This is a genomic window from Clavibacter davisi (assembly GCF_052751415.1).
The window spans coordinates 3,029,629-3,083,198 of record NZ_CP199882.1 but is presented as its reverse complement, the minus strand read 5'-3'; the positions used below and the strand labels follow the sequence as shown (position 1 = coordinate 3,083,198).

Sequence of the window (53,570 nt, the reverse complement as noted above, 5' to 3'; positions counted from 1 at the left end):
GCGGCGCGAGGGCGGCGAGCGGATCGTGTGGTCGGCGTCATGGAGCCGACGCTACGGAGGGCACGCCCGGAGCCGAGTCGGGCGGCGGTGCCTGGTGCGTGGGCCGCGGGTGCCGCGACGCGGTCGTGTTCCCGCACGTGAGGGATACCGCGGGACCACGCTCGGGCCGGTGCGCGGATCCAGCGGGGTCGGGCACCGCGGGCGCGGCTCCGTCGGGTCAGTCGTCGGCTGTCTGGTCCGAGGCGGGCCGCGCCGTCAGCCGGACCAGCGCCCGGATGTAGAGGAGCACCGACGCGGCGAGGGCGGCCGCGCCGATCCACGGCGGATCGAACGTGCCCGTGATGAGCAGGGCGCCGACGATCAGCGTGACCACGAACCACAGGGTCCCGGTCGGCGGCGGCGCGAGGGCCCGGTCGCGGCCGCGGACGCGCACGTACATGAAGACGGAGAGCGCGAAAGCGGCCGCGGAGATCCACGGTGAGACGCCCGCGCCCGTGACGAGCAGGGCCCCCGAGACGAGCCCGATCACCATCCAGAGCGTGCCGGCGGAGCGGGCGTCGGGGGTGTCGTCGGCCATGCATCCACCCTACGGACGCGGATCCGTCAGGCGCGAGGGGCCGATCGTGCGACGACCGTCCTCGAGACCCTGTCGTACGGTGTGCGGCCCGAGCCGAGCAGGAGCGTCACGAGCCACACGGTCGGGAGCAGGTAGGCGATGACCAGGGGAGCTTGCGCGCTCGACGGGACGGTTCCTGTCGTGCCGTCGCTGGCGCGGACGAGCGCGTACACGGCCGCGTGCCCGATGATCCAGGGCAGCGCCACCTTCAGGGCGTTGCGGAGGAGCGCGCGGCGGAAGGGGATCGCGTCGCCGGTGCGGGCGTCCTGAACGACCAGCCGCCGCGCGCGCTTGCCGGGCGTCGCCTGGCGCGGTCCGGACTCCAGCACGGCCAGCGTGATCGTGATCGGGGCCACCAGCACCAGCGTCGACACCGCGTTGCCCACGAGGGGCGGGAGCGACGACGTGGCGCCGACGACGAGCAGCGGCACGGCCACGGCCCCGACCAGCCCGATCCACGCGCACATGAAGAGCCAATCGATGAGGACGGCGAGGAGGCGGTCGCCGGGGTGACGGGTCATGGTCGCGATCCTATGGATCGCGCGGACCCCGCCCGCGAAGCCCTCCCGGAGACGAGCGCGTCAGCGCCCCGCCACCTCCAGCGCCCGCACGGTCGCCGGCATGAACGGCAGGAACGCGCTCGCCCAGACGCGGTAGCCGCGGTCGTTCGGGTGGAAGAGGTCGGCCGCGGCCTGCGTGATGGCGAGCAGCGGGGTCTGGCGGCGGGTGATGCGGTGCAGCGGCGCGATGCGCAGGCCGCGGTCGGCGGCGAGGCGGCGGACGATCTCGTTCGCGACCCGCACCTTCCGCTCGCTCGCGGGGAAGTGGAAGCACGGCAGGTCGGCGACGACGGTGGTGGGCGGGACGGCGTCGAGGATCCGGCCGAGGTCGCGCTCGAACGCGACCGGCTCGAAGGAGGCGATGTCGTTGGCGCCGATGGCGAGGGTCACGACGTCGGGCCGCAGCTTCTCGAGTCGGGGGAGCTGGTACTCGACGAGGTCGGAGACGCGGGCGCCCGAGACGCTGAGGTTCAGGGTGCGGACCGTGCGGCCGCTGAGGGCGCGGATCCGGTCGGCGAGGATCCCGACGTAGCCGTTTACGGGCCGGCTCGCCCCGATGCCCTGCGCGGTCGAGTCGCCGAGCGCGACGTAGAGGAGGTCGCCCTCGAGCTGCGCGTGCTCGCGCCACCAGGCCGAGTTCACGGGCAGCGTCTCGTTCACGCTCACGGCGCGGCGGCGTCGTCGGGCCTCGAAGCGGCGCGGGACGACCAGGGCGGCGGCGGTGAGTCCGCCGAGCGCGGCGGCGATGATCGCGGCGGGGCGGGCGGAGAGGGTCGTTCTCGGAGGCACTCCGGGAGCCTACGCGCGTGGATCCGGGCGCCGGCTGGCTGGGCGCGACATGGACTAGTGGAGTGGACCACAGGGGACGTCAGGCGGGAATGGGCGCGGCCCACTGGTGCTCAGTCGGTGGCCGCTGACCGCATGGCTCGGAGGGTCGTCGGCGTCAGGCGCATGCGCCCGCCGGGCAGCTCCTCGGCGGCGAACCGGCCGACATCGTCCAGGCGGGTCCGCCGCAGCCGTCAGGGGGCGAAGGCCGTGACGCGCACGGCTGAGGATTGCTGGGACACGTCGGCTCCGAGCGCCAGCGCCCGGACGCCCGTGAGCGCCCCGCCAATGAACGCGCCGAGGAAGGTCCCGCCGCCCGGCACATCAATGGCGTCCATCGGCGCGCCGGCTCCGGGAGATCCCGCTTCGTCGGCGATGGGCGAGCTGATCGATCGGCCGCGCTCGGCGAGGTCGACTTCGCGCGATCCGCGGGGGATGAGCATGAGCCGCTGGCCAGCGGAGGCGACGGCCCGCGAGGGATCGATCCCCCAGTCGAGCCGATGCCAGAGGGGGAGGAGCGGGCGGGGCATGAACCCGATCCCGTAGATGCCGAAGAAGCTGACGATGGTCCCCGGGATGAGGAAGGCGTAGCCAAGTGAGGAGTCGAAGAAGATCCCGATGTTCGTGATGATCTGTCCCGCCCCGATCCAGCCGATCCCCAGGGGGATCATGAACGGCATCTTGGACCACCATCGCCATAGCCCGGAGTACGCGAGAGCCGAGACGGCCACGGGGATGAGCCAGGTGCCGAAGTTCCACACCAATTCGTGCAGACCGAAGCCCGCCGCCGAGGAGCTCACGAATGCATGCACGACGGCCAGAGGAAGAGACGAGACCCTCGCAGGGACCAGCACGCCGACCGGATCACATATCGCGCGGAGCCGGGATGTGCCTGCTTGGCCGTCTCGCGTCCGCCGGCGATGCGCTCGCGCTCGCCGCTCGCCGCCCGCCTCACTCCGGCGCTGGCTCCGCCAGCCGGCGCGAGACGAGCCGGGCAAAATACGGCGGCAGCCTGGGAGTCGTGGAAGGTGCCGATCACGTCGCAAACCATGTCGAGGCTCACCGCCGGTATCAGGGGCAGGCGACCAGCCGGGAGCTCCTCGAAGTCGAACCAGCCCACATCGCCCGTCCGGATCCTCGGCGTCACGAGCTTGGCCGACGGGGAGTTAACCTCGCAGCGCGACCACTCTCCCGATGCCCTGGCGCGGCTCGTCACCCAGTTCGCGTCGTCGGGCACGGGCGGCTCCGGCGTATTCGTCGGCGATCTTCCGAGAAGATTCGCATGCGTTCTTCACAGCACAGCCGGGATGACCGTCAATGCGCTCAGCAGTCATGCGTCATCTGGTGCGGAGGCCTCGCGGAGCCTGGCCACGGCGCCGGGCAAGCCCCGGGGCTGACTATGCGCGAGTCTGTCAGCGGATTTCGCACGCGACTCGTGGAAGGTGCCGATGACGTCGCACATCACGTCGTAGCTCAACGCTGGTATCAGGCGCACGCGCCCGTTCGGGAGCTCTTCGACGTCGAACCATCCCACATCGCCCGTCCGGATCCTCTCCGTCACGAGCCTGGCCGACGGGGAGATGATCTTGCAGCGCGCCCACGCTCCTGCAGCCCACGCGCGGCGGGTCACCCAGCTGGCGTCCTCCGGGACGGGCGGTTCGCTCCCCGGGGCGGCGGCGATGCGCTCCTCGATGAGCTCCGCGTCGTGCACTCCGTCACCGATGTCGTGCCCGTAGGTCCAGGCGGGGGCGATCCGCAACCAGGAGAGCAGGAGCCCCAGGCCGGCCGAACGGGACGTGTCGTGGACCGAGATCGAGGTGGTGCCGTCGTCGTTCAAGACCTCAGCCGCGACGAGGGCGTTCGAGCCGGAGTACCAGCTGCTGAAGGTCATGCGCCGGCCTGCCGAGTCCGTGAGCGCCCCGAAGGACAGCCGCGAGCTGGCCCGCGCGCGGGTCAGGGCGATCCCGGCGGGTGATGCGCCGCCCGCGAGGGTGATCAGGCCCAGCTCGCGCAGCTCCTTCGTCGTGGCGGGGTTCCCGCCCCGCCCCGCGAACGCTCCGCGGCGGCGCCTCGTCCAGAGCAGCTCCCAGGCCTCCGGGGTGAGGAGGATGTCGCTGGTCGGGAACGGCTGCAGTCCGGGGATGCGGGAGAGGAGCTCGAGCGGAGTGCCGTCCTTGTCCTGGGCGCTCGCCTCGACGTCCAACGCGATGTCGCTCATGCCAGCTCCTTCACCCGGGTGCTGCCCGCGATCCCCGAGAAGAGGTCCTCGAGCCGCAGGACATCGACGACGTCGCAGCTCGCCGTGATCTCCACCACATGCGTGCCCGTGACGAACCCGGAACGGGTGACGGCGACGCACATGTCGGATGCCTCGTAGAGGAAGTGGACGACGCGCCCGGTCGTGTCCGGTCGATACCACTGGGCGTCGGAGCACACGTGCGACCAGCCGGGATAGGCGAGCGCCTCGGCGATGCTCCGTGCCCCCAACCGCTCGATGGTCTCCGAGGACTCCAGCAGGACGATCACGACGTTGGCCCGGAACACCGTGTCCTCGAAGACGGGCTGCGCGATGGCCACGACCTCGTCGCGATCGGAGGGCAGGAGCTCCCAGCTCGTGGGCATCTCGATCTCCAGCCGTGGGTGCTCCACGCTGCGCCAGCCTTCAGTCATCATTTCCTATCGTGTCGTGCGGGATGGGGGCGCTCATGCGCTCATTGGCCGGTCTGCGGGAACATGTGCTCGGTCGTCTGATCGGCGAGGCTATCCACCTTGTCCGAGAGCGCCCATCCCCCGACCGCGCCGCCGATCACACCGCCGAGGAACGTTCCGATTCCGGGGCAGATGAGAGTGCCGATGGCTGCTCCCGTGCCAGCCTCGAGAGCGCCAGCCGCGAAATCGAAGCCGGCATGGACCCCTCCGCTTTGCGCTGCGTGCAGTTCGCGTTGCTCGTCGTTCCATTCCGGATGCTCAGCCATGTCCTTGTTGTACGTCTCGGATGCCGAAGCTGCTCCGGTGGCGACCGCCGAGACCACCCCCAGGATGGGGCCACCGACCTTCGCGCCGATCTTCAACGCTCGGGAGCCCTCCGCGAGGTGTGCGGCGGCCTTGGCTCCGTCTAGAGGGTTGTCGAACACCGCATTGGGGTTAACCGCGGCTCTGAGCGCGAGCCCTATGGACCGCTCCTTGACGGGTGCTGGGCCCGCTGCGTGCCGCCCGCCGGTCCCTGTCATGCCCAGAGCATCTGTGAGGCCGAGGAAGTAGTCCCGCGGCCCGACCGTGTTTTCGATTGCTTGCTTGCCTGTAGCGAGAATCAATCCGACCGCAGGCTGGGAGATGACGTCGTTGATCGCTTCTGTCACGCGGACAGCTACATCTCCCGGGTACCGGAGCAGGTGCTGCAAGGCCTTAGCGCAATCAGCGTCGGCGGAGACGACATCAGCGTTGAATTTCGTGATACTGGATTCCAGCCACCTGTGAGGATCTGCGTCAGAGGTGCCGGGAGCATGTGGATCGAGTGGCTGGAGCTCGCCGACCGTGAGGACCTGCGCAGCGATGCGCTCTGCGAGGACTGCGCGGCGCCTGGTGAGGTCGTCGAGCTCCCTCGCGTACGACATCAATGCCGCTTTTGCCGCTGTCGCATCCTGGCCGACGGTTCGGGCAACCGCCACCGACGCTGCCAGGGCATCGGCGAGCTGTTCGGAGTCAGGTGTCTCGAACACTCCTGGCGACGACAAGCCGGACCAGGACGACGTGACGGTGCTCATGGCATCGTCGACAGCGGTGCCTACGCCGTCGAAGGTCCGCGCGGCCTCTTCGACTGATCGCGCTTCGGGGACGTCGGAGAGGTCGGGGAGAGTGGTGGTGTCCGCGGTCATCGCTCTGCCCCGGTCTGGTACGCCTTGGCCATCTCCTCGTCACCGTCGACATAGGCCGAGAGGGCGGTGTTCGTCTGGTCGACGACCGTCCCGACCTTGGTCTTGACGACGTCGATCTGCGTGAGGAGGGGGTTGCGGAGCAGCACCGCCAGGGCGGCGGCCGTCTGAGGCCCCGTTGCCGCGGAAGCACCCTCCACGGCTGACTGGGCCGTCTTCTCGGCGCTCTCCAGACCCGAGAGCCCGTGCTTCACGTTCGTGAGCACGGCCTGCACCGCTGCCGGGTCGATCCGCCAACCGGACGTGTCTGCCATGGTGTTCCCCAGCCACTAGCCGGGCCTATGCCGAGGGCACGTTACATGGACGGCGGCTCTTGTCCGGCGATCTCTCCGAGGGCACAGTCCGATGGCCGGGAGGTGATAGCATCACGCTCGCCGTGCCGTCGCAGTGCTCGGCGTTGGGGTGCAGGTGCCCGGCCGGCGCATACGAAGGCGTACTCTCAGGGGTGGAATGCGCGGGTGCGCGTAGCAGCGGATTCGGCCCTCGCCAGTGACCCTTTCGACGACGTCTCTCCAGCGGTGATGGCCCCGCCGATGAAGGCGCTGAGGAAGGTCCCGCCGCCGGGAGCATCACAGGTCTCTATCGGTGCGTCGCCTCGTGGGGAGCCCGCTTTCGCGGTGGCGGCGGGCGTCGCGATCGATCGGCCTCGCACGTCGAGATCGACTTCGTGCGAGCCCCGCGGGACGAGCCCGAGTCGGCGGCCGGAGGACCGCACGACACGGGCAGGCTCTAGCCCCCAGTCGAGCCGGTACCACCGGGGGAGGAACCGGCGGGGCATGAACCCCATCCCGTAGATGCCGAAGAAGCTCACGATGGTCCCGCCGATGAGAAACGCGTAGAAGAGGGGGCCGTGGACGAGACGGGCAGTGTTCACGATGATCTGTCCCGCGGCGAGCCACCCAGCGCCCAGCGGGACCATGAATGGCATCTTCGACCACCATCGCCACAGACCGGTGTACGCGAGGGCAGAGACGCCCACGGTGATGAGGCAGACGCCGTAGGTCCAGAGGACTCCGTCCGTGCCCACGCCCGTTGTCTCCGAGGAGATCGCGGACGCGTGCACGATGGCAGCGGGTAGGGACGAGATCATCGTGGGGACCAGCACGCCGACATGATCACACAGAGCACCCGGTAGCGGACCGCCCCCATGCTCGCGGCAGGATCCGCCGATGGTTCGCTCATGCTCCGAAGCCGCCTCATTCCGGCGCCCGCCCCGCCCCCGCCGGGACGAACCGGTACCCCATCCCGGGATCCGTGAGCAGGTGCCGTGGGTGCGAGGGATCCGGCTCGAGCTTCTTGCGGAGCTGGGCCACGTAGAGGCGGAGGTAGCCGCTGTCGTTCACGTGGGTCGGGCCCCAGATCTCGGTGAGGAGGGTCTGGCGGGAGACGAGCCGGTCGGGGTTCCGCACGAGCAGCTCGAGCACCTGCCACTCCGTGGGGGTGAGGCGCACGCGCGCGTCGCCGCGGGTGACGACGCGGGCGGCGAGGTCCACCGTCACGTCGGCGAACGACACGGCGGCCGAGCGGTCCTCGTCAGCGGCGGCGCGACGGCCGAGGGCGCGGATCCGGGCGAGCAGCTCGTCGATGGAGAACGGCTTGGTCACGTAGTCGTCGGCGCCCGCGTCGAGGGCCTCCACCTTGTCGGCGGCGCCGGAGCGGCCGGAGACCACGAGGATCGGCGCGGTCGACCAGAGGCGGAGCGCCTGGATCACCTCCACGCCGTCGAGCCGCGGCATGCCGAGGTCGATCATGTAGAGGTCGGGCTTCTCGGCGACGGCCGCGCGGATGGCGGCGGCGCCGTCGTCGGCGGTGACGATGTCGTAGCCGAGGCTCGTGAGGGTGATCCGCAGGGCCCGGAGGATCTGCTGGTCGTCGTCGGCGATGAGGATCTTCACGCGGTCACCTCCGAGGACGTGGCGGCGGGAGCGGCGGCCGAGGACGCGGCCGGAGCGCCCGCATCCGCATCCGGCTCCGCGCTCTCGCGGCACGCCGGCAGCGCCACCACCATCGTGAGCCCGCCGCCCGGGGTGTCCTCCGCGGTGAGCGTGCCGCCCATGCCCTCGGTGAAGCCCTTCGAGAGGGCGAGGCCGAGGCCGAGGCCGGACGCGTTGTCGGTGTCGCCGAGGCGTTGGAACGGCACGAACATGTCGTCGCGGCGCTCCGGGGCGACACCGGGGCCGTGGTCCACGACGCGGACCTCGACCGAGTCCGCGAACGCGCTCGTGCTGAGCCGCACGGGCACGCCCTCGGGCGCGTGGCGGACGGCGTTGCTCAGCAGGTTGACCACCACGCGCTGGAGGAGGCCCGGATCCGCGACCGCGCCGGGCAGGTCGGGCGCGAGGTCGAGCACGGCGTCGGCGGGGCCGAGGTCGAGCTCGTCGAGGGCGGCGAGCACGACGTCGTCGAGGTCGACGTCCATGAGCCGCACGCCGAGCACGCCGGCCTGCACGCGGCTGACGTCGAGCAGGTCGGTGACGAGGTCGGCGAGCGTGCCGAGGCTCTCCTCCGCGGTGGCGAGGAGCTCCTCGCGGTCGCCGTCGGCCCAGGTCATGCCGGGGGAGCGGAGCGCGGAGACGGCGGCGGTCGCGGCGCTGAGCGGGCGGCGCAGGTCGTGGCTGACCGCGGAGAGGAGCGCCGTGCGCACCCGGTCCGTCTGGGCGAGCGGGCCGACCTCGCGGGCGGTGTCGGAGAGGTCGCGGTGCTCGAGCGCGGCGTCGAGCTGCGCCGCGATGACCCGCAGGAGGCGGCGGCCGGACGCCTCGAGATCGTCGCCGTAGAGGGTGAGCACGCCGCGGGATCCCACGGCCACGTCGGTCGCGGCGGCGCCCGTGACGACGCCGTCCCACGCGATGGTCTCGTCGCGGTCGACGAGCTTCACGCCCTGCAGGCCGAACGCCTCGCGGGTGCGGCTGACGAGCGCATGCACGGCGCCCTCGCCGCGGAGGACGGATCCCGACACGGTCGCCAGCAGCTCGGCCTCGGCGGCCGCGCGGCGGGCGACGCGGGCGCGGCGGGCGGCCTGGTCGACGATCCAGCTCACGAGCAGCGCGATCACCACGTAGAGCACGAGCGCGAGCATGTGCATCGGCTCGTCGACCGTGATCGTGTAGAGCGGGTCGATGAAGAAGTAGTCGAGCGTGATGCCCGAGAGCACGGCCGCGAACAGCGCCGGCCAGATCCCGCCGACGAGCGCCACGAGCACCACGAGCAGCTGGTACGAGAGCACGTCGCTCGTGATGGAGTCGTCCGAGCGCGTGGCCGAGAGGAACCAGGTGAGGAGCGGCCCACCGACGAGGGCGAGCAGCGCGCCCATGATCCGGCGCCGCATGCTGAGCGCGCCGCCGCGGATCCGCGGGAGGCGGAAGCGCCCGCCGGCCGCCGCGTGCGTGACGATGTGCACGTCGATGTCGCCCGACTCGCGGATCACGGTGGCGCCGATGCCGGGCCCGGTGGTCGCCGCGGCGAGGCGGCTGCGGCGGCTCACGCCGAGCACGAGCTGCGTCGCGTTGGAGGCCCGCGCGAACTCCACGAGCGCGCGCGGGATGTCGTCGCCGACGACCTGGTGGTAGCTGCCGCCGAGCGAGTCGACGAGCGCGCGTTGGCTGGCGAGCGCCTCCGGGCTGCCGGAGCGGAGGCCGTCCTGGCTGGAGACGTGGACGGCCATCAGCTCGCCGCCGGCCGACCGGGCGGCGATGCGGGCGCCGCGGCGGAGGAGGGTCTCGCCCTCGACGCCGCCGGTGAGCGCCACGACCACGCGCTCGCGGGCCTCCCAGCGGGCGTCGATCCCCTTCTCGTCGCGGTACGCGGCGAGCGCGGTGTCGACCTCGTCGGCGAGCCAGAGGAGCGCGAGCTCGCGGAGGGCGGTGAGGTTGCCGAGCCGGAAGTAGTGGGAGAGGGCCGCGTCGATGCGCTCGGCCGGGTAGACGCGCCCGCCGGCGAGCCGGTCGCGCAGGGCCTCGGGCGCCAGGTCGATGACCTCGATCTGGTGCGCCTCGCGGAGCACGCGGTCGGGGATCGTCTCGCGCTGCGGCACCCCGGTGATCTTCTCGACCACGTCGTTGAGGGAGGCGATGTGCTGGATGTTGACGGTGGAGATCACGTCGATGCCGGCGTCGCGGATGAGGTCGACGTCCTGCCAGCGCTTCTCGCTCCGGCCGCCCGGGGCGTTCGTGTGGGCGAGCTCGTCGACCAGCGCGATGGTGGGCCGCCGGGCGATGACCGCGTCCACGTCGAGATCCGTGATCTCCACCCCGCGGTGCGACACCTCGCGCCGGGGCAGGATCTCCAGCCCCTCGAGCATCGCCGCCGTGGCGGCGCGGCCGTGGGTCTCCACGACCGCGACCACCACGTCGGCGCCCTCGTCGCGCAGCCGCTTGCCCTCCTCGAGCATCGCGTAGGTCTTGCCCACGCCGGGCGCAGCTCCCAGCAGCACCCGCAGTCGACCGCGCTTCATGTCTTCTCTCTCTTGCCCGTGGGGTGCGGGCGTCAGCCGCCGAGGCCGGCGAGCGCGATGTTCAGCTCGAGCACGTTCACGGTCGGCTCCCCGAGGTAGCCGAGGTCGCGTCCCTGCACGTGCTGGTCGACGAGGCGCGCGACCTCCTGCTCGGGGATGCCCCTCGCCTCGGCCACGCGGGCCACCTGCTCCCGAGCGTATTCCGGGCTGATGTGAGGATCGAGCCCGGAGGCCGATGCGGTGAGCGCGTCGGCCGGGATCGACGCCGGATCCACGCCGTCGGATGCGGCGATGGCGGCCTTCCGGTCCGCGATGGAGGAGACGAGGGTGTCGTTCTCCGGGCCGAGGTTGCTGCCGCTGGAGGCGGTCCCGTCGTAGCCGTCGCCCGCGGCCGAGGGCCGGGACTGGAACCACTCCGGGAGGGCCGCGCCGTCGGAGTCCTGGAAGGACTGGCCGATCAGCGAGGATCCGACGACCTGGCCGTCGGCGGAGACGAGCGAGCCGTCCGCCTGCGCGGGGAGCGCGAGCTGGCCGATGCCCGTGACGACGGCCGTGTAGCCGACGCCGAGGACGACGGTGAGGACGGCCATCGCGCGGACGGCGACGCCGGCGGTGCGGAGGGACTGGCGGGGGGAGGACATGCGCTTCCTTCTATCGGTGACGTGAGGTGATCGGGGAGGGGATCAGAAGCCGGGGATCAGGCTGACGACGAGGTCGACGAGCTTGATGCCGATGAACGGCGCGATCACGCCGCCGACCCCGTAGACGAGCAGGTTCCGGCTGAGCACCTTGGAGGCGCTGAGCGGCCGGTAGGCCACACCCTTCAGGGCCAGCGGGATGAGCGCCACGATGATCAGCGCGTTGAAGACGATCGCCGAGAGGATCGCGGATGCCGGCGAGTGCAGCTGCATCACGTTGAGCACCGCGAGCTGCGGGAAGACGCCCGTGAACATCGCGGGGATGATCGCGAAGTACTTCGCCACGTCGTTCGCGATGGAGAACGTGGTGAGCGCGCCGCGGGTGATGAGCAGCTGCTTGCCGATCCGGACGATGTCGATGAGCTTCGTCGGGTCCGAGTCGAGGTCGACCATGTTGCCGGCCTCCTTCGCGGCCGACGTGCCCGTGTTCATCGCGACGCCGACGTCGGCCTGCGCGAGCGCGGGCGCGTCGTTGGTGCCGTCGCCGGTCATGGCGACCAGGCGGCCGCCCTCCTGCTCCTTGCGGATGAGCGCGAGCTTGTCCTCGGGCGTCGCCTCGGCGAGGTGGTCGTCCACCCCGGCCTCGGCGGCGATGGCGCGGGCGGTGAGCGGGTTGTCGCCCGTGATCATCACCGTGCGGATGCCCATGGCGCGTAGCTCCGCGAACCGCTCCTTGAGGCCGTCCTTCACGACGTCCTTGAGGTGCACGACGCCCAGCACGCGGCCGGATCCGTCGGCGTCCTTGGTCGCGACGACGAGCGGGGTGCCGCCGCCGTTCGAGACGGCCTCGACGGTCGCCGTGAGCTCGTCGCGGACGAGCTTCGGCAGCGCGCGGCCGCCCTCCTCGATCCAGGCGAACACGGCCGACGAGGCGCCCTTGCGGACGATGCGGCCGTCGGGCAGGTCGACGCCCGACATGCGGGTCTGGGCGGTGAAGGGCACGTCGACGCCGCGGGGCAGCGTCGCGGTGTCCACGCCCTGGGCGACGGCGAGGTCGACGACGCTGGATCCCTCCGGCGTCGGGTCCGCGAGCGACGACATGGCCGCGGCGCGGGCGAGCTCGTCGCCCGTCACGCCGCCCACCGGGATCAGCTCGCTGGCGCGGCGGTTGCCGTAGGTGATGGTGCCGGTCTTGTCGAGCAGCAGCGTGGTGACGTCGCCGGCGGCCTCGACCGCGCGGCCCGACATGGCGAGCACGTTGCGCTGCACGAGGCGGTCCATGCCGGCGATGCCGATGGCGGACAGCAGCGCGCCGATGGTGGTCGGGATGAGGCAGACGAGCAGCGCGATCAGCACGGGCACGCTCACGGTCGCCGCGGCGTACGAGGCGATCGGGTTGAGCGTGAGCGCCACGATCACGAACACGATGGTGAGGCTCGCGAGCAGGATGTTCAGCGCGATCTCGTTCGGCGTGCGCTGGCGCGACGCTCCCTCGACGAGGCCGATCATGCGGTCGACGAAGGTCTCGCCGGGCTTCGAGGTGATGCGCACGACGATCCGGTCGCTCAGCACCCGCGTGCCGCCCGTGACGGCGCTGCGGTCGCCGCCCGACTCGCGGACGACAGGGGCGGACTCGCCCGTGATGGCCGACTCGTCGATGGAGGCGATGCCCCACACGACGTCGCCGTCGCCCGGGATCGACTCCCCGGCGACCACGACGACCATGTCGCCGAGGGTGAGGTCGGCGCTCGAGACCTCGCGGAGCTCGGCGCGCTGGGCGCCGGGGTCCCCGGAGGCGTCGTAGGACGCGACGACGTGCGCCATGGTGCTGGTGCGGGTCTTCCGCAGGCTGTCGGCCTGCGCCTTGCCGCGGCCCTCGGCCACCGACTCCGCGAGGTTCGCGAAGACGACGGTGAGCCAGAGCCACAGGGCGATCCCCGCGGTGAACGTGGTCGGCACGGAGCTGCCGCCGGAGGATCCGGCGCCGCCCGTGAACGGCTCGGCGATCGCGAGGATCGTGGTGAACGCGGCGCCGACCTCGACGATCAGCATCACCGGGTTCTTCCACATCAGGCGCGGGTCGAGCTTCCGGAACGCGCCGGGGAGCGCCTCGGCGAGCTGCCGGGCGTCGATGGCCCGGGCGCGCGACGCCCGCTGCTCGGAGCCGGCCGCGGGCGCGGTGCCGGTCTCGGGGGTGATGGTGGTCATGATGCGAGCCCTTCCGCCAGGGGACCCAGCGCGAGAACGGGGAAGTAGGTGAGAGCGGTCACGATGACCGTCACCCCGATGAGGAGGCCGACGAACTGCGGCCGGTGGGTGGGCAGGGTCCCCGAGGTGGTGGGGATGCGGTCCTGCGCCGCGAGGGATCCGGCGAGCGCCAGCACGAACACGATCGGGAGGAACCGCCCGAGCAGCATCGCGACGCCGAGCGCCGTGTTGAACCACGGGGTGTTCGCGGTGAGGCCGGCGAACGCGGATCCGTTGTTGTTCGACGCCGAGGTGAACGCGTACACGACCTCGGAGAGGCCGTGCAGGCCGCTGTTGAGGATCGAGGTGCCCTCGACGTCCTCGCGGACGGCCGGGATCGCGAAGCTCAGCGCGGTGCCGAGGAGCACGAGCGTCGGCGTGATGAGGATGTAGAGGCTCGCGAGCTTGATCTCGCGCGGCCCGATCTTCTTGCCGAGGTACTCGGGCGTGCGGCCGACGAGCAGGCCCGCGACGAACACGGAGATCACGGCGAGGATGAGCATGCCGTAGAGGCCCGAGCCGGTGCCACCGGGGGCGACCTCGCCGAGCATCATGTTGAGCATCGGCATCATGCCGCCGAGCGCCGTGTACGAGTCGTGCATCGAGTTGACCGCGCCCGTGGAGGTGAGCGTGGAGGCGGTGCCGTACAGCGTCGATCCGATGATGCCGAAGCGCTGCTCCTTGCCTTCCATCGCGCCGCCGGCGGCCATCGGGGCCGTGCCCGCGCCGTTCAGCTCGAAGATCGTGAGGGCCGTGAGGGAGGCCACGAAGATCGTCGCCATGACGGCCACGATCGCGGTGCCCTGGCGGGTGTCGCCGACCATCTTGCCGAAGGTGCGGGGGAGGGAGAACGGGATGGCGAGCATCAGGATCACCTGGAACGCGCTCGTCCAGGCCGTCGGGTTCTCGAACGGGTGGGCGGAGTTCGCGTTGAAGAACCCGCCGCCGTTCGTGCCGAGCATCTTGATCGCCTCCTGCGAGGCCACCGGCCCGCCCGGGATCGTCTGCGTGCCGCCCGTGATGGTCGCCACGTCCTGGAAGCCCGCGAAGTTCTGGATCACGCCGCCGGCGATGAGGACCACGGCCGTGACGAGCGAGAGGGGGAGCAGCAGGCGGAGGGATCCGCGGATCAGGTCGACCCAGAGGTTGCCGATCGTGCCGCTGCGCGTGCGGGCGAAGCCGCGGACGAGCGCGATCGCCACCGCGATGCCGACCGCCGCCGAGACGAAGTTCTGCACGGCGAGCCCGGCGAGCTGGACCGTGTAGCCCATCACCGCCTCGGGCGAGTACGACTGCCAGTTCGTGTTGGTGACGAACGAGACCGCGGTGTTGAAGGAGAGGCCCTCGGGCACGGCGGGGAGGCCGAGCGAGTAGGGGAGGAACGCCTGGAGGCGCTGCAGCCCGTAGACGACGAGGACGCCGACGAGCGAGAACGCGAGCACCGCGCGGAGGTAGGCGGGCCAGGTCTGCTCGGAGCGGGGGTCCACGCCGATGAGGCGGTAGATGCCGCGCTCCACGCGGGTGTCGTGGCGCGACTCGTACATGCGCGCCATGAGGTCGCCCAGCGGGCGGTGGATGAGGACGAGGACCAGGACGACGGAGGCGACCTGGAGGATCCCGGCGAGCGTGTCCATCAGAACCTCTCGGGCCGGACGAGGGCGTACACGAGGTACACGACGGAGGCGATGCCGAGCACGGCGGCGGCGAGGCCGGCGGCGTCGGCGAACGAGGTGATCACAGCTTCTCCACTCCTCGGCCGACGAGGGCGACGAGGGCGAACAGGACGATGGCGCCTGCGATGTACACGAGGTCGAGCACTGGGGGATCCTCCGTTGAGGGATGCCGCGGCCGGTCGGACGCGGGTGCCCGTCGGGGGCACGGAGGACCACTAGACACCTCGCGATCGGGCGTCCTCACGCATCCATACGGTTCCCTCACGGCCCGGCGGGGAACCTCACGACACTCCTACGCGGGGGTCGGCGGGGCGGATCCCGCACGTCCGCGCGGCTAGCTCTTCTCCTTCGTCTCGGCGCTCGGAGACGCGTGGACTTCGCGGATCAGCGACGGCGTGTTCACACGGTGAGCGAGTGCGCTCCATCACACGAAGCAGGAGGCGTCATGGCGGACAAGCACAGCGCAGCGGGCTACCAGAGTCTGGGCAACGGGGTGTACAGGGTCGGCGCCGTCCGTCGCAGCGCTGTCACGGGACGCTACGTCAAAGAGCTCCGAGATCCGTCCTTCGCAGACAAGCGCCGAAGAAGCGCGAGGCAGGTCCGAGGAACGCCGGAAGTAGCCGGGCCTCAGCGCAGGGTTCGAGTGCTCCTCAGCGCCGCCTCCGCACCGGTCCATCTCCTCGTCACACCCCTCGCTCTCGCGGGCAGTCAGGGGTTTGCGTGTGATCGGGCTGCGTGTTCCATGCGCGGTGCACCTCGCGTGCTGCATGGGCGAGTGGGCTGTCGTCGCCCTCTCCGCTGATCGCAGCCACGAGCGGGTAGGGACAGGTCTGGCGTCAGAGCAGGTCGTCGAACACGCCCCAGCAGATGCTCGACCGGGCTCGCTGGTCGGCGAGCACGGCGTCGCGGAGGTGCGCCGGGATCCGCTCGCGCTGCCACGCCCGCTCGGCGGCGAGGGCGGCGTCGCGTCCGGCGGGCGGGGCGGCGGCGCTCGCCGCGCGGATGGCGTACGCCGCGGCCCCGAGGTCGTGCGCCGCGACATGCGCGACCGCCACGGCCTGCCCGGCCGCGAGCGCCGCGAAGCGCGCGGGATCCGGCAGGCCCTTCCCCGCCGCGTTCGCTCGGAACGCCTGCTGGTGCGCCTCCTTCATCGGCACCTCGCCGCGGATCCAGCCGCGCGCCACCTCGAGCGTCGCGCGCAGGATCGGGTCGTCCGGGCGTTCCGCCTCGAACAGCGGCCGCACGTGATCCGCGCACTCCACGGCCCACAGCGCGAGCAGCCGGTGGTCGTCGTCGGTGAGCGTGCCGCCGCGGCGGACGGTGATGAGGCCGGGGTCGCGCTCCGCGGGGAGGATGGGCATGGGAGGAGCCTGGCAGCGGCCGGACCGTGACACCAGGGTCGGCGCGGAGGTGATCGATCGATCACCTCCGCGGATGTGATCGATCGATCACCCCGCCCACTCCGCCACCACGTCCGACCCGACCTTCACGATCAGCACCGCGACCACCACGATGAACGCGATGCGGATGAAGCGGCTGCCGCGCGCGACGGCCATCCGGGATCCCGCGTAGCCGCCGAGCATGTTGGCGACGCCCATGCCGAGCGCGAGCGCCCAGAGCACGTGGCCCTGCGGGATGAAGAAGGCGAGGGCGCCGAGGTTCGTCGCGACGTTCACGATCTTCGCCTTGGCGCTCGCGAGCACGAAGTCGTAGCCGAGCGCGGTGATGAGCGCGATGATCAGGAACGTGCCCGTGCCGGGTCCGATGAGGCCGTCGTAGAAGCCGATGACCACGCCGAGCAGCGCCGCGATCCCGTGGTGCTTCCGGCCGGTGTGACGGAGCGCGGCGACGTCGCCGAGCCGCGGGCGGGCGATCGTGACGACGGCGACGATGATCAGCGCCACCACCACGAGCGGCTTGAAAACCGACGAAGGCAGCAGCGCCGCGAGGCTCGCGCCCCCGTAGGAGCCGGCCAGCGCGACGGCCGCCATCGGCAGCGCGGTGCGGAGGTCCGGGTGCGTGCGCCGGTACCAGGTGACCGCGCTCGTCGACGTACCGAACAGCGACGCGAGCTTGTTGGTCGCGAGCGCCTCCACCGGCGTGATCCCCGGCACGAGCAGCAGCGCCGGCAGCTGCAGCAGGCCGCCGCCGCCCACGACCGCGTCGATCCAGCCGGCCGCCAGCGCCGCCAGCAGCATGAGCAGCGCGACGGTGAGGGTGATCTCGCCGAGGGATCCGCCGATGTCCACCGGGCGCCGGCTACTCGGCTGGGCCGGCGGCGGACCCGGCGCGCGAGGCGTCCGCCGACTCGAGCGCGACCAGGCGGCGGATCTCGTCCGCGTCCACGTTCACGCCGAAGAGGGAGCGGCCGGGCTCGAGCACGCGGCCGGCCGCGAGCGGACCGATGTCCACGGGGTCGAAGCCGAACGCGTCCACGAGGGCCGCGACCGTCGCGCGCGCCGCGTCGTCGTCGCCCGCGACCGCGATGCCCTTGCGGCCGGGCTCGCCGGACGGCCGCGGCCCCTCGTCGAGGTCGTGGTAGCCCATGTGGTTGAAGGCCTTCACGATCGTCGAGTCCGGGAGGAAGTCCTGCACCAGCTCGCTCGTGGAGGAGGCGGGGTGCGCCAGGTCGTCGCGGTGCCCGTCCACCTCCCACCAGTAGTTCATGGCGTCGACCACGAGCTTCCCGCGGAGCTCGGCGGCGGGCACGGAGGGCAGCTTGCCGAGGGGGAGGGCGAGGATCACGACGTCGGCGCGCGCGGCCGCGTCCGCCGAGGTGGTGGCGACGGCGCCGGGCGCGAGCACCTCGACGATGAGGGCGATGCGCGACGGGTCGCCGGATCCGGAGATGAGGACGGGGTGCCCCGCGGCGACGGCGCGGCGGGCGAGCACCGTGCCGACCTTGCCGGCGCCGAGGATCCCGACGGTCGCCCGGGGCGCCGCTCCCTCGGCGTCGTCGCGGCGGGCGGGGGCGTCGGCGTGCTGCGTCATGCCCCCATCCTCCCCTCCGGCGACGGGCGCGGGCGGCATCATGGCCCGCGCGGCACCGGGCCATGGGCCGCGGGCCGTCCCGAAGGTAGGGTGGCGAGGCGGTCGGGTCCCGTCGTCCCGCCCGCGCATCCGACGGGCCGAGGAGGCGACATGCGCACGATCCCCCATCGCGAGGATCCGCATGGCTGACCGTGCGCTCTACGCCGACGCGGCCTCCGCGCTCGAGCGGGCCACCGCGTCCGGCGACGACCTCTGCGGGCCGCTCGTCGCGGCCATCGGGATGAACGGCGCCGCGGTCTCCACCCTCGGGGATCCGCTCGGCAACGAGACCCTCTGCGCGTCCGACGACCACGCCGCGCGGCTCGACGAGATCCAGCTCGACCTCGGCGAGGGCCCGTGCTGGGTGGCCTTCGCCACCCGCCGGCCGGTGCTCGAGCCCGACGTCCGCGGATCCGACGACCCCACCTGGCCCCTCGCCCGCCAGGCCATGCACGAGAGCGGGCTCGGCGCGGTGTTCGCGTTCCCGCTCGTGGTCGCGGGCCTCAGCCTCGGCGCGGTCGACCTCTACTCCCGCACCGCCCGCGACATCTCCGACCAGCAGGTGACCGACGCGACCGGCCTCACGCGCATCGTCGCGCGCCAGGTCCTCCGCCGCGCGCTCCTCGCCGCCGACGCCCCGCAGGAGGACACTGGATCGTGGGAGGGCCGGTTCTCGCGCCGCGAGGTCCACCAGGCCACCGGGATGGTCGTCGCGCAGATGGGCATCCCGCCGGCCGACGCGCTCCTCGTCCTCCGGGGCCACGCCTTCGCGACGGGGCGCAGCGTGCGCGACGTCGCCGAGGACGTGGTGGGACGGGTCCTCGACTTCACCCCGGACCGCTGATGCGCACCACGGACCACTCACCGCCCGAACGACCCGGAGGGACCACGCCGATGCCGGACACCCGCGAAGGACTGCTCGTCCGCACCTTCGTCAGCCTCGCCGACTCGCTCGTGAGCGACTTCGACGTGCTGGAGCTGCTGCAGACCCTCGTCGATCAGGCCACGCTGCTGTTCGACGCGAGCGCGGCGGGCATCATCATCGGGCCGGACGCCGCGCACCTCGAGGTCGTCGCGTCCACGAGCGAGAGGAGCCGGCTCGTCGGGCTGATGCAGGTCGAGGTCGGCGAGGGCCCGTGCGTCGAGGCCGTGACCACCGGACGGGTCGTGTCCGTCGCGGACGTGCGCGCGATCGCCGACCGCTGGCCGGCCTTCGCGGCGCAGGCATCGGGCGCCGGGTACGTGTCGGTGCACGCGATCCCGCTGCGGCTGCGCGGCGACATCATCGGATCCCTCAACCTCTTCCGCGATCACGAGGGCGTGCTGAACGACGCCGACGCGGTCGCCGCGCAGGCGCTCGCCGACGTCGCGACGATCAGCGTGCTGCAGGAGCGCACCATCCGCGACAGCACCGTCGTGCGCGACCAGCTGCGGCACGCGCTCGACAGCCGCGTGCTCATCGAGCAGGCCAAGGGCGTCATCGCGCACACGCACGGGGTCGACATGGACGAGGCGTTCCGCATGATCCGCCGGCAGGCCCGCAGCACGAGCCAGGCGATGCCCCAGGTCGCCGAGGGGATCGTGGCCGGGCGGATCACCCTGGAGCGGGCGCGGGGCTAGCGTGCGCGGGGGCGCGGGGCAGGTCTCAGGCGAGCGTGCCGTCGAGGATCCGGTCGAGGGTGCCCAGCCCCTCCCACACGTGCGCGTGGATCCCGGCGCGGCGGGCGGCCTCCACGTTCTCGGGCTTGTCGTCGACGAAGACGATCCGCTCGGCCGGGGCGTCGAGGCGCGCGCACGCGAGCGGCCACACGTCCGCGTCGGGCTTCGCCATGCCGATCCGCGCGCTCGTGAGCACGTGCTCGAAGCGCGATCCCCAGCCGTCGCGGTCCTCGAGCACGTCGGCCAGCTCGTGCGGGGCGTTCGAGAGCACGGCGAGCCGGTAGCCGGCGGCGAGGGCGCGGTCGAGGGCGGCGGTCGTCTCCTCGTCGGGCGATCCCCAGCGGCGCTGCTCGATGGCGATCAGCTCCGCGAGGCCGTCGTCCGTGGGGACGTCGGCGCCGACGTCCCGGGCCACCGCCTCCCAGAAGGCCCGGGCGCTCCCGCCCCGGTCGTACTCCTGGCGATGCGCGTCGAAGGCGTCACGCACGCTAGCCTCGGCGTCCTCGCCCGCGACGCCGGCGGGATCCAGCGCCCGGGTCAGCGCGCCGATGTCGTCGGGCCGCGTGATGAGCACGCCGCCGATGTCGAAGAGCAGCCAGGGGATGGCGGGGTCGCGGTTCTCGGGCATGGGGCTCCAGGTGCGGATCGGGGCGGGCGGGTCCTTCGAGCATGCCCGGTCGGGCGGCGCGGCGCGCGCGTCGTCCCGGCCGCCGTGCGGATCCCGTGAGGGTCGCCGCCCCGCGCGCACGGCTTCCGTGAGGGCGGGCGCGGACCGGGCCCCGCGGGGGTAGACCGGAGGCCATGACCCTCACCGCGATCCTCCCGTCGCTCCGCCGCAGCATCCCGGATCCGCTCGCCGCCACGCGCTGGCCCGTCGGCACCACCGCCACCACCACCGACCTGCGGGTCGGCGACGTGTCCCTCGTCGCGCTCGCCGCGGAGCGGGGGACCGCCTGCACCGTGACCGCCGCCGCGGTCGAGCCGGGCAGCAGCGGGCGCGCCTCCGCGACGGCACGCACCTCGGCGGTCGTGCTGCGGATCCTCGCGGTCGCGCCCGCCACCGCCGACGCCCCGCGCGCGATGCTCGTCGACGCGGACATCGCCGGCCTCGCCTGTGCGTGGGAGGAGGCGCGGCTGATCGGCCGGGCGTCGACCGCCGCGGCCCGGCCCGCGGAGATCGGCGGCGCGGCCGTGCGCCTGCCCGCCGACGTGGTCGCGGGCGACCTGGTCGTCGTCCCCGTGCCCGGCGCGGTCGAGGTGCGCGGGATCCGTGTGGTCGACGCGTCTGCGCCCGTGGTCGTGCCGCGTGCGGCGGGCCGGCTCGCGGCGGCTCCGGTGCGCGTCGAGGTGCCGGTGGTGGTGCGGGCGCTGTCGGCTGCGCGCTGATCCGGGTCGGGCCGCGGCCGGCGGGCCGCCTCGCCGCTCGTCGCTCGTCGCTCGCCGCTCGTCGGCCGCCGCCGCTGCGCCGCCCGCCGCCCGTGCGGCTCCCGCCCGGCCCTGTACTACACTCGATCCCGGTGGCGTGTCCGAGCGGCCTAAGGAGCACGCCTCGAAAGCGTGTGTGGGGGAGACTCCACCGTGGGTTCAAATCCCACCGCCACCGCCAGATGGATCCGGCGCCGCGCCTCGCGCGCAGCCCGATCCGCGCGAAGGGCCCCGGGAGACCGGGGCCCTTCGTCGTTCCCGGGCATCTCACCGCGTGCATCTCACCCGGCGCACCCCGGGCGCGCGTCCGCGCGCCGTCGACCGGCCCCGCGGATCCGCCTCAGCGCAGGATCCCGATCTCCCGCGCCGCCGCGACCGCCGCCGTCCGCGAGCTCACGCCGAGCTTCGAGAACACGTGCACGAGGTGCGACTTCACGGTGGCGTCGGTGATGTGCAGGCGCGCGCCCACCTCGGTGTTGGAGGCACCGTCGGCGACGAGCCGGAGCACCTCGATCTCGCGCGACGACAGGCTCACGCGCGGGGCGCGCATCCGGGCGAGGAGGCGGCTGGCGACCGCGGGCGCGAGGGCGCTCTCGCCGGCCGCGGCCGCCCGCACCGCGGCGAGCAGCTCGGCCGGAGGCGCGTCCTTGAGGAGGTAGCCGCTGGCGCCCGCCTCGACCGCGCCGAGGATGTCGCCGTCGCTGTCGTAGTTGGTGAGCACGAGCACGTACGGGGCCGCCTCCACCTGGCGGATCTGCCGGGTCGCGTCGGCGCCCGTGCGCTCCTGGCCGAAGCGGAGGTCCATCAGCACGAGGTCGGGCACGAGCGACGCGGCGAGCTCCACGGCCTCGTCGGGGGTGGACGCCTCGCCCACCACGTCGATGTCGTCGACGACGTCGAGCACGGCGTGGAGGCCGGCGCGGACGACGGGGTGGTCGTCGGCGATGACGATGCGGATCACGAGGGATCGACCTCCAGGATCGCGGTGATGGTGGTGCCCCGGCCGGGCGCGCTGTCGACGTCGAGGCGGCCGCCGAGCTGCTCCACCCGCTGCGCCATCGCGCGCAGGCCGAACGAGTCGGTCGTGCCCGCATCTTCCCCGACGCGCTCCGGGTCGAAGCCCGTGCCGTCGTCGCGCACGATGAGCGTGGCGTGCGCGTCCGTGACGGCGACGCCGATCTCGACGGACCGCGCGTCGGCGTGCTGGGCGACGTTCGCGACGGCGCCCTGCGCGATCCGCAGCAGGGCGGTCTGCACGGCCATGGGGAGCGGCGGGTCGGACGGCGGCACCGCCACGTCGATCCGCAGCCCCTCCCGGCGCCACTGCGCGCCGAGCCGGCCGAGCGCCGCGCCGAGCCCGGCGTCGAGCGACGGCGGAGCCAGCTCCCGGATGAAGCGGCGCGTGTCGGCGAGGCCGTCGGCCGCGGTCGCGCGCGCGAGGCGGATGTGCTCGAGGCCCGGCCGGTCGCCGTCCGCCGCCTCCGCCGCGTGCAGCAGCATCTGGATGCTCGTGAGCCCCTGCGCGACCGTGTCGTGGATCTCCCGGGCGAGCCGCGCGCGCTCCGTCAGCACGCCCTGCTCCCGCTCCGTGGCGGCGAGGAGGCCGCGCGTCGCGATCAGCTCGGCGACGAGCTCCTCCCGCTCGGCGGACTCCCGCGCGAGCGCCCGGTAGCCGAGGCCGATGAGGAGCGCGACGCCCGCGCCGACGAGCGGCCCGATCACGCCGCCGACCGTGAACCCGCCGTGCAGCCCCAGCGCCACCACCGCCACGAGCGTCGCGACGACCACGGCGACCGGCCCGACCACGCGCGGCAGCAGGTGCAGGTAGAGGAAGAAGAGGGGGAAGACGAGGTACGCCGCATCCGGCACCAGCACGAGGAGCGCGATCCACGCGGCGGTGAGCGCGGTGATCCACACGGCCCCCGCGGCGACGCGGCGCGACGGGCGCGCGGCCGGCACGCGCGCGCCGAGCAGGTAGAGCACGGCGAAGGCGGCGGAGAGCGCGAGCGCGGCCGGCATTCGCGGCCCCTCGACGACGAGCACGCGCACCACGACGAGGGTGAGCAGCGCCGCGGAGAGCACGTGCAGCCCCGTGCGGAGTCCGACGAAGACGGGGGTGAGGGTGCTGTGCGCGGCCATTTGCCTGAAGGCTACGGGCGCGAGGCGGGGAGCGGATCAATCGGAAGTTCGATCGGAGGACCGAACTCCTCCCCGATGGATGTGGAGGGCCGGGCGGCGAGGCTCGTCACGGCGGCAGGGAGGGTCCCGGCGCCGGAAGGATCCACCGTGTTCGTCGCCCGTCGAGACCTCCGATTCGCCATGGGCCGGTTCGCGCTCATCGGCGCGGTCGTCGCGCTCATCACCCTGCTCGTGGGGTTCCTCGCCGGGCTCACCGGCGGCCTCGCGGAGCAGGACGTCTCCGCCGTGCTCGGCCTCCCCGGCGACCGGCTCGTGCTCGCGCAGCCGGACGCCGGGCAGCCGTCGTTCGCGCAGTCGTCGCTCGACGACGCCACGGTCGCCGCCTGGCGGGGCACCGCGGGCGTCACGGCGGTCACGCCCGTCGGCATCGTCCAGGGCCGGGCCACCCCGACGGGCGACGCCGCATCCGCCGTCGCGGTCGCGCTGTTCGGGGTGCCGCACGGCGCCCCGGCGTCAACGGTCACCGACCTCGCGCCCACCGCGGACGATGCGGTCGGCCTGTCCTCGGCGGCGGCGCGCTCGCTGCACGCGGCCGTCGGCGACCGGATCACCGTGGCCGGCACCGACTACCGCGTCGCCTCGATCGGCGGCGACGCCTCCTACAGCCACACGCCCGTCGTCGCGCTGACCCCCGCAGCGTGGGCCGCGGCCGACCAGCGGCTCGGCGGCGACGGCGACGCGACCGTGCTCGCCGTCTCCGGATCCCCCGACTGGGACGTCGCCCAGGCCGCCACGCACACGACGGCCTCCCCGGCGCTCACCAGCCTCGGCGCGCTCGAGACCTTCAAGTCGGAGGTCGGCTCGCTCGGCCTGATGATCGCGATGCTGTTCGGCGTCTCCGCGCTCGTCGTCGGCGCCTTCTTCACCGTCTGGACCATGCAGCGCGCCGGCGACATCGCCGTGCTCAAGGCGCTCGGCGCATCCGACGCGTCGCTCATCCGGGACGCGCTCGGGCAGGCGCTCGTGGTGCTGGTGCTCGGGATCGGCGTCGGCATCGCCGTGGTCGCCGGCCTCGGATACCTCGCGAGCGGCACCATCCCGTTCCTGCTGAGCCCGCTCACCACCGTCCTCCCGGCGGCCGTCATGGCCGTCCTGGGGCTCGCCGGCGCCGCCGTCGCGCTCCGCACCGTCACCCACGCCGACCCCCTCACCGCACTCGGGAGCAACCGATGATCTTCCTCGACGACGTCACCCTCACCTTCCCCGACGGGGACTCCCGCCTCACCGCGGTCGACCACGTCTCGCTCACGGCGCCCGCGGGGGTCGTCACCGGCATCACCGGGCCGTCCGGCTCCGGCAAGTCCTCGATCCTCGCGGTCGCGGCGACGCTGATCCGCCCCGACTCCGGCCGCGTGGTCATCGGCGACGTCGACGCCGCGACCCTCAGCCGGACGGAGGCGACCGCGCTCCGCCGGGACGGCATCGGGATCGTGTTCCAGCAGTCGAACCTGATCCCGTCGCTCACCGCGCGCGAGCAGCTCCTCGTGATGGCGGAGCTCGGCGGCGGCGGATCCGCGCGGCGTCGCGCCGTCCGTGTCCGCGCCGACGAGCTCCTCGACGCGGTGGGCCTCGCCGCCCACGCGGGCAAGCGGCCCGCGCAGCTGTCCGGCGGGCAGCGCCAGCGCGTCGCCATCGCCCGCGCCCTCGTGCACGGCCCGTCCGTGCTCCTCGTCGACGAGCCCACGAGCGCGCTCGACCAGGAGCGCGGCGCCGAGATCATGGACCTCATCGCCCAGCTCAGCCACGAGCAGGGCACGGCGACCCTGCTCGTGACCCACGACCTCGTGCACCGCGCCGCGCTCGACCGGCTCGTCACGGTGGTGGACGGGCGGATCGTGGCGGACGATGCGAGCGATCGCGCTCAGTCCGTCCCGCGCACCGCGTACAGCACCACGTCGTCCAGGTAGCGCCACAGCGTGCCCGTCTCCGGGAAGCCCGCGCTGCGGAGCGCCTCCAGGTGGAAGCCGAGCGTGACCTTCGGGGGCGCGACGTGGAGCTCCTCGCCCCAGACCTCGTCGCGGCGGGCGAGGGCGGCGGCGTAGCGCGGGGTGTCGGCGACGGCCTGCCACCACGCGTCCCAGGTGTCGACGTCGCCGGATGCGAACGCCGCGTCCTGCACCTCCTGGTCGTCCGCGAGGGAGATGCGCCGGAGCGTGCCCTCCTGGTGCGCGTCGTAGGAGAGGTGGTCGCCGTTCAGCACGATGCCGCCCGGGCGGACGAGCGCGGGCAGCGCGCGGTACACGTCGACGAGCGCGGCCGGCTGCAGCCAGTGCAGGGCGGTGGAGGAGACGACGGCGTCGAAGCCGCCTCGGGCGATGAGCGGGTGGTCCGCCCAGCCGGCGTGCGCGAGATCCACCTCGGCGATCTCCAGGCGCGGTTCGCCGAGCGCGAGGTCGGCGGCGATGGCGAGCAGCGCCGGGTCCTTGTCGGCGACGACGGCGGTGGCGCCCGGGATCGCGGCCAGGATCTCCAGCGCGAGCGAGCCGGTGCCGCCGGCCAGGTCGAGGATCCGCGGCGCGGCGGAGCCCGCGGCCACATGCCGCACGACCCGCGCGATGGTCGCGAAGCGCTCGGCCCGGTGGCGGATGTAGCCGGTCTGCTGCGCGTCCCAGCGGGCGGCGAGGGAGCGGGCGTCCGCGATCACGGCGGCGTCGGCCGCGGTCGGGGCGGTGGTGGTGTCGGTCATGGTCGGGTCCTCTCGAGGGGGATGGATGCGCCGAGCGGGTCGCCCGGCGCGGGGAGGGTGAAGCGGAGGTGGGGGTGCCCGCCGGCATCGGGGATCACGGTGGTGCGCACGCCGTAGACCGCGTCGAGGAGCTCCGGGCGGAGCACGTCGCGCGGGGATCCGGCGCCGGCCACGCGCCCGCGGTCGAGCACGACCACGTGGTCGCAGGCCGCGGCGGCCGCCTCGAGGTCGTGCAGCACGACGACCACGGTCGGGGCGATGCGCCGCATCAGCCCCACGACCTCGAGCCGGTGCCGGATGTCCAGGTGGTTGGTGGGCTCGTCGAGCAGCACGTGGCCGGCGCCCTGGGCGAGCGCGCGGGCGAGGGCGACCCGCTGGAGCTCGCCGCCCGAGAGGGTCGCGAGCCGGTCGGCGGCCAGGTGCGCGAGGCCGACGGCGTCGAGGGCGGCGGCGATCCGGGCGTCGCGCGAGGATCCGCCCGACCGCAGCACGCCGTGCTCCGCGAGGCCGCCGAGCGCGACCTCGTCGGCCACGGTGAGCGACTCGTCGGGCTCCTGGCGCTGGCCGACCTCCGCGATCCGGCGGGCGATCCAGCGGCGCGAGCGCGAGCGCACGTCCTCGCCGTCGATCGTGACGCGACCGCCCGCGAGCGGCACGGCGCGCACGAGCGCGCGCAGCAGCGTGGTCTTGCCGCCGCCGTTCGGGCCGACGATGCCGGTCACGGATCCGGTCGGCGCCTTGAACGAGACGTCGTCGAGCAGGACGCGCCCGCCCGCGACCACGCGCACGCCCTCGGCGCGGATCACGGCAGGGCGGCCAGGAGCCCCGCGAGCTCGGCCGGGCCCTTCGCGGAGAGCATGCTCGGCGGATCCGTGAACGGGAACCGCAGCGCCACCACGCGCCCGTCCCGCACGGCCGAGAGCCCGGAGACGCCGGGCGCCCCGCGGAACGCCGCGATCGCGTCGTCGGGCGAGCCGCTGGAGTAGAGGAGCACGACGGTGCGCGGATCCCGGGCCACGATGTCCTCCACGTTCGCGTCGAACACGCGCTGGTCGGAGTCCGCGTAGACGTTCCGGAGGCCGGCCGCCTGGAAGACCGGCGTCACCATGCTCGGGCCGCCGTAGGGGGAGAGCACGCTGCCGCCGGAGGAGACGTAGAGCGCGGCGGCCGTGCCGGCGTCGGGCGCGGGATCCGCGAGGCCGGCCTGGGCCGTGGTGATCGCCTGCTCCGCGCGGTCGCCCGCGCCGAGCACCGCGCCGAGCGAGCGCAGCTCGTCCCACACGCGGTCGAAGGTGGCGGTCGTGCGGAGCTCGGGCGCCGGATCCGCGCAGTACGCGCTCGGCGTGTAGAGCGGGATGCCGCTGGCCGCGAGGGCCGCGCGGTCGACGGCCTTCTCGGGCGCGATGACGAGGTCGGGCCGCATGCCGATGAGGCTCTCCTGGGACACCACGGATCCGCCGGTCGCGTTGGTCTCGGTCGACAGGACGTCGGCCTTCGCGAGCGTGTCGTACGTGGCGGGGGCGTAGAGGTCGGGCTGCAGGGAGCCGGTCATCGCGACCACGCGGTCCACGGCGCCGAGCGCCTCGAGGTTCGGGATCTCGTCGGCGTTCACGAGCACGATGCGCTGGGGCGGTGCCGCGAGGGTCACGGGCGAACCGCAGTTCGTGATGGTGAGGGGGAAGGACGTGCCGGCGGACGGATCCTGGGCGCCCGGCGCGCTGGTCGGCGCGGGCGCGCAGCCGGCGAGCCCGGCGAGGAGGGTCGCGGCGGCGACGAGGGCGAGCGGGCGCCGGGCGGTGAGCGGGCGCCGGGGCGCGGGGGATCGGGTCATGGGGCTTCCTGGGTCGGTCGGTCGATGTGCGGGGGGAGTGCGGGGACGAGGTGGCGGCGGGTCGGCGGCTCAGGCCGCGCGGATCCCTCCGCGGCGGAGGAGGACGAGGAGGAAGGGCGCGCCGAGGATCCCGGTGACCACGCCGACCGGTATCTCCTGCGGCGCGAGGGCCGTGCGCGCGACCGTGTCGGCGCCGACGAGCAGCATCGCGCCGAGCAGCGCGGCCGCAGGGATCACCAGGCGGTGCCGCCCGCCGACGAGCCGCCGGGCGAGGTGCGGCACCACGAGGCCGACGAAGCCCACGCCGCCCACGCCCGCGACGATCACGCCGACCATCGCCGAGACGCCCACCATCAGGCCGATGCGCGCGCGCTCCGGGTCGAGGCCCGCGGAGCGCGCGGAGTCGTCGCCGGACGCGAGCGCGTCCACGAGCGGCGCGACCACGACGAGCGCGGTGAGGCCGACCGCGGCGGCCACGGCCGCTCCCGCGAGGGCGAGCGGCTGCACGCTGGCCAGGGATCCGAGCAGCCAGAACAGCACGGATCGCGCGGCCTCGGGGGAGTCGCTCGAGAACACGAGGAAGCTCGTCGCGGCGTTGAGCGCGTACCCGACGGCGAGCCCGGCGAGCACCAGCCGCAGCGGACCGCGGCGGTCGGCGGCGCCCGCGAGCAGGGTCACGAGGAGCACGGCGCCGATCGCGCCCGCGAGCGCGGCGCCGGAGAAGAGGAGCGCGCTGCCGCCGCCCGCGACGAGCACGACGAACGCGACGCCCGTGGACGCGCCCGAGTTGAGGCCGAGGAGGTACGGATCCGCGAGGGCGTTCCGCACCAGCGCCTGGAGGAGCGCTCCCGCGGCCGCGAGCACGGCGCCGGCGACGACGGCCATCGCGACGCGCGGCGCCCGCGTGCCGATCACGATCTGCGCGGCCGAGTCCGACCAGTCGCCGTGCGGGAGGCCGAGCAGGCGCTCGCCGAGGATCCCGGCGACCGTGGTCGGCGGCAGCGGCACGGGCCCGATCGCGAGCGCCGCGAGCACGACCGCGGCGAGGAGCAGGGCGAGCACGCCGAGCGTCGTGCGGCCGCGGCGGCGGGCCCGGCGGAGGACGGCGGCGACGGAGGGGGCGGAGGCAGCCGGGGCCGCGACGGGTGCCCGCCCGGCAGCGGGCGCGGGGGCATCGGGATGCTCGACGAGCGGATCCATCGGGCGTCCTCCTGTTGTCGAGAAGCATTCTCACATGTCCGATGGGCGACGCCCGACCCCTGGGGGCGGCGCCGCACGGATCCCGCACAGCGACGCGGAGGATCCTCATGCACACGCATCGGGTGCCGTCGCCCGCGCTCCCGTCGGGCCCCGCCATGATGGGCGCCGGCCTCACCTCGAATCGAGGGACGGTCCTCCTCGCGCATCCAGATCGGAGCACCGCCATGTCCCACGACGTCGAGCCCTCGCCGGGCGCGTCCGCGCCGCCCGTCGTCACGACCCCGCACGCCCGCCGCGCCGCCGAGCGCGGCGTCACCCCGGGCGTCCTGCTCGCCGCCGACTGGTCGTGGCGCCTCATCGTCATCGGCATCGCCGTGGCCGGGGCCGTGTGGATCCTCGTCTCGCTCAAGGAGGTGGTCATCCCGTTCCTCATCGGCCTGCTCGTCTGCGCGCTGCTGCAGCCGCTCGTCGCGTCGCTGCGGAAGCGCGGCTGGCCGGCGTGGGTCGCCATCACGTCCACGCTGCTCGCCACGGCCGTCGTCATCGCGGGGCTCGTGCTGCTGCTCGTCACGCAGATCAACACGGGCATCCCCACCCTGCAGCGCCAGGCCATGGCGCGCTTCGAGGACGTGCGCGACCTCCTCGCGCAACCGCCCTTCAACGTGGTGCCGGCCGACTACGACGCGCTGCTCGCCTCCGCGGGCAAGGCCCTCGAGAACAGCCGCGAGGCGCTGCTCACCGGCGCGCTCGACGCGGGGCTCGGCGTCGGCCACCTGGTCACGGGCGCGCTGCTCGCCTTCTTCACCATCGTCATCGTGCTCATCGACGGCCGCGGCATCTGGGGCTTCGTCGTCCGGGTGTTCCCGCGGCGCGCGCGTCCCGCCATCGACGGCGCCGGCCGCGCCGGCTGGGGCACGCTCTCGGCGTTCACGCGCGTGCAGATCTTCGTGGCCGCGGGCAACGCGGTCGGCATCGGCATCGCCGCGTGGCTCCTCGGGCTCCCGCTCGCCATCCCCATCGCGGTCGTCGTGTTCCTCGCCTCCTTCATCCCGGTCGTGGGGGCCATCGTCTCGGGCGCCTTCGCGGTCGTCATCGCGCTCGTGTTCGTGGGGCCGCTGCAGGCGGTCATCATGCTGGCGGCCGTCATCGGCGTGCACCTGCTCGAGTCGCACGTGCTGCAGCCGCTCGTGATGGGCGGGGCCGTGCACGTGCACCCGCTCGCCGTGGTGCTCGCCGTCGCGGCCGGCTCCTACGTCGGCGGCGTCGCGGGCGCCCTGTTCGCGGTGCCCCTCGTGGCGACCCTCAACGTGATGGTCCGGCACATCGCCGGAGGCAGCTGGAAGGCCGGCGCCCCCGCCGTAGGATCGGACTGACGCACCTGCGGAGTCGACGGAGCCGACCGCCAACGTCTCTACCGGGAGGACCCCACCATGACCGAGGAGAACTACTCGAATCCGGATCGCAACCTCGGGATGGAGCTCGTCCGGGCCACCGAGGCCGCGGCCATCCGCTCCGCCCCCTTCATCGGCAAGGGCGACAAGAACGCCGCCGACGGGGCCGCGGTCGACGCCATGCGCAAGTTCCTCGGCACCGTCGCGTTCGACGGCCTCGTCGTCATCGGCGAGGGCGAGAAGGACGAGGCGCCGATGCTCTTCAACGGCGAGCACGTCGGCAACGGCTTCGGCCCCGCGTGCGACATCGCGGTGGACCCCATCGACGGCACGAGCCTCACCGCCGCCGGCCGCATGAACGCCCTCTCCGTCATCGCGGTCAGCGACCGCGGCAGCATGTTCGACCCGTCGGCCGTCTTCTACATGGACAAGCTCGTCACCGGCCCCGAGGGCCGCGGCGTCGTCGACCTCGACCGCCCCATCGGCGACAACATCCGCGCGCTCGCCGAGGCCAAGGGCCTCGCGGTCGAGGACATGCAGGTCGCCGTGCTCGACCGACCGCGTCACGCCGACCTCATCGCGCAGATCCGCGCGGCCGGCGCCTCCACCCGCCTGCTGCTCGACGGCGACGTCGCGGGCGGCATCAACGCGGCCCGCCCCGACTCGCGCATCGACATGTGCGTCGGCATCGGCGGCACGCCCGAGGGCATCATCACGGCGTGCGCCATCAAGGCGCTCGGCGGCGTGCTCCTCTCGCGCCTCGCGCCCAAGGACGACGCCGAGAGGCAGCGGGCGATCGATGCGGGCCACGACCTCGACCGCATCCTCGACCAGGACGACCTCGTCACGGGCGACAACGCGTACTTCGTCGCCACCGGCGTCACCGACGGCGCACTCGTCGCGGGCGTCACCCGCCACCGCGGCATGATCCGCACCTCGAGCATCGTGCTCCGCTCGCACTCCGGCACCATCCGCCGCGTGGAGGCCGACCACCTGGTCTCCAAGTGGTACAGCCCCGCGGCCTGACCCGACCGCACGCCGCACGACCATGACGACCCCGACCACCCCGACGATGCGGCCCCGGCCGTGACGCGCACGCCCCGCAGCCTGATGTCGCGGCTCGTGCCGCCGGTCATCGCGGTGGTCGGCGGGCAGGGCGAGTTCGCGTCGCCCGACCGCACGATGCGCCGGGCCGGCCGCCGCGTGCTGCGGCCGGGCGGGTTCGCCCCGCCGCCGCTCCTGCGCGGGGTGCGCGTCACCGCGCGGGTGGAGCGCGGCTGGCACGTCTACGAGGTGGCGCCGGCGCGGGCCGCGGGTGGCGATGGCCGCCGGGCCCTCTACGCGCACGGCGGCGGCTGGACCCACGAGATCTCGCCCTTCCACTGGTGGCTGGTCGCGGGCCTCGCGCGCCGCACCGGCACGACCTTCACCGTGCCGATCTACCCGCTCGTCCCCTCGGGCACGGCCGCGGAGGTCGTCGAGCGCACGGCCGACCTCGCGGCGGCGCTCGTCGCGGAGGTCGGCGCCGACCGCGTCGCGCTCATGGGCGACTCGGCGGGCGGCCAGATCGCGCTGTCGGCCGCCCTGGCGCTGCGCGACCGGGGCGTGCCCGCGCCGCGCGACGTCGTGCTGCTCTCGCCCGCGCTCGACCTCTCCTTCGCGGATCCGCTCATCGCGCGCATCCAGCCCACCGACCCGTGGCTCGCGGTCGACGGGCTGCGCGCCGCCGTCGAGTCGTGGCGCGGGGACCTGCCGGTGGAGGATCCGCGGGTCAGCCCGCTGCGCGGATCGCTCGCCGGCGTCGGCCGCATCACGGTGTTCACGGGCACGCACGACATCCTCTTCGCCGACGCGCGCGCCCTCGAGCGGAAGGCGGCCGCCGCCGGGCACCCGGTGCGGATCCACGTGGAGCCGAACCTGCTGCACGTGTACGCGCTCATGCCGATCCCCGAGGGCGCCCGCGCGCGTGACGCGATGGTCGAGCTGCTCCGCGCCTGACGCGAGCGCGCGCCCTGGCTCGGCCCGCGCTCGCGCCGTCCCGCCGGCGGCCGCCCGGATCGCGGGAGGAGAAGCGGCGTACGTTCGAGGAGCGGGCGACGAGGCCCGGTGCTCGCGGAGGGATCCCCATGACCAGGACACACAGGACGCTCGCGGTGATCGCGGCGGCCGCCACGGCCACGCTGCTCGCGGGATGCGGATCCGGCGGCACGGGCTCGGCCGACGCCTCCTTCACGGAGGAGGCCACGGGCACCCTGAAGGCGTGGGCCTTCGACGGCGCGGACGACGTGGGGAAGGCCCGCATGCAGCACGCGGCCGACGCGCTCTCCGGCGTCACGATCGACCTCGACTCCACCGCGTTCGACGCGCAGAAGTTCACGACCCGCGTCGCGAGCGGCCAGACGCCCGACGTCGTGCAGATGGACCGCCAGTTCGTGGCGACCTACGCGGCCCAGGACCTGATCCTCCCGCTCGACGAGTGCTACTCCGTGAACGGCGTCGACCCGGAGGAGCGCTTCTACGAGTCCGTCACGAACGACATCCGCTACGACGACGCGATCTGGGCCGTGCCGCAGTTCTTCCAGCCGCCGGCGATCCTCCTCAACGAGCGCGTGCTCGCGGCGGCCGGCGTGAGGGCCGACGAGTTCGACACGTCGAAGCCCGACCAGCTCCTCGAGGCCGTCGGGAAGGTCTACCGGGAGTCCGGCGGCGACCCCGCGGTGCTCGGCCTCGACGCCGTGCCCACCAGCCAGGCCGCCCTCTGGATGCTCGGCTTCGGCGGGCAGCTCGTCGACGACGAGGGGAAGCCCACCCTCGACGACGCCGCCAACCTCCCGGGCCTCGAGTTCCTCCAGCGGCTGTCCGACGCGCAGGGCGGCTACGCGAAGGCGAAGAGCTTCACCGACGCGTTCGACACGTTCGGCGACGGCAACCAGTTCGTGAAGGACCAGGTCGGCGCGCAGGTCGACGCCCAGTGGTACCTCAACGTGGTGGCGCCGTACCGCGACGACATCGACATCTCGGCCGTGCCGTTCCGCGACCGCGACGGCGAGCCCTTCGCGGTGGCCGGCGGATCCGCGTTCGTGATCCCCGCGGGCGCCGCGAACAAGGACGCCGCGTGCGCGTGGATGCTCGACCTCACGAGCCAGGAGGCGTGGGAGGCCGCGGGCGACGTCCGTGCCGCCACGGTCGCCGAGAACGGCGGCATCTACACGGGCCTGTTCACGGGATCCCCGGCCGCGGACCAGGCGGTCCGCGACGCCCACGTCGTGCCGAGCGGCGACGACGGGATCGACCAGGCCATCGCGACGTTCTACGACGTGGTGGCGGAAGGACGCTCGATCGGCGGGTCGCCCGCCGGGCAGCAGATCCAGAGCGAGCTCCAGAACGCGGTCGCCTCGACGCTCCTCGGCGACAAGACGCCCGAGCAGGCGCTCGGCGACGCGCAGACCGCGGCGATGCGGGCCTACGAGCAGGCGGCGCGCTGATCCGCCGATCTGCACACGCCGTGACCAGGGCGCCCGGGTAGCGTCGGAGGCGGGCGCCCACCCGCGCTCCCGGACGAGGGATCAGTACCCGGAACGCGACAAGACTGGCCGCAAGGAGAAGTCATGTCGTGGATCGTCCTCATCGTGTCCGGGGTGCTCGAGGCCGTGTGGGCCACCGCCCTCGGGAGGTCCGCCGGGTTCACGAAGCTCGTGCCGACCGTCGTCTTCGCCGTGACCGTCGTCGCGAGCATGGCCGGGCTCGCGTTCGCGATGCGCGAGATCAGCACGGGCACCGCGTACGCCGTGTGGGTCGGCATCGGCGCGGCGCTCACCGTGACCTACGCGATCATCACGGGCGAGGAGCCCGCGAGCGTCGTGAAGGTGCTGCTGCTGCTCGGTCTCGTCGGCTGCGTGGTGGGCCTCAAGCTCGTCGACTCCGGGCACTGACTGCCGTGGGATCCCGTGTGCGGTGTGGGGATATCCCCACATCGCGCGCATGTGAGTTTTTACTCACATAGCCTGCATGTGGGGATATGCTCACATCACCATGCCAGACAACGAGATTCGCAAGTACTCCGATCTGGGAGAGGCGATCAAGCACGTCCGCCTCGCCCGCGGGATGACCCAGTCCGATCTGGCGGAGAAGCTCGGGTTCGAGCGGTTCTACGTCCGCGAGCTGGAGTCCGGGACGCGACCTCCGTTGTTCGTCACGCGACTCTTCCGCGTCCTGCGACTGCTCCGGATACGGGTCACCGTCAGCTATGAGCTCGACGAGACGGAGCGGGGCGATGCCTGACGCTCTCACGGTGCGCCTCCACGGTGCGGACCTCGGTCGCGTGGAAAGAGGGAGCCGGATCGAGCGGATCCGGTTCTTCGTCAGCCCCGAGGGCTCTCCGACGGATGTGCGCCTGACCGAGGCCTTCGCGACGCTCGCGGGCGCGGAGGTGCGGAGCGATCTGGCCTCGAGTCTCTTCGGCGGCTACACCCCCGAGGGGAACCAGCGTCGGGCGCTGGCGGAGCGGCACTCCTTCGACCCGCGTGACCTCTACGCGACGCTCGAGCAGTTCGGATCGTCCATCGCCGGTGCGGTGACCTTCCACGGGGCAGCCGAACCACGGGCCTCATCTGCGGCGTTCGAGCCCCTGACTCCGTCTGACCTGGCCAGGTTGCTGCGGAAGGCGGTTGCGGACGGAGATCTCGCCGTGCGTGACGACAGCAGGTCCATGATCCAGGGCTTCCAACCCAAGGTCCTGCTCACCCGGTTCACCGAGGATGGGCCGTGGCTGCAGCCGCACGGTGGCGCCCACTCGACGCACATCGTCAAGCCGCAGCTCCCCTCCCGACCCAGCGCCATCCACGATGAGCACCACAGCCACCAGCTCACCCGAGAACTCGGTCTGTCGAGATTCGACAGCTTCATCGGCAAGGCCGGGGCCGTGACGTACCTCGCCATCGAGCGCTTCGACCGGCGCGTCTCGGGAGAGACGATCGAGCTGCTCCATCAGGAGGACATGGCTCAGGCGCTCAGCCTCGACTGGGTCGACGACCAGGCGAAGTTCCAGGATCCGCGTGAACCCGCCCCGGCTCGGCGGCCGTCAGCTCTGCGCATCGCCGAGGCGGCGGCGAGCCTCGACGAGGACGCGGTCGAGCTGTGGATCCGCCAGCTGACATACCGCATCCTCATCGGCGACAACGACGGGCACGCCAAGAACGTCGGCATCATCCATCTCCCCGGCAGGGACACGCTGTCCGACGTCTACGACGCGGTTCCCAACCTGTACCAGCCGGAGCGCATCGACTGGAACCTGGCGCTCGCGGTCGACGGCCTTTTCGACCATCGGCGCATGAGCGTCGAGCGGATCGTGCGCGAGGCGGACTCGTGGCGTGTGACGAGTCGGCGACGGATAGAGGATGTCGTCCAGGACATGATCGAGCGGTTCGCGCGAGCGCTGGACACGATCGACGCGTCGCCGAAGACGACACCGGGCATGCGGGAAGGGCTGGAGTGGAACGTCGCACGTCTTCTCGCAGGCGACGAGATATCGGAGCCTCGGTGAAGCTGGTTCAGCCCTTCCGCCCCTGCGTCGCGATGCCCTCCACGAAGTAGCGCTGGCCGAACGCGAAGAGCACGAGCATCGGCAGGGTCACGAGGAGCGCCGCGACCATCACGAGCTGGTAGTCGCCCTGGCCGCCGTTCGTCGGGCTGAAGGCGGTCATCGCGTAGGAGAGGCCGAGCGGCACCGTGAAGCCCTCGACGCTGCCGGCGTTGAGGTAGATGAGCGACGCCTGCAGGTTGTTCCAGCTGGCCTGGAACTCGAAGATGAAGATGATGACGAACGACGGGATCGACAGCGGCAGCGCGATCCGCCGGAACATCCCGAAGTAGCTGGCGCCGTCGAGCCGCGCGGCCTCGAACAGCTCCCGCGGCAGGCCGAGGAAGAACTGGCGCTGCAGGAAGATGTAGAAGGCCGAGCCGAACAGGTTCATGCCGAACAGCGGGATCCACGTGCCGATGAGCCCGAGGTTCTTCCAGATGAGGAACTGCGGCACCATCGTGACGGCACCCGGCAGCATCATGGTCGCGAGCACGAGGCCGAACAGGATCCTGCGGCCCGGGAACCGGAAGTACGCGAAGCCGAACGCCACGAGCGCGCTCGAGATCGACACGAGCGCCGCCGAGAGCAGCGCGATCGCGAGGCTGTTGCCCATCCAGCCGAGGAGCGGGAGCTGCTCCCACACCTCCACGTAGTTCTGCGGCGTGAACGTGCGCGGCCACAGCGCGTTGTCGAAGACCTCGCCGCGCGGCTTGAGGCTCGCGGCCAGCAGCCACGCGAACGGGTAGAGGAAGAGGAGCGCGAAGCCCACGAGCACCGCGGCGATGAGGCCGCGGCCGATGCGGGAGCGCACGCGGCGGCCGCGGTCGGGGTCGGCGCCCCGGGGCGACGGATCCCGCGACGGCCGCGGCGTGAGGGCGGCCGCGAGGCGAGGGTCGCCGGTCGCGGCGGCGGGCGTCGTGGTCGCGGCGGCATCGGGCGTGCGGTCGGTGACGGCCATCAGCGGTCCCCCTCGTAGTAGACGAACCGACGGCTCAGCTTCACCTGCACGAGCGTGATGACCAGCACGATCACGAACAGCAGCCACGCCATCGCGGCCGCGAACCCGAAGTCGAACGAGCGGAACGCCTGCTGGAACAGGTACACGCCGTAGAAGAGCGACGAGTCGGGGGAGGCGTTCGTCTGGTCGCGCCAGAACAGCAGGTAGGCCTGGTCGAAGACCTGCAGCGCCGCGATGGTGAGCACGACGACGTTGAAGAAGATGGCGCCGGAGATCATCGGCACGGTGATGGCGAAGAACTGCCGCACGGGGCCGGCGCCGTCGAGCGACGAGACCTCGTAGAGCTCGCGCGGCACGTCCTTGAGGGCGGCGAGGAAGATCACCATGGTGCCGCTCACGCCCCACAGCGTCATCAGGACGATGGACGGCTTCACCCACGCGGGGTCGATGAGCCACTGCGGGCCGTCGATGCCGATCGCCTCGAGTCCCTCGTTCACGGCGCCCGTGTTGCCGTTGAGCAGCAGCAGGAAGACGCTCGCGGTGGCGACCGTCGGGGTCATCTTCGGCAGGTAGTAGAGGGTGCGGAAGAGGCCGGCGCCGCGGCCGAGGCGCGCCAGGAGGATCGCGAGCAGGAGCGCGAGGCAGACCTCGAACGGCACCGCGAGGATGGCGTAGAAGAGCGTGTTGCCGAGCGAGAGGGCCACGCGCGGATCCGAGAACAGCCGCTCGTAGTTCTCCGTGCCGACCGGGGTGGCCACGTCGGTGGCGAGGTTGTAGTCGCTGAACGAGACCACGAGGCTGTAGACCATCGCGCCGAGCGTGAAGACGAGGAACCCGACGATCCACGGGCTGATGAAGAGGTAGCCGGCCACGGCCTCGCGGCGGGCCATGCGGGAGCGGCGGGGACGGGGCGCCCGGTCGGCGGAGGCGCGGGCGCTGCGCGGCGGGCGGCTCGTCGTCGTCATGGTGGTCCTCGTCGACTGGTGGATCGGGGCGTCGTCGCTCCTCCTGCCGACCCTAGACCGGCTCCTCCTCGGCGTCCGGGTCGTGCGCATGACGGACGCCCGCCCCCGCGCGAGGCGGGGACGGGCGTCGGGTGATGCGGTGGTGCGGCCGCCGTGCGGCTAGCCGCGGCGGCGGCGGGCGCGGACCGCGATGACCGCGACGATGCCGGCCACGAGCGCCGCGGCGCCGAGCCCCAGCTCGAGGATGAGGCGCGCGCCGTCGCCGCCCGTGCGGGGGAGGTGGCCGCTCGTGGGCGGCACGTCGCCGGGAGGGGTGGACGACGGGACGCCGGAGGTGGGCGTGGGCGACGGGGTGGGCGTGGATCCGCCGGTCGTGCCGCCGGTGCCGCCGCCCCCTCCGCCGCCGGTGCCGCCGCCCGTGCCGCCGCCGGGCGTGGGCGTCGGGGCGGGCGAGGCCGAGGGCGCCGGGGTGGGCGTGACGACGGGCGTGGAGCCCGAGCCGATGGGCGAGGTGGTGCTGCCGCAGGTGGAGGCGACGAACGCGTCGTCGTCGAGGGTGACGGCTCCGTTGCGAGCGAGCGCGCGGCCGTCGACGGTGGCGCCGGTTCCGACGGAGATGGAGGTGAGCGCGAGGATCGACCCGGCGAAGCCCGAGTTCGTGCCGAGGCTGGCCGAGCTCGAGACCTGCCAGAACACGTTGCAGGCCTGGGCGCCGTTGACGAGCGAGACCCGGCTGCTCGAACCGGTGGTGAGCGTGGAGGGGGCCTGGATGACGAAGACCGCGGACGGGTCGCCCTGCGCGTCGAGCGTGACCGTGCCCGTGAGGCCGAGCGGGCCGCCCGCGGTGTAGACGCCGGGCGTGAGCGTGGCGCCGACGAGGTCGGCGGGGATGGCGGCAGTGGTGGGGCGCCCGGCCGCGTCGACGTAGGCGGTGGTGAGGTCGGACTGGGCCTGGCCGGCCGCGGCGTCGGCCGCGTGCGTGGCGCCGCCGACGATGCCGGGCGGGAAGCCCGTGACCGACGCGGACGGGCTGGTGCCGAGGTCGGCCGTGAGCGTGGTGAGGCCGGTGTTCGTGACGCCCTGGCCGGCGAGCACCGAGTAGGAGGCGGCGGTGCCGAGTCCGACCGTGGCGGTGGCGGCGAACGCGCTCGCGGGAGCGAGGAGCGCGGCTCCGAGACCGCCGGCGGCGGTGGCGGCGACGACGGCCGCGGTCAGCGCGACGGATCCGCAGCGCTTCCGGGTCGTGGACGAGGGCGTGCGGGCATGGCGCGACTGGGGCATGGGGCTCTCTCGTCCGAGTTGGGGCCGTCCGAGGTATGGCGGGCGGAACCGCGACAGTATCGAGGGAGCAGCGGGCTGCGGGCGCTCCGTCCACAGGCGGTTACGGTGTGGGGGTGACCCTCCCCGTGGACGAGATCCCGACCCGCGACGAGCTGCTCGAGCTCTACGGATCCGTCGGCTGGACCGTCTACACGCGCGACCCGGAGCGGCTCGAGCGGGCGCTCGCCGGATCCGACCTCGTCGCGACCGCGCGCGACGACGCCGGCACGCTCGTCGGCCTCGTGCGCACCGTGAGCGACGGGGTGTCGATCTGCTACGTGCAGGACCTCCTCGTGCGCCCCGACCGCCAGCGCGGCGGCGTCGGCCGCGCGCTCCTCGAGCACGTGCGCGACCGGTACCGGGACTGCGCGCTCATCGTGCTCACCACCGACGCGGGCGGCACCGACGACGCCGAGCGCTCGCACCCGTTCTACCGCTCGCTCGGCTTCGTGCCGCACGGGGAGCAGGGGCTGGCGGCGTTCGCGCGGCGGCCCTGACGGGGCTCACGCGAGCTCGATCCTCTCGTCGAGGTCGAGGCGGTCGAGCACCGTCCGGTCGTGGCTGACGATGACGAGCGCGCCACGGTGGGCACGGAGCGCCTCGACGAGGCGGTCGATGCCCGCCATGTCGAGGTCGTTCGTCGGCTCGTCGAGCACGAGGAGCTGCGGCGGCGGATCCGCCAGCAGCAGCCCCGCGAGCGCCACCCGGAAGCGCTCCCCGCCGGAGAGCGACGCGGCCGGGCGGTCGACGGCGTCGCCGCGGATGAGGAATCGCGCGAGCCGGTTCCTCAGGTCACGGGGCGGCACGTCGGGCGCGGCCCGGCGCACGTTCTCCAGCACGGTGCGGTCGTCGTCGAGCCCGTCGCGTCCCTGCGGGAGGTACGCGATCCGATCCGTCAGGGCGACGGCGCGGGTGTCGGGCAGCGGGTGCTCACGTGCGTCGGGTGCCCCGACGAGCTGCGCGAGCAGCGTGGACTTGCCCACCCCGTTCGCGCCCGTGATCGCGATGCGCTCCGGCCCCCGCAGCACGCGTGCGCTGCCTCGGACCGTGATCTCGGCGACGCGTCGGGAGGCGGGGAGCCCGGGATCCGGCAGGTCGAGCCGCAGGGGCGCATCCTCCCGGAGGTGCGACTCGGCCTCGGCGACCGCGTCCGCCGCCTGCCGCTCGGCGTCCGCGTGGGCCCGGTGGAGGCGCCCCGCCGTCGCCTCCGCGTGCTTCCGGCGCTCGTTCGCGGCCATCCGCGGCATCGACCCGCTCGCCCGCGCCCCGGCCTTCGCGCGGCGGGCGATCGTCGTCTCGGCCTCGATGCGCTGACGGCGCTCGGCGCGGTGCGCGTGCTCGGCCGCGCGGATCCGCCGCTCGGCCGCCGCCTGCTCACCGGCCACGCGCTCCTCGTGCTCCGGGAACGCGCCGCCGGTCACGGTGATCCGGCCGTCCCGGAGCTCGGCCACCTCGTCCACGTGCTCGAGCAGCTCGCGGTCGTGGCTGACGACGACCAGTGCGCCGCGCCAGCCGTCGACGAGGTCGAGGAGGATCCCGCGCGCCCGGCCGTCGAGGCTGTTGGTCGGCTCGTCGAGGATCGCGACGGGCCGGCCGCGGAGGCGCACCCCGCTGATCGCGACGAGCACGGCCTGCCCGCCGGAGAGGGTCGCGACGGGGCGGTCGAGGTCGTCCTCGGCGAGACCGACGTCGCGGAGCGCCGCGGCCGCGCGGGACTCCACTTCCCACTCGTCGCCGAGCGCGTCGAAGTGCGCCGGGTCGGGATCCCCGTCGAGGATCGCGCGCAGGGCCCGGAGCCGGGCGCGCACCCCGAGGAGGTCGGCGACCGTGTCGTCGGGGCCGGTGCGGAGCCGCTGCGGAAGGTGGTCGACCGGTCCGCTGGTGGCGATGGATCCGGATGCGGGCGCGAGGTCGCCGACGACGAGCCGGACGAGCGTGGACTTGCCGGCGCCGTTGCGGCCGACGAGGCCGGTCGTGCCGCGGCCGAACCGCGCGCTGGCGGAGTCGAGGACGAGCGCGCCGTCCGGCCAGGCGAAGGTGCAGCGGTCGAGCGTGATGGAGGGTGCGAAGGGCATGGGCCGTCCCGGTGGGTCGATGCGGGTGCACGACGACCACCGGTCCGCCGAGGCGGAGGGCGCGGCCCGGGGATGCGGGCGCGCGCGGGGGTCGTCAGTGCGTGATCAGCTGCTGCGCGAGGGGCGCAGTACCGGGGGTGAGGCGCATCGGTCCGACTTCCAGGCGGGGAGCCCCCGTGTCCGCGGCCGGACCGACCGGCCGGTGTGTCGGCCGCACCGGAGGCGTCGGGTCGCGACGGGGTACGCCTGGCAACCTACGCGGTCGGGCGGCGGCGGGGCAAGGGCAGCCCGCGGGCGCGCGTCAGCCGGGGAGCGTGCGGGCGCTCTGCGGGTCCTCGACCAGGCGCGGGGCGTGGTCGAGGTCGAGGCTGCCGGGGAAGTTCAGGTGGGTGAAGCGGCCGTCGGGGTCGTAGGACGCGGCGTGCGTCTGGATCCCCGATCCGCGCACCCAGCCGTCGTCGGCCACGCGTCAGCTCCGGTCGACGGGGCGGCCGGGCTCGGCGGGCTCGTCCCACCCCTCCTGCGGGGTGTCGCACGTGCCGCGGAACACGTACTGCGACGGGCGCTTGCGCTCGCGGCTCGACCAGTCGATCGCGGGGCGGCGGGCCTCCGGCGGCAGGTATCCAAGCCGGTAGACGGCCATGAGCTGGAGCTCCGGCGGCACGCGGAGCAGCTCCTCGACGCGGGTCCACTGCGCGCGGATCTCCATCGGGAACGAGATGAACTGGATCCCCATGCCGAGCTCCACGGTCGTCAGCCAGACGTTCTCCATCGCCGCGCCCAGCGAGAACGTCGAGTAGAAGGATGCGAGGGACTCGGGGCGGTCCTCGGCGCGGTCGAGCATCACGCCGATGAGCAGCGGGCTGCCCGCGACGAGCCGCCGGTTCTCGCGGCCGAGCGTCTGCGGCACCCGGAGCGCGTTCATGAGCCCCTGGCCGCGCGGCGTGAAGGCCTGCTTCGTGAAGGGGCGCAGCGGCGCGGGCAGCCTGTCGAAGAGCATGCCGTCGCGGCGCCGGTCCATCTCCTCCTGCGAGAAGCGGAAGTGGTGCTTGTAGCGCTCGAAGAACGTGCCGTTCGACATCGTCTCGGTCATGCTCTCGCCGCTGATGTCCGCGATGCGCTCGATGGTGTCGCGCTCCTCGATCAGCACGAAGCGCCACGGCTGGCTGTTGAGCTGCGACGGCGCGCGGCCCGCGACCTCCATCAGGAGCCGCTGGTGCTCCTCGCTCACGGGATCGGGCAGGAAGGCGCCGTTGGTGGTCTTCCGGGCGCGCAGGACGTCGAGGAACTCCACGTTCATCTCCAGGCGGTGAGGGTGCCCCAGGCGTACCAGGGCGCGGCGGTCAGGGCGACGGCGGGGTGCCGGCGGGTGCGCGTGCCGGCGGCGGGGAGCGCGGCGAGCGGGATCAGGGCGGGGGCGAGCCGGAGCGCGGCGCGACGGCCGGCGGCGCGGCCGGGGGCGGCTGCCCGGAGCGCGACGGCCAGCGCGACCGCGGTGAGGGTGCTCGTGAGCAGGTACGCGCGGTGGTGGAGGCGGAGCTCGGGGCGCGGCGGCAGGATCCGGGTGGCCGCGGCGATCCCGATGGCGCAGTTCGCGAGGTACGCGGCGCTCGCGGCGGCGAAGGCGATGCGCACGCCGGGCGACGCGGCGCGGGTGCGGCTCCTGGTCATCCCCTGCGACGCTAGTCCGGGCCCGGCACGACGACCGGGCCCGGGCGGCGGAGCACAGCCGCGGGTGAGATCCCGGTTGGATGGACCCATGCAGACCTCCCCGGCCGCCCCCGCGCGCCTGCTCCTCACCCGGCACGCGCCGACGCCCTGGAACCGGGAGTACCGGTACGACTCGCGCACCGACATCGACGTCGACGACGACGCGGCGGAGCAGCTCGCGCCCCTCGCGGCGCGGCTGCGCGGGGAGGGCGTGGAGCGGATCCTCGTGAGCACGCTGTCGCGCGCCCGCAGCACCGCGCGGATCCTGCAGGAGCAGGGCGTCGCGCCGGGCGTGGTGCCCGAGCCGCGGGCCGAGCTGGTGGAGCTCGACTTCGGCGGCTTCGAGGGGATCACGCGCGACGAGCTGCGCGGCCCCGTGCACGGGGCGGCGTTCGCGGCCTGGCTCACGGGCGAGGGCGGCGAGCCCGCCGCGCCCGGCGGCGGCGAGACGTGGGCGGCGGCCGCGATCCGGGCGCGGGCGGTCCTCGACGACGTCGCGGCGGATCCGCGCACCACGCTCGTGGTCGCGCACGGCTACCTGCTGCGCGTGCTCTACCTCTCGGCGCTCGGGCGCTCGCCGGCGCTCACCCGCTCGCTGGTGTGGGCCAACGGGCAGCTCATCGAGCTGGAGCGCGACGGATCCGGGTGGCGCGAGCGCGGCTCCGCATGCGCCGCTCAGCAGGCCGGATCCGCGTCCGTCGCCGGATAGCGCAGCTGGAACACCACGTCGTCGAGCGCGCCCGTCCACACCATGTCGTCGCCGGAGCGCGCGAGCGGGCCGTCGGTGAGGTCGATGGCGTCCGCGAGGCCGAGGCCCGCGATCCACGACTCGACGATCTCGCGCCGCAGCTCGGGGGCGTACGCGTCGGCGTCGCCCGCGAAGTGGATGCCCTCCCACAGGCCGCCGAGCTGCCAGGCGAGCGGCGGCAGGCCGCGCACCTCGCCCTCGGCGTTCCACGCCATCGCGATGGAGGTCTCGATGGCCTGCCGCGTGATGCGGCGCTCGGTCGGGACGTGCTCGGGTGCGGTCGACACGGTCGTCTCCTCGTGCGGCCGGGGGCCGTGCTCGGCGGGTGGGGGATCCCGGAGCGACACTGCCGCGTGCGCCCGGCCGTCGCCAGCCGGATGCGCTCCACGGACACCATCCGGAACCCTTCGTCCCCTCATCGTATTTCCTCGATTGTGGGAGGATGTGCCCGGACGGATGCCGGGGATCAGCGCAGGGCACTGCGCGGACCGGGCACGGACCGTCGTCGCGTCCGGGGGGATGCCGACGCCGGCGCAGCGTCCGAAGCGAGGGGGATCCATGGCGTTCACGACCGCCACCGCACGCCGGGAGGACGACGTCACCGTCGTCGCCGTGACGGGCATGCTCAACATGGCCTCGGCCCCGGAGCTCCGGGAGGCCGTCCACGACGCGCTCGCCGGCGGGGCGTCCCGGATAGTGGTGGACCTCGCCGAGGTCGACTTCATCGACTCGTCCGGGCTGGGGGCGCTCATCGCCGGCCTCAAGTCGGCCCGCGACGCCGGCGGCGACCTGCGGCTGTCGGCCCCGGGACCCCAGGTCGCGATGGTGCTGCAGCTGTCGAACCTCGACCGCGTGCTGATCGCGTCGCCCACGTCCGAAGCCGCGTACCGTGACTGAGACCACGCGGTCGCTGACTCTCCGCTCGCCCGGCCAGGACGTCGACGCCGTGCACGGCTTCATCGCCCGCCTCTGGGACGAGCGTCCCGACATCGGCGCCCTCGACCGCATGGCGTTCGAGACGGCCCTCATCGAGCTGGCCTCCAACGTCATCGAGCACGCCGACCACGGCCAGGGCGTCACGTGCGAGGTGAGCGTCACCGTCGACGCCGGCACGATGAGCGCGCGGCTGCGCGACGGATCCGAGCCCGGCGACTTCCGCCTCACCCCGCGCGAGATGCCCGGCGAGGACGCCGAGTCCGGCCGCGGCCTCGCGATGGTCCAGCTGCTCTGCGACGACCTCTCCTACGAGCGCGTCGGCGCCGAGAACGTCTGGAGCGTCCGGCGCACGCGCGCCGAGCCGGAGGTCGACGGCGCCGCCGGGTCGCCGGCGTGAGCACGCCGTTCAAGCTGCCGCGCGTCTTCTCCTCGCGGCCGGCGCCGGCCTGGGTCGAGCGCATGGCATGGGTGCCGCAGACGGGTCCGCGGGCGATCGGTCCGGCGGGCCCGACCGCGCTCGTCAAGCAGCTGCCGATGGTCGCGATGTTCGGGCTCGCCGTGGTGATGACCCTCGCCGTGCCGACCCTCACCGTCACCTCGCCGCGCGCCCTCCTGATCTCCATCGCGCTGGTCGCGCTCGCGACCCTGCTGGCCGCCGCCGTCGCGCTGCGCCGGGAACGCGCCCGCCTCACGAACCTCGTGCCCGCGCTCGACATGGTCGCCATCGGCGTGCTGCGGATCGCGACGGGCGAGAACGCCTCCATCTACGGGACCCTCGTGATCCTCCCCGTGGTCTGGTTCGGCCTGAACCCCGGCCGGTGGAACGTGCTCGTCGCGTTCGTCGGCGTCTACGTGACCTTCGGCCTCCCGCTCCTCCTCGAGCTCGGCGAGCAGAACGCGAACGAGCTGTGGCGCGGCTTCTACAGCGCCGTGGCCTTCGCGCTCGCCGCCTTCGTCGTCAACGAGCTGTCGCGGCTCACGCGGCTGAGCCTCGAGGCGTCGCGCGCCCGGGAGCGCGCGAGCCAGGAGGAGATGCGGCGCGCCTCCGTGGTGCAGCAGGCCCTCCTGCCCAAGGCGCTCGTGCCGCTGCCCGGCTACCAGGTCGCCGGCGCGTGCCTACCGTCGAAGGCCGTGGGCGGGGACTTCTTCGACTGGTACCCCGTGAAGGAGGGCCTGGCGTTCACGCTCGGCGACGTCATGGGCAAGGGCATGGGCGCCGGGATCATCGCGGCCACCGCGCGCGCGGTCGTGCGCAGCGCGAAGAACGTGCCGGATCCGGTCGTCGCCATCGAGCGCACCGCCGACTGCTTCACCGCGGAGCTCGGCGAGACCTCGACGTTCGCCACGGTCTTCCACGCCCGCGTGCGCGCCGAGGACCACACCGTGCTCTACGCGGATGCGGGCCACGGGCTCACCGCGCTGGTCCGCGCGGACGGGTCGCACGAGCGCCTCGAGTCGGCCGACCTGCCGGTGGGCGTGCCCGGCGCCTCGGGCTGGAGGTCGCACGCGCTGCGACTCGACCCCGGCGACCTCATCGTGACCTTCAGCGACGGCGTGCTCGACCTCTACGACGGCACCCTCGGCGCGGTCGACCGGGTGGCCGAGCTGGCGCGCGAGTCGGCGTCCGCGGAGGAGCTCGTGGAGCGGATCACGGCGCTCGCCGCCGGCCAGGAGAACCCGGACGACGTGACCGTGCTGGTCCTCCGCCGGGAGGCGTGAGGCCCCCGGAGACGGGTCGTCCGGGCTCGGTCCACGCCCAGGACGCGCACGTACACTCGGCCCAGGCGCCCGGATCCGGGGGGATCGTGCGCCGGTCGGGTCTCCCGTCCGGTGCGGCCGGCGCCGGGACACGCAGGGGGACGACGACATGACCATGCAGCAACCCGTCGCGCGCTCGGTCGGCTCGCCTCCGTCCGGCCGGTCCACCGAGATGCCCGCGGCGCTCGGGGCCGAGGACGAGCTGGTGCGCCTGCGGGCCGTGCACGACCTGCGGCTCGTCGGATCCGCGGCCGAGGAGCGCTTCGACCGCGTCACCCGCATCGCGCGCGAGATGTTCGACGTGCCCGTGGCCGAGATCAACCTGGTGGCCGACACCGACCAGTTCACGAAGTCGCCGCAGCCGCACGGGGTCTCGCTGCTCTCCGACCGCACGCAGTCGTTCTGCGACGTGACCATCCGCTCGCCCGACCTCCTCGTCGTGCCGGACGCCACCCGGGACGCGCGCTTCGCCGAGCGCACCACGGTCACCGGGCCGCGGCACATCCGCTTCTACGCCGGGCGGCCGCTCCGCGCGGGCGGCCAGACCGTCGGCACGCTGTGCCTCGTCGACACCGAGCCGCGCGACCTCGACCCCGCGCAGGAGAAGCTGCTCGACGAGATGGGCGCGTGGGTGGAGCGCGAGCTCCGCGACAGCGCGGACGAGGAGGCGGCCGGCGAGATCCAGCGGCGGCTGCTGCCCGTCGACCGGCCGCTCTGGCCCGACTTCGAGCTGGCCGGGATCAGCATCCCGTCGCGCGGCGTCGGCGGCGACTTCTACTCCTGGGGCGAGGACGCCGACGGCCTCCACGTGACCCTCGCCGACGTGATGGGCAAGGGCGCGGGCGCGGCGATCCTCGCCTCGGCCGTCCGCTCCGGCTTCCAGGCGCACCGGGGAGCCGACGTCGAGCGCACCGTGAGCGCCGTGCAGGCGCAGCTCCAGACCGACCTCGACGCGACCGAGACGTTCGCGACCTTCCTGCACTGCCGGGTCGATGGATCCACCGGCGCCTTCGCCTACGCCGACGGCGGCCACGGCCTCACCCTGGTGCTCCGCGCGGACGGGTCGCACGAGACGCTGCCGGCCCTCGGGCTGCCGCTCGGCGTCGTGCCGGACGCGACCTGGACGACGGCCGCGGGCGAGCTCCGCCCAGGCGACCGCCTCCTCGCCTTCACCGACGGCGCCCTCGACCTCTTCGACGGCTCGCTCGACTCGGTCGTGCCGCTCGTGGAGCTCGTGCGGGACGCGGCCGACGCCGCGGAGACGGTGCAGCGCATCCACGACGCGGTGGCCGGCGTGCGCGTCGGCGACGACGTGACGGCGGTGTGCGTGCGGTACGCGGGCGGGGCCTGAGGTGAGCTGGATCCTGCCCGAGCGGTCGCTCCGCGGAGGATCAGGCGTCTTCGTCTCTGTGGAAGGTCCCGATGCGCTGTTTCGCCTCGGGACTGGTCTTGCGCGTCGCCATTCGCGCTAGACGTAGGCGACGGGCAGCACGGTGCGTCCTCCAGGACGTGAGCGAGTCCCGGACCGAGACCTGGCGCCTCCGTGCTTCGATCCCGGCCTGATCCAACACCATCCTGTCCAGGTGACGAGTCGACAACCGGGTGAAGACGAGCAGACAACCCGTGATCCCGACGACGTAGAGGATCAGGCCGGAGATCACGTCGTAGAGATGATCAGCGGGATCTGGTCGCGCGCGTGAGGTGATCAAGATCGCGACGCCCGTCCCGAAGAGGATCGCACTCACGAATCCCATCAGGAGCCACGGTCCGCGGGCTGGCTCCACGGGGAGCGCCTGGACCGCGAACCTCGCGGCGCTGATCCGCACTGTCTGCTCGAGCTTGTGGATCTCTGCCTCGTGTATGCGCTGAGCTTCCCGCTGATCCAGATGGGGGTCCATACCACCCGTGCCGAGGCTGCGCATCAGTTCGAGGTTGCGACCGGCCTCCACGGTCCGGTCCGGCTGACGTCGGCCCTTGAGTATCAGGAGTTGGTAGATGACCGTCCAGATCAAGCTCAACGCGGCGGTCAGCGCGGCCAGGAGCGTCGCGATCACCGGCGGCGTCATGCTTCTCCCCTGAACTCCACGTGCGGGGCATCGCCCATTCGGCTAGAAGGCGACATCATCGTCCTCACTCTCTCGTCGGAGGGCTCACCGGGACCGAGACGGCCGGCGTGCTGGGAGTCGGTCTCCAGCAGAGCCACCGCCCGGACGTTACATGCAGCCTCCGACGGAGACGGGCTGGCACGGAATGGCACCCGATGGGCTTCGAGCTCAGTTCGCGGCCCGCGCGTACTCGGATCCCGAGCGCGTCCGCAGCACGAGGCCCGCGTCCACGAGGTGGCGGCGGAGCAGCGCGTGGTCGTCGGTGAGGCGGACCAGGCGCGCGGTGAGGGCCTTCTCGTCGAGGACCTCTTCCGGATCCAGCACCTGGGCGACCACGTGCCGGAGCAGGGCGTCGAGGTCGGCCGGGGAGGCCGGCCACTGCGCGATGCGGCCGTCGCGGAGGAAGCGCTCGACGCCCTGGGCGGGCGGGGTCGCGGGCTGCTGGGCGAGGATCGCGCGGAAGACGGCGTCGGGCGCGGTCGCGGTGTCGTCCTCCGCGACCGCCACCAGCCCCGATCCGGTGAGCGCGCGTGCGGCCTTCGTGCGTCGCGCCGGGGAGAGGTGCGCGAGGGCGTCGTCGAGGGAGGAGCCGAGCACGACGCGCGCGTACGCGGCCCGCATCTCCGCGTCGGCGAGCACGGCGGCGATGCGGCGCGGGTCGATGTGGTCCATGCCCCCATCCTGCCCGGCGCCTTCCTGCGCGCCGAGCGGGACGGATACGGTCGGGACATGCCCGTCCTCCGCCTCCTCGGCCGCGCCCTGTCGCGGATCCTCTACGTGCTCGGCAAGGGCCGCATGGCCGGTGACGGCCAGAACCCGGCGAACGGCGACCCGATGGGGTTCGAGAAGCCGCAGCAGTACCGACCCTGAGTGCGGCCCACCACGCACGACGGCCCCCGTCCTCACCAGGAGGACGGGGGCCGTCGCGTCGTGCGGGAGCGGATCAGCTCGCGTCGGAGACCGCCTGGTTGATCGCGGTCGGGGCGTCGTACTCCTTGTCGGCGATCTTCCGGAGCGCGTCGAGCGTGCCGGAGTCGGCGCCCGACTCCTCCGCCTTCTTCACGATCGCGTCCTTCGACGCCGGGTAGTCGAGGCCGCTGAGGTGCTTCTGGAGCTCGATGGGATTGATGGCCATGGGGTGTCCTCTCGTCGGTGATCAGGAGCGGTCGGCGCGGAGGTCCACGCCGCCCACGGATCGAGTCGACTCCTCCGGCGGCGCGTCGCCTAGGTGCTCTTCCTGGGGATCCGACGGCTCCGGCGCATCCGGCGCATCCGGCCGCTCCGCCGCATCCGGCCGCTCCGCCGCCTCCGCCGCGAACAGCACGTCGAACGCGTCGACCTCACGCACGGGCAGCGTGGTCGGGGCCTCGAGGTGCACGGCACCGCTCGGGACGATGCCCGCGCCGCCGAAGCGCTCCATCACGCGCCACTGCGCCGCGACGTCCTCGCCGGAGTGCCGCTCGGGCAGCAGCTCCCAGAAGTCGAAGCCGCCCGTCTCCACCAGCGCGCGGCGCCGGTAGAGCACGCAGCCGCCGACCCACGCGATCCGGTACGCGAGCCAGGTGTCGACCTCGAGGTCGAGGTCGGCGGCGATGTGCGCGAGGTTCGCGGCGTTGTGCAGCGGCCAGCGGTCGAAGCCCGGGGTGCCCCGGCGGATGCGCTCCGGCTCGACCCCGTCGCCCCACGGGGTGAAGGCGGCGGCCTCGTGCGCGCGGCGGTCGTCGAGGTAGCTGAGGCCCTGCACGGCGGCGCCGACGAAGCCGATGTCGAGCGCCTCGAGGGCGTCGTGCATCCGCCGCAGCATGCCGGGCTCCAGCCACACGTCGTCGTCGAGGAACAGCACGGCGTCGGCCGTGGCGCGCGCGAGCAGCGACGCCCGGTGCTCGGCGATCCCGCGACGCGGCAGGTGCGCGACCACCTCGACCTCGCGGCCCTGCGCGCGGAGCACGCGGACCATGCCCTGCACGCTCGGCTCGACGGATGCGCGGGATCCGTCCGACTGGTCGCTCACGATCACGCGGAACGGCGGGTCGTCCTGCCCGGCGAGGCCCGAGAGCGTCACCGCGAGCTCGGCGGTGCGGCCCGCGGTGGGCACGAGCACGTCGATCGCGGGCGCGTCGGGCGCGCGGCCGGCGCCCCACTCGCCCGACCAGCGGCGGCTGCGGCCGGCGGTCACCGGGGAGCTCCCGGCGCGGGCTCCGGATCCGTCTCGGGGGCGGCTGCCCCGGCGTCGGGACCGGCGGGCGGGGCGGCGGACGCGGACGTCGCCGTCCCCGCGCGCCGCGTGAACCCGGGGTCGGGAGCGGAGGCGCGGATCCGGTCCACCATCGAGCTCGTCGACTGCGAGGGCACGTAGCCGAGGATCGACACCTCGCCGCCGTACCCGCGCACGACCGCGGTCTCGTCGAGCATCTCGGGCGTGTAGTCGCCGCCCTTCGCGTAGACGTCGGGCCGCACCGCCTCGAGCAGCGGGATGGGGGTGTCGGTGTCGAAGACGGTGATCACGTCGACGCAGGAGAGCTCGGCGAGCACGCCCGCGCGGTCCTCTGCGGTGTTCACCGGTCGGTCGGATCCCTTCAGCCGCCGCACGGAGTCGTCGCTGTTGAGCGCCACCACGAGCACGTCGCCGAGCCGCTTGGCCTGCCGGAGGTAGGTCGTGTGGCCGCGGTGCAGCACGTCGAAGCAGCCGTTCGTGAAGACGATGCGGCGGCCCGCGGCGCGCTCGGCGGCCACGAGCTCGACGAGCTCCGCCTGCGACACGGTGCGCGAGCGCGTCTCGCCGAGGTGGTCGGCGAGGGTCGCGGCGGAGCACACGGACGTGCCGGGCAGGCGCACGACGACGTCCGCCGCGGCCTGCGCGAAGTCGGCGCTGACCTGGAGCGGCAGGCCCACGGCGCGCGCGAGCGTGAGGGCGGCGACGAACGTGTCGCCCGCGCCGGACGCCTGCTTCTCCGGCACCGGGTGCGCGCGCGTGCGGTACGGCTCGCCCGCGCCGAGCACCACGGTGCCGTCGCGGTCGAGCGTGACGACGGCGGTCGCGGATCCGGATGCGGCGAGCACGGCGTCGGCGAGCCCCGCGATGACGGCGGCCCGGTCCTCGTCGCGCGCGAGCGGCCGGTCGATGAGGCGGCTCGCCTCGCCCGCGTTCGGCGTGATGAGGTCGGGGCGGAGCGGCGCCCACATGGCGGGATCGTGCGCATCCACGACGGTGAGGCCGGGGCGGCTCGACCGCGCGGCGAGCGACTCGAGCACCACGCCGTGCAGCGTGCCGGTGCCGTAGTCGGAGACGATCTCGGCGTCCGCGTCGGCGGTGGCCTCCAGCGCGGCGCGGGCGAGGGCGCGCGCGTCGTCGCGGTGCACGGATCCGCGGTGCACGTCGTCGACCCGGACGATCACCTGGTCGTCGCCCACGATGCGCGTCTTGGTGGTGGTTCGGAGGCGCGGCGAGTGCACGAGGCCGGACACGTCGACGCCCGCCGCCAGCAGCAGGTCGCGCACGCGGTCGCCCGCGGCGTCCTGGCCGACGAGGCCGACCATCCGCACGGTGCCGCCGAGGCTCGCGAGGTTCACCGCGGTGTTCGCGGCGCCGCCGAGCGACTGGATCCGCTCGGTCACGTCCACGACGGGCGCCGGCGCCTCGCGGGTCATGCGGTCGCTGTGGCCGCGCCACCACTCGTCGAGGATCACGTCGCCGATGACCGTGACGGTGGGCCGGCGCTCCGCGAGCAGGCCGATGATGCCGCGCAGCTCGCTGGTCATCGCGCGTCGCCCGCGTCGGTGCTGACCGAGCCGGAGGATGCCTCGGCCGGGGTGACGTCGCCCGCGTCGAGCACCGGCAGCCCGAGGTGCACGACCGTCGTGGTGCTCATCTCGTCGAGGAGCTCGGGGCCGTAGCCGAAGCCGGATCCGCTACGCCCGCGGGGCTGCGCGGCGCCGCCGGGTGCGCCGCCGAAGACGCCGTTGACCTTGATCGTGCCGACCGGCAGCTCGGCGGCCGCCCGCTGGGCGTGCTCCATCGACGCGGTGAGCACGCTCGCGGCGAGGCCGTAGCGGTCGTCGGACGCGCGCTCGAGCGCCTCGTCGAAGTCCGCGACCACGCGCACGGCCGCGACCGGGCCGAACGTCTCGGCCGTCATGACGGTCATGTCGGCGGTGCAGTCGACGAGCACGGTGGCGGGGTAGCGGGATCCGGGGCCGTCGGGCACGCGCCCGCCGACGAGCGCGCGGGCGCCCTCGGTGAGCGCCTCCGCGATCTGCTCGTGCACGGCGTCGCGCATGCGCTCGTCTACCAGCGGGCCGAGGTCGCCGGAGGAGTTCCAGCGCTCGGCCTCCGCGACGAGCGCGGCGGTGAAGCGGTCGGCGATGTCGCGGTGCACGTAGATCCGCTCGACCGAGGTGCAGATCTGGCCGGCGTTGGCGAACGACCCGAGGGCGGCCTGCGCGGCGGCCCACGCGGGGTCGATCCCCGCGTCGACGAGGAGCGGGTCGTTGCCGCCGTTCTCGCGGATCACGTGGGTGGGGGTGCCGGCGGCGCGGCGCGCGATGGCCTCGCCCGCGGCGGTGGATCCGACGTGCGCCACCACCTGCGTGTCCTCGTGCGCGACGAGCCGGTCGCCCACGTCGCCGCCGCCGACCACGGAGACGAGCACGCCCTCGGGCAGCGCGTCCGCGAGCACCCGGCCGAGCAGCTCGCCGGTGTGCGGGCAGCGCTCGCTCGGCTTGTGGACCACGGTGTTGCCCATCACGAGCGCCGCGCCGATGATGCCGGCCGCGACCGCGACGGGATCGTTCCACGGCGTGAGCGCGACCGTGACCCCGCGCGGCCGCGGCACCGAGAAGTCGACGTTCGGGAGCGTGCCGAGCAGCGACCTCCCGCGGTGCACGGGCCCGAGCTCGGAGTACTGGAGCAGCGTGTCGACGCCCGCGCCGACGCCGCCGAGCGCGTCGCCGATGGGCTTTCCGGTCTCGCGCGCGTTGAGCTCGGCGAGCTCCTCCGCGTGCTCGGCGAGCGCGTGGGCGGCACGGCGCACGGCCTGTCCGCGCTGGGCG

Annotated in this window: 60 protein-coding genes, 1 tRNA gene and 1 riboswitch (2 of these 62 only partly in view); of the genes, 20 read left to right on the top strand and 41 right to left on the bottom strand. The window is 73.6% G+C overall.

Translation table 11 applies throughout. The annotated features are described in order from the left end of the window. From ACU4ZT_RS14655 to ACU4ZT_RS14560, 20 genes are all read right to left on the bottom strand, one after another. A protein-coding gene (locus ACU4ZT_RS14655) for an ABC transporter permease subunit (protein ID WP_445337445.1) crosses the window boundary here: on the bottom strand, window positions 1-41 show its beginning. 787 nt of this gene lie to the left of the window's left edge; only the first 41 of its 828 coding nucleotides appear in the window; the start codon lies at window positions 39-41; its stop codon lies beyond the left edge, outside the window. Window positions 42-217: 176 nt separating this feature from the next. Further along, complete coding sequence (locus ACU4ZT_RS14650; protein ID WP_270981247.1) at window positions 218-577, bottom strand: hypothetical protein; 360 nt, start codon at window positions 575-577, stop codon at window positions 218-220. A gap of 26 nt (window positions 578-603) precedes the next feature. Then, entirely contained in the window at window positions 604-1,137 is a 534-nt protein-coding gene (locus tag ACU4ZT_RS14645; protein WP_445337444.1) for an RDD family protein, read from the bottom strand. A gap of 60 nt (window positions 1,138-1,197) precedes the next feature. After that, window positions 1,198-1,965, bottom strand: coding sequence for an SGNH/GDSL hydrolase family protein (locus ACU4ZT_RS14640; protein ID WP_445337443.1), 768 nt, complete (start codon window positions 1,963-1,965; stop codon window positions 1,198-1,200). Window positions 1,966-2,195: 230 nt separating this feature from the next. Next, the gene (locus tag ACU4ZT_RS14635; RefSeq protein ID WP_445337442.1) at window positions 2,196-2,801 is read right to left on the bottom strand and encodes a hypothetical protein; all 606 of its coding nucleotides are present in this window, start codon (window positions 2,799-2,801) and stop codon (window positions 2,196-2,198) included. Next, a complete protein-coding gene (locus tag ACU4ZT_RS14630) occupies window positions 2,798-3,238 on the bottom strand; it encodes a hypothetical protein (RefSeq protein ID WP_445337441.1) in 441 nt (146 codons plus the stop codon). The genes ACU4ZT_RS14635 and ACU4ZT_RS14630 overlap by 4 nt, the downstream gene beginning before the upstream one ends. Before the next feature lie 93 nt (window positions 3,239-3,331). Then, window positions 3,332-4,219 carry a hypothetical protein gene (locus ACU4ZT_RS14625; RefSeq protein ID WP_445337440.1) on the bottom strand — a complete coding sequence of 296 codons (888 nt, stop codon included), beginning with the start codon at window positions 4,217-4,219 and terminating at the stop codon, window positions 3,332-3,334. Then, window positions 4,216-4,674, bottom strand: a complete 459-nt coding sequence (locus ACU4ZT_RS14620; protein ID WP_445337439.1) for a hypothetical protein — start codon at window positions 4,672-4,674, stop codon at window positions 4,216-4,218. Before ACU4ZT_RS14620 ends, ACU4ZT_RS14625 begins: the two co-directional genes overlap by 4 nt. Window positions 4,675-4,712: 38 nt before the next feature. Beyond that, the gene (locus ACU4ZT_RS14615) at window positions 4,713-5,876 is read right to left on the bottom strand and encodes a hypothetical protein (protein WP_445337438.1); all 1,164 of its coding nucleotides are present in this window, start codon (window positions 5,874-5,876) and stop codon (window positions 4,713-4,715) included. Then, window positions 5,873-6,187 (bottom strand): DUF6507 family protein, encoded by a 315-nt coding sequence (locus ACU4ZT_RS14610; protein WP_445337437.1) that lies wholly within the window; start codon window positions 6,185-6,187, stop codon window positions 5,873-5,875. Before ACU4ZT_RS14610 ends, ACU4ZT_RS14615 begins: the two co-directional genes overlap by 4 nt. Before the next feature lie 185 nt (window positions 6,188-6,372). Continuing rightward, complete coding sequence (locus tag ACU4ZT_RS14605; protein WP_445337436.1) at window positions 6,373-7,038, bottom strand: hypothetical protein; 666 nt, start codon at window positions 7,036-7,038, stop codon at window positions 6,373-6,375. 91 nt (window positions 7,039-7,129) lie between these two features. Then, window positions 7,130-7,828 carry a response regulator gene (locus ACU4ZT_RS14600; protein WP_445337435.1) on the bottom strand — a complete coding sequence of 233 codons (699 nt, stop codon included), beginning with the start codon at window positions 7,826-7,828 and terminating at the stop codon, window positions 7,130-7,132. Next, the gene (locus ACU4ZT_RS14595) at window positions 7,825-10,386 is read right to left on the bottom strand and encodes a DUF4118 domain-containing protein (RefSeq protein ID WP_445337434.1); all 2,562 of its coding nucleotides are present in this window, start codon (window positions 10,384-10,386) and stop codon (window positions 7,825-7,827) included. Before ACU4ZT_RS14595 ends, ACU4ZT_RS14600 begins: the two co-directional genes overlap by 4 nt. Before the next feature lie 32 nt (window positions 10,387-10,418). Continuing rightward, window positions 10,419-11,027, bottom strand: coding sequence for a potassium-transporting ATPase subunit KdpC (gene kdpC, locus ACU4ZT_RS14590; protein ID WP_063071549.1), 609 nt, complete (start codon window positions 11,025-11,027; stop codon window positions 10,419-10,421). A 42-nt stretch (window positions 11,028-11,069) separates the two neighbouring features. After that, window positions 11,070-13,232 (bottom strand): potassium-transporting ATPase subunit KdpB, encoded by a 2,163-nt coding sequence (gene kdpB / locus ACU4ZT_RS14585; RefSeq protein WP_445337433.1) that lies wholly within the window; start codon window positions 13,230-13,232, stop codon window positions 11,070-11,072. Next, complete coding sequence (gene kdpA / locus ACU4ZT_RS14580) at window positions 13,229-14,905, bottom strand: potassium-transporting ATPase subunit KdpA (protein WP_445337432.1); 1,677 nt, start codon at window positions 14,903-14,905, stop codon at window positions 13,229-13,231. Before kdpA ends, kdpB begins: the two co-directional genes overlap by 4 nt. After that, window positions 14,905-15,009, bottom strand: coding sequence for a K(+)-transporting ATPase subunit F (gene kdpF / locus ACU4ZT_RS14575; protein ID WP_063071552.1), 105 nt, complete (start codon window positions 15,007-15,009; stop codon window positions 14,905-14,907). Before kdpF ends, kdpA begins: the two co-directional genes overlap by 1 nt. A gap of 771 nt (window positions 15,010-15,780) precedes the next feature. Further along, window positions 15,781-16,305: a putative immunity protein gene (locus tag ACU4ZT_RS14570; protein ID WP_445337431.1), complete on the bottom strand. Its 525-nt coding sequence runs from the start codon at window positions 16,303-16,305 to the stop codon at window positions 15,781-15,783. Window positions 16,306-16,392: 87 nt separating this feature from the next. Further along, window positions 16,393-17,193, bottom strand: coding sequence for a sulfite exporter TauE/SafE family protein (locus tag ACU4ZT_RS14565; RefSeq protein WP_445337430.1), 801 nt, complete (start codon window positions 17,191-17,193; stop codon window positions 16,393-16,395). Window positions 17,194-17,203: 10 nt separating this feature from the next. Further along, window positions 17,204-17,935: an NADPH-dependent F420 reductase gene (locus ACU4ZT_RS14560; protein WP_445337429.1), complete on the bottom strand. Its 732-nt coding sequence runs from the start codon at window positions 17,933-17,935 to the stop codon at window positions 17,204-17,206. A gap of 181 nt (window positions 17,936-18,116) precedes the next feature. Here ACU4ZT_RS14560 and ACU4ZT_RS14555 point away from each other — a divergent pair, with 181 nt between their 5' ends. Both ACU4ZT_RS14555 and ACU4ZT_RS14550 read left to right on the top strand, forming a co-directional pair. After that, a complete protein-coding gene (locus tag ACU4ZT_RS14555) occupies window positions 18,117-18,818 on the top strand; it encodes a GAF and ANTAR domain-containing protein (RefSeq protein WP_270981280.1) in 702 nt (233 codons plus the stop codon). 50 nt (window positions 18,819-18,868) lie between these two features. Next, entirely contained in the window at window positions 18,869-19,594 is a 726-nt protein-coding gene (locus ACU4ZT_RS14550) for a GAF and ANTAR domain-containing protein (protein WP_063071558.1), read from the top strand. A 25-nt stretch (window positions 19,595-19,619) separates the two neighbouring features. Here the strand turns inward: ACU4ZT_RS14550 and ACU4ZT_RS14545 are convergent, their stop codons facing one another. Further along, entirely contained in the window at window positions 19,620-20,261 is a 642-nt protein-coding gene (locus ACU4ZT_RS14545) for an HAD family hydrolase (RefSeq protein ID WP_445337428.1), read from the bottom strand. Window positions 20,262-20,434: 173 nt separating this feature from the next. Between ACU4ZT_RS14545 and ACU4ZT_RS14540 the strand changes: the two genes are divergently transcribed. Then, the gene (locus ACU4ZT_RS14540) at window positions 20,435-21,019 is read left to right on the top strand and encodes a hypothetical protein (protein WP_414748776.1); all 585 of its coding nucleotides are present in this window, start codon (window positions 20,435-20,437) and stop codon (window positions 21,017-21,019) included. Between the two features lie 130 nt (window positions 21,020-21,149). Beyond that, window positions 21,150-21,239: transfer RNA gene (locus tag ACU4ZT_RS14535), tRNA-Ser, on the top strand. A 159-nt stretch (window positions 21,240-21,398) separates the two neighbouring features. Here ACU4ZT_RS14535 and ACU4ZT_RS14530 read toward each other — a convergent pair. Further along, the gene (locus tag ACU4ZT_RS14530; RefSeq protein ID WP_063071561.1) at window positions 21,399-22,019 is read right to left on the bottom strand and encodes a response regulator; all 621 of its coding nucleotides are present in this window, start codon (window positions 22,017-22,019) and stop codon (window positions 21,399-21,401) included. After that, entirely contained in the window at window positions 22,016-23,197 is a 1,182-nt protein-coding gene (locus ACU4ZT_RS14525; RefSeq protein WP_445337427.1) for a sensor histidine kinase, read from the bottom strand. Before ACU4ZT_RS14525 ends, ACU4ZT_RS14530 begins: the two co-directional genes overlap by 4 nt. A gap of 147 nt (window positions 23,198-23,344) precedes the next feature. On the opposite strand from ACU4ZT_RS14525, the gene ACU4ZT_RS14520 reads away from it, so the two are divergent. Together ACU4ZT_RS14520 and ACU4ZT_RS14515 are read left to right on the top strand one after the other, a co-directional pair. Beyond that, complete coding sequence (locus ACU4ZT_RS14520) at window positions 23,345-24,430, top strand: ABC transporter permease (RefSeq protein ID WP_063071563.1); 1,086 nt, start codon at window positions 23,345-23,347, stop codon at window positions 24,428-24,430. After that, on the top strand, window positions 24,427-25,164 hold the full coding sequence (locus tag ACU4ZT_RS14515) for an ABC transporter ATP-binding protein (protein ID WP_414748771.1): 738 nt from the start codon (window positions 24,427-24,429) through the stop codon (window positions 25,162-25,164). Before ACU4ZT_RS14520 ends, ACU4ZT_RS14515 begins: the two co-directional genes overlap by 4 nt. Here the strand turns inward: ACU4ZT_RS14515 and ACU4ZT_RS14510 are convergent. From ACU4ZT_RS14510 to ACU4ZT_RS14495, 4 genes are all read right to left on the bottom strand, one after another. Then, entirely contained in the window at window positions 25,119-25,943 is an 825-nt protein-coding gene (locus ACU4ZT_RS14510; RefSeq protein WP_414748770.1) for a class I SAM-dependent methyltransferase, read from the bottom strand. The genes ACU4ZT_RS14515 and ACU4ZT_RS14510 overlap by 46 nt on opposite strands. Then, window positions 25,940-26,749, bottom strand: a complete 810-nt coding sequence (locus ACU4ZT_RS14505) for an ABC transporter ATP-binding protein (RefSeq protein ID WP_414748769.1) — start codon at window positions 26,747-26,749, stop codon at window positions 25,940-25,942. Before ACU4ZT_RS14505 ends, ACU4ZT_RS14510 begins: the two co-directional genes overlap by 4 nt. After that, on the bottom strand, window positions 26,746-27,774 hold the full coding sequence (locus ACU4ZT_RS14500) for an ABC transporter substrate-binding protein (RefSeq protein ID WP_445337426.1): 1,029 nt from the start codon (window positions 27,772-27,774) through the stop codon (window positions 26,746-26,748). The genes ACU4ZT_RS14505 and ACU4ZT_RS14500 overlap by 4 nt, the downstream gene beginning before the upstream one ends. Window positions 27,775-27,843: 69 nt before the next feature. Then, complete coding sequence (locus ACU4ZT_RS14495) at window positions 27,844-28,974, bottom strand: FecCD family ABC transporter permease (RefSeq protein WP_445337425.1); 1,131 nt, start codon at window positions 28,972-28,974, stop codon at window positions 27,844-27,846. Between the two features lie 107 nt (window positions 28,975-29,081). On the opposite strand from ACU4ZT_RS14495, the gene ACU4ZT_RS14490 reads away from it, so the two are divergent. From ACU4ZT_RS14490 to ACU4ZT_RS14460, 7 genes are all read left to right on the top strand, one after another. Beyond that, window positions 29,082-30,347, top strand: a complete 1,266-nt coding sequence (locus ACU4ZT_RS14490; protein ID WP_445337424.1) for an AI-2E family transporter — start codon at window positions 29,082-29,084, stop codon at window positions 30,345-30,347. Between the two features lie 57 nt (window positions 30,348-30,404). Next, window positions 30,405-31,391 (top strand): class II fructose-bisphosphatase, encoded by a 987-nt coding sequence (gene glpX, locus ACU4ZT_RS14485; RefSeq protein ID WP_043668345.1) that lies wholly within the window; start codon window positions 30,405-30,407, stop codon window positions 31,389-31,391. A 60-nt stretch (window positions 31,392-31,451) separates the two neighbouring features. Next, on the top strand, window positions 31,452-32,363 hold the full coding sequence (locus tag ACU4ZT_RS14480; RefSeq protein WP_445337423.1) for an alpha/beta hydrolase: 912 nt from the start codon (window positions 31,452-31,454) through the stop codon (window positions 32,361-32,363). 128 nt (window positions 32,364-32,491) lie between these two features. Beyond that, window positions 32,492-33,850, top strand: a complete 1,359-nt coding sequence (locus ACU4ZT_RS14475; RefSeq protein WP_063071568.1) for an ABC transporter substrate-binding protein — start codon at window positions 32,492-32,494, stop codon at window positions 33,848-33,850. A 48-nt stretch (window positions 33,851-33,898) separates the two neighbouring features. Continuing rightward, a riboswitch (guanidine-III (ykkC-III) riboswitch) is annotated at window positions 33,899-33,963 on the top strand. A gap of 10 nt (window positions 33,964-33,973) precedes the next feature. Further along, the gene (locus ACU4ZT_RS14470) at window positions 33,974-34,297 is read left to right on the top strand and encodes a DMT family transporter (RefSeq protein WP_414748764.1); all 324 of its coding nucleotides are present in this window, start codon (window positions 33,974-33,976) and stop codon (window positions 34,295-34,297) included. Window positions 34,298-34,397: 100 nt separating this feature from the next. Then, window positions 34,398-34,646 (top strand): helix-turn-helix domain-containing protein, encoded by a 249-nt coding sequence (locus ACU4ZT_RS14465; RefSeq protein WP_445337422.1) that lies wholly within the window; start codon window positions 34,398-34,400, stop codon window positions 34,644-34,646. Further along, complete coding sequence (locus ACU4ZT_RS14460) at window positions 34,639-35,907, top strand: type II toxin-antitoxin system HipA family toxin (protein WP_445337421.1); 1,269 nt, start codon at window positions 34,639-34,641, stop codon at window positions 35,905-35,907. Before ACU4ZT_RS14465 ends, ACU4ZT_RS14460 begins: the two co-directional genes overlap by 8 nt. A gap of 7 nt (window positions 35,908-35,914) precedes the next feature. Here the strand turns inward: ACU4ZT_RS14460 and ACU4ZT_RS14455 are convergent, their stop codons facing one another. The 3 genes from ACU4ZT_RS14455 to ACU4ZT_RS14445 all read right to left on the bottom strand — a co-directional run bounded on the left by ACU4ZT_RS14455 (window position 35,915) and on the right by ACU4ZT_RS14445 (window position 39,150). Further along, window positions 35,915-36,904, bottom strand: coding sequence for a carbohydrate ABC transporter permease (locus tag ACU4ZT_RS14455; protein ID WP_063071570.1), 990 nt, complete (start codon window positions 36,902-36,904; stop codon window positions 35,915-35,917). Further along, window positions 36,904-37,869 (bottom strand): carbohydrate ABC transporter permease, encoded by a 966-nt coding sequence (locus ACU4ZT_RS14450; RefSeq protein WP_445337420.1) that lies wholly within the window; start codon window positions 37,867-37,869, stop codon window positions 36,904-36,906. The genes ACU4ZT_RS14455 and ACU4ZT_RS14450 overlap by 1 nt, the downstream gene beginning before the upstream one ends. A gap of 159 nt (window positions 37,870-38,028) precedes the next feature. Beyond that, the gene (locus ACU4ZT_RS14445) at window positions 38,029-39,150 is read right to left on the bottom strand and encodes an ice-binding family protein (protein ID WP_414763943.1); all 1,122 of its coding nucleotides are present in this window, start codon (window positions 39,148-39,150) and stop codon (window positions 38,029-38,031) included. A gap of 113 nt (window positions 39,151-39,263) precedes the next feature. On the opposite strand from ACU4ZT_RS14445, the gene ACU4ZT_RS14440 reads away from it, so the two are divergent. Next, a complete protein-coding gene (locus tag ACU4ZT_RS14440) occupies window positions 39,264-39,686 on the top strand; it encodes a GNAT family N-acetyltransferase (RefSeq protein ID WP_414763944.1) in 423 nt (140 codons plus the stop codon). A 6-nt stretch (window positions 39,687-39,692) separates the two neighbouring features. Here ACU4ZT_RS14440 and ACU4ZT_RS14435 read toward each other — a convergent pair whose 3' ends face one another. From ACU4ZT_RS14435 to ACU4ZT_RS14420, 4 genes are all read right to left on the bottom strand, one after another. Continuing rightward, the gene (locus ACU4ZT_RS14435; RefSeq protein ID WP_414763945.1) at window positions 39,693-41,264 is read right to left on the bottom strand and encodes an ABC-F family ATP-binding cassette domain-containing protein; all 1,572 of its coding nucleotides are present in this window, start codon (window positions 41,262-41,264) and stop codon (window positions 39,693-39,695) included. Between the two features lie 301 nt (window positions 41,265-41,565). Continuing rightward, window positions 41,566-41,730 carry a hypothetical protein gene (locus ACU4ZT_RS14430; RefSeq protein WP_175345488.1) on the bottom strand — a complete coding sequence of 55 codons (165 nt, stop codon included), beginning with the start codon at window positions 41,728-41,730 and terminating at the stop codon, window positions 41,566-41,568. Window positions 41,731-41,733: 3 nt separating this feature from the next. Then, complete coding sequence (locus ACU4ZT_RS14425) at window positions 41,734-42,558, bottom strand: nitroreductase family protein (RefSeq protein WP_063071576.1); 825 nt, start codon at window positions 42,556-42,558, stop codon at window positions 41,734-41,736. A 2-nt stretch (window positions 42,559-42,560) separates the two neighbouring features. Next, the gene (locus ACU4ZT_RS14420) at window positions 42,561-42,935 is read right to left on the bottom strand and encodes a hypothetical protein (RefSeq protein ID WP_063071577.1); all 375 of its coding nucleotides are present in this window, start codon (window positions 42,933-42,935) and stop codon (window positions 42,561-42,563) included. Between the two features lie 88 nt (window positions 42,936-43,023). Between ACU4ZT_RS14420 and ACU4ZT_RS14415 the strand changes: the two genes are divergently transcribed. After that, complete coding sequence (locus ACU4ZT_RS14415; protein WP_414763946.1) at window positions 43,024-43,683, top strand: histidine phosphatase family protein; 660 nt, start codon at window positions 43,024-43,026, stop codon at window positions 43,681-43,683. Here the strand turns inward: ACU4ZT_RS14415 and ACU4ZT_RS14410 are convergent. Continuing rightward, window positions 43,650-44,009: a hypothetical protein gene (locus ACU4ZT_RS14410; RefSeq protein ID WP_063071579.1), complete on the bottom strand. Its 360-nt coding sequence runs from the start codon at window positions 44,007-44,009 to the stop codon at window positions 43,650-43,652. The two genes, ACU4ZT_RS14415 and ACU4ZT_RS14410, sit on opposite strands and share 34 nt — an antisense overlap. Window positions 44,010-44,280: 271 nt before the next feature. Here ACU4ZT_RS14410 and ACU4ZT_RS14405 point away from each other — a divergent pair, with 271 nt between their 5' ends. The 4 genes from ACU4ZT_RS14405 (at window position 44,281) to ACU4ZT_RS14390 (ending at window position 47,767) form a co-directional block, all read left to right on the top strand. Further along, the gene (locus tag ACU4ZT_RS14405; RefSeq protein ID WP_063071580.1) at window positions 44,281-44,619 is read left to right on the top strand and encodes an STAS domain-containing protein; all 339 of its coding nucleotides are present in this window, start codon (window positions 44,281-44,283) and stop codon (window positions 44,617-44,619) included. Continuing rightward, window positions 44,612-45,055, top strand: coding sequence for an ATP-binding protein (locus tag ACU4ZT_RS14400; RefSeq protein ID WP_063071581.1), 444 nt, complete (start codon window positions 44,612-44,614; stop codon window positions 45,053-45,055). The genes ACU4ZT_RS14405 and ACU4ZT_RS14400 overlap by 8 nt, the downstream gene beginning before the upstream one ends. Next, window positions 45,052-46,377 carry a PP2C family protein-serine/threonine phosphatase gene (locus ACU4ZT_RS14395; protein ID WP_063071582.1) on the top strand — a complete coding sequence of 442 codons (1,326 nt, stop codon included), beginning with the start codon at window positions 45,052-45,054 and terminating at the stop codon, window positions 46,375-46,377. The genes ACU4ZT_RS14400 and ACU4ZT_RS14395 overlap by 4 nt, the downstream gene beginning before the upstream one ends. A 148-nt stretch (window positions 46,378-46,525) precedes the next feature. Then, window positions 46,526-47,767, top strand: coding sequence for a PP2C family protein-serine/threonine phosphatase (locus ACU4ZT_RS14390; RefSeq protein WP_063071583.1), 1,242 nt, complete (start codon window positions 46,526-46,528; stop codon window positions 47,765-47,767). Between the two features lie 40 nt (window positions 47,768-47,807). Here ACU4ZT_RS14390 and ACU4ZT_RS14385 read toward each other — a convergent pair whose 3' ends face one another. Next, window positions 47,808-48,482 carry a hypothetical protein gene (locus ACU4ZT_RS14385; protein ID WP_270981317.1) on the bottom strand — a complete coding sequence of 225 codons (675 nt, stop codon included), beginning with the start codon at window positions 48,480-48,482 and terminating at the stop codon, window positions 47,808-47,810. A gap of 207 nt (window positions 48,483-48,689) precedes the next feature. Next, window positions 48,690-49,193 carry a DUF2087 domain-containing protein gene (locus ACU4ZT_RS14380; protein WP_445337419.1) on the bottom strand — a complete coding sequence of 168 codons (504 nt, stop codon included), beginning with the start codon at window positions 49,191-49,193 and terminating at the stop codon, window positions 48,690-48,692. 57 nt (window positions 49,194-49,250) lie between these two features. Between ACU4ZT_RS14380 and ACU4ZT_RS14375 the strand changes: the two genes are divergently transcribed. Further along, the gene (locus ACU4ZT_RS14375; RefSeq protein WP_175345489.1) at window positions 49,251-49,391 is read left to right on the top strand and encodes a hypothetical protein; all 141 of its coding nucleotides are present in this window, start codon (window positions 49,251-49,253) and stop codon (window positions 49,389-49,391) included. 73 nt (window positions 49,392-49,464) lie between these two features. Here ACU4ZT_RS14375 and ACU4ZT_RS14370 read toward each other — a convergent pair whose 3' ends face one another. The 4 genes in view from ACU4ZT_RS14370 to ACU4ZT_RS14355 are tightly spaced (at most 21 nt apart) and all read right to left on the bottom strand, a layout consistent with a single transcriptional unit that may run on beyond the window. Beyond that, complete coding sequence (locus ACU4ZT_RS14370) at window positions 49,465-49,656, bottom strand: DUF2795 domain-containing protein (RefSeq protein WP_063071585.1); 192 nt, start codon at window positions 49,654-49,656, stop codon at window positions 49,465-49,467. A 21-nt stretch (window positions 49,657-49,677) separates the two neighbouring features. Next, entirely contained in the window at window positions 49,678-50,697 is a 1,020-nt protein-coding gene (locus ACU4ZT_RS14365) for a glycosyltransferase family 2 protein (protein ID WP_270981321.1), read from the bottom strand. Continuing rightward, window positions 50,694-52,280: a D-glycero-beta-D-manno-heptose 1-phosphate adenylyltransferase gene (rfaE2, locus tag ACU4ZT_RS14360; protein WP_445337418.1), complete on the bottom strand. Its 1,587-nt coding sequence runs from the start codon at window positions 52,278-52,280 to the stop codon at window positions 50,694-50,696. Before rfaE2 ends, ACU4ZT_RS14365 begins: the two co-directional genes overlap by 4 nt. Next, window positions 52,277-53,570, bottom strand: partial view of an aldehyde dehydrogenase family protein gene (locus ACU4ZT_RS14355; protein WP_445337417.1) — the 3' portion only. The gene runs 197 nt beyond the window's last position; 1,294 of the gene's 1,491 nt are visible here — the last part of the coding sequence; its start codon lies beyond the right edge, outside the window; its stop codon occupies window positions 52,277-52,279. Before ACU4ZT_RS14355 ends, rfaE2 begins: the two co-directional genes overlap by 4 nt.

What these genes read in the sequence shown, in the direction of transcription:
- ACU4ZT_RS14650 (WP_270981247.1), bottom strand. Translation starts at nt 577, where the DNA reads ATGGCCGACGACACCCCCGACGCCCGCTCCGCCGGCACGCTCTGGATG.
- ACU4ZT_RS14645 (WP_445337444.1), bottom strand. Translation starts at nt 1,137, where the DNA reads ATGACCCGTCACCCCGGCGACCGCCTCCTCGCCGTCCTCATCGATTGG.
- ACU4ZT_RS14625 (WP_445337440.1), bottom strand. Translation starts at nt 4,219, where the DNA reads ATGAGCGACATCGCGTTGGACGTCGAGGCGAGCGCCCAGGACAAGGAC.
- ACU4ZT_RS14620 (WP_445337439.1), bottom strand. Translation starts at nt 4,674, where the DNA reads ATGATGACTGAAGGCTGGCGCAGCGTGGAGCACCCACGGCTGGAGATC.
- ACU4ZT_RS14615 (WP_445337438.1), bottom strand. Translation starts at nt 5,876, where the DNA reads ATGACCGCGGACACCACCACTCTCCCCGACCTCTCCGACGTCCCCGAA.
- ACU4ZT_RS14610 (WP_445337437.1), bottom strand. Translation starts at nt 6,187, where the DNA reads ATGGCAGACACGTCCGGTTGGCGGATCGACCCGGCAGCGGTGCAGGCC.
- ACU4ZT_RS14595 (WP_445337434.1), bottom strand. Translation starts at nt 10,386, where the DNA reads ATGAAGCGCGGTCGACTGCGGGTGCTGCTGGGAGCTGCGCCCGGCGTG.
- kdpC (WP_063071549.1), bottom strand. Translation starts at nt 11,027, where the DNA reads ATGTCCTCCCCCCGCCAGTCCCTCCGCACCGCCGGCGTCGCCGTCCGC.
- kdpB (WP_445337433.1), bottom strand. Translation starts at nt 13,232, where the DNA reads ATGACCACCATCACCCCCGAGACCGGCACCGCGCCCGCGGCCGGCTCC.
- kdpA (WP_445337432.1), bottom strand. Translation starts at nt 14,905, where the DNA reads ATGGACACGCTCGCCGGGATCCTCCAGGTCGCCTCCGTCGTCCTGGTC.
- ACU4ZT_RS14570 (WP_445337431.1), bottom strand. Translation starts at nt 16,305, where the DNA reads ATGCCCATCCTCCCCGCGGAGCGCGACCCCGGCCTCATCACCGTCCGC.
- ACU4ZT_RS14560 (WP_445337429.1), bottom strand. Translation starts at nt 17,935, where the DNA reads ATGACGCAGCACGCCGACGCCCCCGCCCGCCGCGACGACGCCGAGGGA.
- ACU4ZT_RS14555 (WP_270981280.1), top strand. Translation starts at nt 18,117, where the DNA reads ATGGCTGACCGTGCGCTCTACGCCGACGCGGCCTCCGCGCTCGAGCGG.
- ACU4ZT_RS14550 (WP_063071558.1), top strand. Translation starts at nt 18,869, where the DNA reads ATGCCGGACACCCGCGAAGGACTGCTCGTCCGCACCTTCGTCAGCCTC.
- ACU4ZT_RS14545 (WP_445337428.1), bottom strand. Translation starts at nt 20,261, where the DNA reads ATGCCCGAGAACCGCGACCCCGCCATCCCCTGGCTGCTCTTCGACATC.
- ACU4ZT_RS14540 (WP_414748776.1), top strand. Translation starts at nt 20,435, where the DNA reads ATGACCCTCACCGCGATCCTCCCGTCGCTCCGCCGCAGCATCCCGGAT.
- ACU4ZT_RS14525 (WP_445337427.1), bottom strand. Translation starts at nt 23,197, where the DNA reads ATGGCCGCGCACAGCACCCTCACCCCCGTCTTCGTCGGACTCCGCACG.
- ACU4ZT_RS14515 (WP_414748771.1), top strand. Translation starts at nt 24,427, where the DNA reads ATGATCTTCCTCGACGACGTCACCCTCACCTTCCCCGACGGGGACTCC.
- ACU4ZT_RS14510 (WP_414748770.1), bottom strand. Translation starts at nt 25,943, where the DNA reads ATGACCGACACCACCACCGCCCCGACCGCGGCCGACGCCGCCGTGATC.
- ACU4ZT_RS14500 (WP_445337426.1), bottom strand. Translation starts at nt 27,774, where the DNA reads ATGACCCGATCCCCCGCGCCCCGGCGCCCGCTCACCGCCCGGCGCCCG.
- ACU4ZT_RS14495 (WP_445337425.1), bottom strand. Translation starts at nt 28,974, where the DNA reads ATGGATCCGCTCGTCGAGCATCCCGATGCCCCCGCGCCCGCTGCCGGG.
- ACU4ZT_RS14490 (WP_445337424.1), top strand. Translation starts at nt 29,082, where the DNA reads ATGCACACGCATCGGGTGCCGTCGCCCGCGCTCCCGTCGGGCCCCGCC.
- glpX (WP_043668345.1), top strand. Translation starts at nt 30,405, where the DNA reads ATGACCGAGGAGAACTACTCGAATCCGGATCGCAACCTCGGGATGGAG.
- ACU4ZT_RS14475 (WP_063071568.1), top strand. Translation starts at nt 32,492, where the DNA reads ATGACCAGGACACACAGGACGCTCGCGGTGATCGCGGCGGCCGCCACG.
- ACU4ZT_RS14470 (WP_414748764.1), top strand. Translation starts at nt 33,974, where the DNA reads ATGTCGTGGATCGTCCTCATCGTGTCCGGGGTGCTCGAGGCCGTGTGG.
- ACU4ZT_RS14465 (WP_445337422.1), top strand. Translation starts at nt 34,398, where the DNA reads ATGCCAGACAACGAGATTCGCAAGTACTCCGATCTGGGAGAGGCGATC.
- ACU4ZT_RS14460 (WP_445337421.1), top strand. Translation starts at nt 34,639, where the DNA reads ATGCCTGACGCTCTCACGGTGCGCCTCCACGGTGCGGACCTCGGTCGC.
- ACU4ZT_RS14455 (WP_063071570.1), bottom strand. Translation starts at nt 36,904, where the DNA reads ATGGCCGTCACCGACCGCACGCCCGATGCCGCCGCGACCACGACGCCC.
- ACU4ZT_RS14450 (WP_445337420.1), bottom strand. Translation starts at nt 37,869, where the DNA reads ATGACGACGACGAGCCGCCCGCCGCGCAGCGCCCGCGCCTCCGCCGAC.
- ACU4ZT_RS14445 (WP_414763943.1), bottom strand. Translation starts at nt 39,150, where the DNA reads ATGCCCCAGTCGCGCCATGCCCGCACGCCCTCGTCCACGACCCGGAAG.
- ACU4ZT_RS14435 (WP_414763945.1), bottom strand. Translation starts at nt 41,264, where the DNA reads ATGCCCTTCGCACCCTCCATCACGCTCGACCGCTGCACCTTCGCCTGG.
- ACU4ZT_RS14420 (WP_063071577.1), bottom strand. Translation starts at nt 42,935, where the DNA reads ATGACCAGGAGCCGCACCCGCGCCGCGTCGCCCGGCGTGCGCATCGCC.
- ACU4ZT_RS14415 (WP_414763946.1), top strand. Translation starts at nt 43,024, where the DNA reads ATGCAGACCTCCCCGGCCGCCCCCGCGCGCCTGCTCCTCACCCGGCAC.
- ACU4ZT_RS14405 (WP_063071580.1), top strand. Translation starts at nt 44,281, where the DNA reads ATGGCGTTCACGACCGCCACCGCACGCCGGGAGGACGACGTCACCGTC.
- ACU4ZT_RS14390 (WP_063071583.1), top strand. Translation starts at nt 46,526, where the DNA reads ATGACCATGCAGCAACCCGTCGCGCGCTCGGTCGGCTCGCCTCCGTCC.
- ACU4ZT_RS14385 (WP_270981317.1), bottom strand. Translation starts at nt 48,482, where the DNA reads ATGACGCCGCCGGTGATCGCGACGCTCCTGGCCGCGCTGACCGCCGCG.
- ACU4ZT_RS14380 (WP_445337419.1), bottom strand. Translation starts at nt 49,193, where the DNA reads ATGGACCACATCGACCCGCGCCGCATCGCCGCCGTGCTCGCCGACGCG.
- ACU4ZT_RS14375 (WP_175345489.1), top strand. Translation starts at nt 49,251, where the DNA reads ATGCCCGTCCTCCGCCTCCTCGGCCGCGCCCTGTCGCGGATCCTCTAC.
- ACU4ZT_RS14370 (WP_063071585.1), bottom strand. Translation starts at nt 49,656, where the DNA reads ATGGCCATCAATCCCATCGAGCTCCAGAAGCACCTCAGCGGCCTCGAC.
- rfaE2 (WP_445337418.1), bottom strand. Translation starts at nt 52,280, where the DNA reads ATGACCAGCGAGCTGCGCGGCATCATCGGCCTGCTCGCGGAGCGCCGG.